We start from the raw sequence: 42,773 nt of genomic DNA, 5'->3' as shown, positions 1-42,773 counted from the left end.
GGCTGTGAGCTGATGGAAAGGGCTGCGGAGCGCCGGACATCGTCCGGAGTTTGAAAAAGAATACCGTTTCGACGAAGCCCGTTCGCTCCGCGCGGTCGTTATCCGCAAGCTCTCGACGCTAGGCCCTGTTGGAGCCGCGCCTTGTCGCCCGCGACGGGCAGGTCAGGCCAACGCGCCTGATCCCGGACCGCGGGCGTCGTCCGCCCGCCTGCTGCTTCATCGACCTTCAGTCACGTCGTATCTGTGGACCACGCCCGACCGGCACCAGAGACTGAAGTTTGGGTCCCGCCTTTACTCAAGCAGAAGGACCCGCCGACGGAGCTTCCCGCTCGATCGCCCCCCGCCGCCGCATCGGTCGCTGGCCATGCGCCCTTTCCCGCGTCGAGGTGGGTACAGGATACGGGCGTCGGGAAGGGTGAGGATCAAATCGGGTCGAGAAAGTTCAGGCTATTGATTTCGCTGAACTTCATCCGCTATCCGCCGAGCGTAAGTCGCCCACTCGGAACCCTCTCGCATAGGGAGAGGGCAGGGTGAGGGGTTACAGCGTCCGACGGAGAGCCGGCAGGGCGGCGGCAGCCAAACCCGACAGGGTGTAACCCCTCACCCTCCCACGCCTGCGGCGCGGGTCCCACCCTCTCCCTCTGGGAGAGGGTGAGTTGGGCGCGCGTCCCCGCCCTCAATGCAGCTTCAGCCGCCCCGCCACCCGCTGCTGCAGCAGGCGCGCCAGGGCCAGGACGATCGTCTTCGGCGTGCCCATGATCGCCCGGTGGTGGTCCAGGTGCAGGGAGATATAGGCCCACTTGGCGATCAGGCCCTCGACGAAGAAGTTCGGACCTCCAAGCCCGCCCATCAGGGCGCCGACGCCCCGGTTCTCGCCCAGCGACACCAGAGAGCCGAAGTCCTTGTAGATGAACGGCGCCTCGACCCGGCGCTGACCCAGGCGGGCGATCAGGGCCTTGGCCAGGTAGCTGGCCTGCTGGTGGGCGGCCTGGGCGCGGGCGGGCACGATGCTGCCTTCCTTGCCCTCAGTCCCGACCCACGGAACGGCGGCGCAGTCGCCCAGGGCCCAGACGTCGGGGGCCGAGGTCTCCAGCCGGTCGTTGACCACGAACTGGTTGGTCCTGTTGGTCTCGAGGCCATAAGCCGTGTTGCCCGGCGCGGCCTTCACGCCCGCCGCCCAGACGATCAGGTCGGCCGGGATGTCGCCCTGGCTGGTCTCCAGCCGGTCGGGATGGACGGCCACCACCTTGGCCCCGGTGTGCACCCGCACGCCCTTGCGCTCCAGGGCCACGGTGGCCTGGTCGGAGATCTTCTCGGGCAGGCCGCCCAGGATGCGCGGCGCGGCCTCGACGATGGCGATGTCCAGGCGGAAGCGCTGCTCGCTGCCCAGGCTGCCCAGCAGCTCGCGATGGGCCTCGATCAGCTCGGCCGACAGCTCGACTCCGGTGGCCCCGCCGCCGACGATGGCCACGCTCATGGTCTTCTCGGCCGAGAACGAGGCCTTCATGAAGGCGGCCAGCAGGCGGGTGTGGAAGACCTCGGCGTCCTCGGTTCGCTCCAGCAGGTGGGCCTGATCGGCGCCCGGGGTGCCGAACAGGTTGCTGCCGCTGCCGATCGCCAGCACGCCCCAGGTGAAGGTCACGCCGCGCTCGGGCACCAGCACCTTGCCGGGCTCTCCCGGCAGATTAGGAGCGAGGATAGGCTTGAGGCTCAGGCGCTTGGCGACGGGGTCGAAGCTGTCCAGCTCGCCCAGCAGGAAGCTGAAGTGGTTGGCGCGGCCCAGGATCGAGTAGGAGAGGCCCTCCTGGTGGGTGTCCAACGTGCCGGCGGCCACCTCGTGCAGGGTCGGCTTCCAGATGTGGAAGCTGGACCGGTCGATCAGCAGGACGCGCTCCTTGCCGGCCTTGGGTCCCAGCTTGCGCCCCAATCGCGCCGCCAGCTCCAGCCCGCCGGCCCCGCCGCCGACGATCACGATGTCGTAGTGCATGCCCGCCATCCAGAAATTCCTCAGATGGTGAATATATAGGAGGTTCGAAGAACGATGTCAGGTCAGGCGCGGCCGCCATGACCCATCGTCGAGACATGAACCGGCACGGTCCGCCTCAGCGGCGCCGTGAAAGGGGAGGGCGTGGGTGAAGGTGCGGCGCGAAACGTTCGTCGTCATCGTCGCCCGGGGCGTCCTGACGACCAGGAACCGCTGTATTGTCTGGCTCACCGTCATTCTCCGCGAACAGTGTTCGGTGCAGAATGACGGTGAGTTGTCCAGGATCGCAAGCTAAATGGTACCGGTAACTCTTGGTTACCTGAGCAAAGGACCTACGGGATCGGATTGGCTTCCAGGCGCTTGTCCAGATAGTCGCCGACGCTCTTCTCGACCGACGGCAGGTGCTCGGCCCAGAAGTGGGTGGCCTTGTCGACGACTTCGTAGTCGATGACGATGCCCTTCTGGGTGCGCAGCTTGGAGACCACGCGCTCGACCTCGACCGGCGGCACGACGGTGTCGGCCGCGCCCGTCAGGATCAGGCCCGAGGCCGGGCAGGGGGCCAGGAAGCTGAAATCGTACATGTTGGTCGGCGGCGACACCGAGATGAAGCCGTCGGTCTCCGGACGGCGCATCAGCAGCTGCATGCCGATATAGGCGCCGAAGCTGTAGCCGGCGACCCAGGTCTGGGCGGCGGCGGGGTTGTTGGACTGCAGCCAGTCCAGGGCCGTGGCCGCGTCGGCCAGTTCGCCGATGCCGCTGTCGAACTCGCCCTGGCTGCGGCCCACGCCGCGGAAGTTGAAGCGCAGGGTCGCGAAGCCGCGCTTCATGAACAGGTGGTACAGCTGCACAGAGACCGGGTGGTTCATGTGCCCGCCCGCCTTGGGGTGCGGGTGCAGGATCAGCGCGATCGGGGCGTTGTCGGTCTTGCCCGGCGAATAACGGCCCTCGATGCGGCCCGAAGCTCCGGTCAAAATCACGTCAGGCATTCAAGGTCCCTATCCAAAAAGGGGCGACGGGGCCGCGTTCCCAGGCCCGAAGAGGCGAAGGAATACTTGACCACTGCGCTTGGTCTTCCTAAATCCGCACCGCGCGGCTCGGTCTTTTCGCAAGAGCCTCGTCGCGAAGTCGCGGCTTGTAGCACACGCCTAAGCCGATGCGCGGGGAATCCGCAAGGAGATAAGGCGCATGCGCCTGAGCACCAAGGGACGCTACGCGGTCATGGCCATGACCGATCTGGCCCGCCAGCAGGACCAGACCGAAGGGCGCGCCGTCGCCCTGGCCGAGATCGCCGCCCGCCAGCAGATCTCGCTTTCCTATCTTGAACAGCTTTTCGCCCGCCTGCGCCGCAAGGGCCTGGTGGTCAGCGCCCGGGGCCCCGGCGGCGGCTATCGCCTGGCCCGCGACGCCCGCGACACCGCCATCGCCGACATCGTCCTGGCCGTGGACGAGCCCCTGCGCGCCACCCGCTGCGGCGTCGCGATCGGCGGCAAGGGCGGCAAGACCGCCGCCAAGGGCTGCATGGCCGGCGGCGCCCAGTGCCTGACCCACGACCTGTGGGAAGAGATGGGCCGCCAGATCCACGGCTACCTGGCCAGCGTGTCGGTCGCCGACGTGCTGGACGGCACGCTGCGGGAGCGCGTCCAGAAGAACCGGGAGATGGCCGCGGCGTGACCAAGCCCTCGATCTATCTCGACTACAACGCCACCGCCCCGATCCGCCCCGAGGCGCGGGACGCGGTGCTGCGCGCCTTTGAGACCGCGGGCAATCCCTCGTCGGTGCACGCCAGCGGCCGGGCCGCCCGCGACATCGTCGAGACCGCCCGCAAGCAGGTCGCCGACCTGGTCGGCGTGGTTCCTGGTTCGGTCACCTTCGTCAGCGGCGGCACGGAATCCAATGCGCTCGCCATCGGCAGCGCCGCCTTCGCCGGCTTCAACCGCGTCATCGTCAGCGAGGGCGAGCACGACGCCGTGCTCGAAACCGCCGCCGCCTCGGGGTTGCCGGTCCACAAGATGCCGCTGGACGCCGACGGCGTCGCGCGCCTGGACTGGCTGGAAGAGGCCCTCAGCGACGAGGGCCGGGCCCTGGTCTGCCTGATGCTGGCCAACAACGAGACCGGGGTGATCCAGCCGATCGCCCAGGCCGCCGCCCTGGTGCGCGCCGCCGACGGCTGGCTGCACGTCGACGCCGTCCAGGCGGCCGGCAAGATCGCCATCGACTTCACCGCCCTGGGCGCCGACACCCTGGCGTTGTCGGCCCACAAGCTGGGCGGTCCGCAGGGCGTCGGCGCCCTGGTGGCCGGCACGCGCGCCACGATCGTGCGCCAGCAGCACGGCGGCGGCCAGGAGCGCGGCCGCCGGGCCGGCACCGAGAACGTCGCCGGGATCGCCGGCTTCGGCGCGGCCGCCGAGGCGGCCGCTCGCGACTTGCCCTCGATGGCCAATCAAGGCACATGGCGCGACGCCTTGGCCGAACGGGTCAAGGCCGTCGGCGCGGTCGTGCTCGGGGAGGGCGCCCAAGGGCGCTTTGGGCGCCTGCCCCAAACCCTTTGTCTGGCGGCCGAGGGCTTCGCCTCGCAGATCCAGGTGATGAACCTGGACCTGGCGGGGGTGATGGTCAGCGCCGGCAGCGCCTGCTCGTCGGGCAAGGTCAAGGCCAGCCGCGTGGTGGACGCCATGGGCCGGGCGGACCTGGCTCCGTTCGCCCTGCGCGTCAGCGGCGGCTGGGCCAGCACGGAGCAAGACTGGATTTCCTGCGGCGACGCCTGGCTCGCCGCCTATTCGCGTATCGGCGCCCGGCGCCGGGAGGTGGCGTAGTGGCCGCGGTCAAAGAGACCATTGATACCGTCGCGTCGCTCGAGAAGTACGAGCACGGCTTCACGACCGATATCGAACAGGAGTTCGCCCCCAAGGGCCTCTCCGAGGACATCGTGCGCTTCATCTCGGCCAAGAAGGACGAGCCGCAGTGGATGCTGGACTGGCGCCTGGAGGCCTATCGTCGCTGGCTTGAGCTGGAAGAGCCGACCTGGGCCAAGGTCGACTTCCCCAAGATCGACTACCAGGACAGCTACTACTACGCCGCGCCGTCGACCAAGGCCGGGCCCAAGAGCCTGGACGAGGTGGATCCCGAGATCCTGGCCGTCTACGAGAAACTGGGCATCCCGCTGAAGGAGCAGGCCGTGCTGGCCGGCGTCGAGGGCGCMCCGCGCTATGCGGTGGACGCGGTGTTCGACAGCGTCAGCGTGGTCACCACCTTCAAGAAGGAGCTGGCGGCGGTCGGGGTGATCTTCTGCTCGATGAGCGAGGCGATCCGCGAGCATCCGGAACTGGTCAAGCAGTACCTGGGCAGCGTCGTGCCGACCTCGGACAACTATTTCGCCTGCCTCAACAGCGCGGTCTTTTCCGACGGCTCGTTCGTCTACATCCCGCCGGGCGTGCGCTGCCCGATGGAGCTGTCGACCTATTTCCGCATCAACGCCAAGGACAGCGGCCAGTTCGAGCGCACCCTGATCATCGCCGACAAGGGCGCCTATTGCTCGTACCTGGAGGGCTGCACGGCCCCGATGCGCGACGAGAACCAGCTGCACGCGGCCGTGGTCGAGCTGGTGCTGCTGGAAGACGCCGAGATCAAGTATTCCACCGTCCAGAACTGGTATCCGGGCGATCCGGAAACGGGGAAGGGCGGCATCTACAACTTCGTCACCAAGCGCGCCGACTGCCGCGGCGATCGCTCCAAGGTGTCGTGGACCCAGGTCGAGACCGGCTCGGCCATCACCTGGAAGTATCCGTCCTGCGTGCTGCGCGGCGAGGGTTCGTCGGGCGAGTTCTACTCGATCGCCGTGACCAACGGCCACCAGCAGGCCGACACCGGCACCAAGATGATCCACCTGGGCGCCAACACGAAGTCGCGGATCGTCGCCAAGGGCATCAGCGCGGGCAAGTCGACCAGCACCTATCGCGGCCTGGTCTCGGCCCACCCCAAGGCCAAGGGCGCGCGCAACTTCACCCAGTGCGACAGCCTGCTGATCGGCAAGACCTGCGCGGCCCACACCGTGCCCTACATCGAGGCCCGAAACGGCCATTCGGTGTTCGAGCACGAGGCCACCACCACTCGCCTGTCCGACGACCAGCTGTTCTATTGCCAGCAGCGCGGGCTCAGCCAAGAAGAGGCCGTGGCCCTGCTGGTCAACGGCTTCGTCAAGGACGTGCTGCAGCAACTGCCCATGGAATTCGCCGTCGAGGCCCAGAAGCTGGTGGCGATCAGCCTGGAAGGCAGCGTGGGATGAGCCTGGTCGCCATCGACCATGTGCAGCTGGCCATGCCCCCGGGCGGCGAGGACGCCGCGCGCCGGTTCTATGGCGACGTCCTGGGCCTGCCCGAGGCGCCCAAGCCCGAGCACCTGGCCCGGCGCGGCGGCTGCTGRTTCGAGGACGGCGACCTGAAGATCCACCTGGGCGTCGAGGCTGATTTCCGGCCGGCGCGCAAGGCTCATCCGGGGTTGCTGGTCAGCGACCTGCCTGCGCTGAAAGCCAAGCTGTCGAACGGCGGCTTCGCCCTGAAGGACGACGAGCCTCTGGAAGGCTACGACCGCATCTATGTCGACGACCCGTTCGGCAACAGGATCGAGCTACTGGAGCCGCTGAGCGGCGCGGAGGGCGCGTGATGGTCTACGCCGTCGCTGATCTTCGCGCAGCCCACCGGCATGCAACGAGCAACAAGAATGAAATCGCGGAGAGCTACCTCTGCGGCTGCTTTTTCTGCTGCCTTAGCTTCCCGGCGACCAATGTGACTCGCTTCCTTGCTACGGAGCACACGGCGCTATGCCCTGAGTGCACGATCGACAGCGTCATAGGCGACGCGTCGGGCTTGCCAGCTTCAGATCAAGCCTTCTTGCGCGCCATGCATGATCATTGGTTTGACGGGATCGAAGTCCCTGAAATCGAGCCTTCCGCGCCCACTGTACAAGACCCTCGTTCCAAGAAGACCCATGCTTAAGATCGAAAACCTCCACGCCCGCGTCGAAGACAAGCCGATCCTGAAGGGCGTCACCCTCGAGGTGCCGGCCGGCGAGGTGCACGCCATCATGGGGCCGAACGGAGCCGGCAAGTCGACMCTGTCGTACGTGCTGAGCGGTCGCGGCGGCTACGAGGTCACCGAGGGCACGGCCACGCTGAACGGCGAGGACCTGCTGTCGCTGGAGCCCAACGAGCGGGCCGCCAAGGGCGTGTTCCTGTCGTTCCAGTATCCGCTGGAGATCCCGGGCGTTCCGGCCCTGACCTTCATCCGCACCGCCCTCAACGCCCAGCGCCGGGCGCGCGGCGAGGACGAGATCGCCGCCCCGGCCTTCCTGAAGCTGGCCAAGGAAAAGGCCGCGGCGCTGAAGATCGACTTCGACATGCTCAAGCGCGGCCTGAACGTCGGCTTCTCGGGCGGCGAGAAGAAGCGGATGGAAATCCTGCAGATGGCGATGCTTTCGCCCAAGTTCCTGATCCTGGACGAGACCGACAGCGGCCTGGACATCGACGCCCTGAAGATCGTCTCGGAAGGCGTCAACGCCCTGCGCGCACCCGATCGCGGCATGCTGGTCATCACCCACTACCAGCGCCTGCTGGACTACATCAAACCCGACCGCGTCCACGTGCTGGCCGCCGGCCGCATCGTCGCCTCGGGCGGCCCCGAGCTGGCCTTGCAGCTGGAAGCCGAAGGCTACGACAAGTACGTCGGAGCGGCCGCCTGATGAGCCTGGCCTCCGCCCTCAAGACCGGCGACCTGACCCAGCTGCCCTCGCGCCGCGACGAGGACTGGCGCTGGACCGACCTGCGCGGCCTGATCCGCGCCGTCCCGCCCGCCTCGCCGGCGGTGGACGGAGCCGTCGCGCCCGGTCCGTTCGACGGCCTGGCCGCCGACGAGATCCTGTTCGTCAACGGCCGCCAGCGCCACGCCGCCACCAGCGGCGCGGGCGACGTGGTGGCCCTGCGCTTCGTCTCGGCCAGCGAGGGCGCGGCTCACGCCGCCGCCTACGCCATCGTCGTCGAGCCCGACACGACCCTGGTCCTGCTGGAAAGCCACGAGGGCCGGGCCGGCGGCTATTTCTCGGATGTCACCCTGGACATCGCGGTGGGCGAGGGCGCCCGCGTCGAGCGGATCGTGCTGATCGATGACGACGCCGAGGCCATCGACGTGGTCACCGCCGAGGTCGACCTGGCACCCGGCGCGACCTTCAACCAGACCGTCCTGACCACCGGCGCCCGTCGCCAGCGGGTCGAGACCCGGATCAACCACCCTGGCGCGCACGCCGAGGTGCGCCTGGACGGCGTCTACGTGCTGGCCGACCAGCGCCACGCCGACCAGACCACGATCGTCACCCACGGCGGCGTCGACGGGATCACCAGCCAGCTGACCAAGGGCGTCGTCGACGACCAGGCGCGCGGCGTGTTCCAGGGCCGGATCGTCGTCCAGCCCGGCGCCGACCAGACCGACGCCCGCATGGGCCACCACGCCCTGATCCTGTCGGACAAGGCCGAGGTCGACGCCAAGCCCGAGCTGCTGATCTTCGCCGACGACGTCTCGTGCGCCCACGGCAACACCATCGGCGCCCTGGACGACGAGCAGGTCTTCTACGCCCGCCAGCGCGGCATCCCCGAGCCGGAAGCCAAGGCCATGCTGACCCAGGCCTTCCTGGGCGAGGTGGTCGAGCGCATCGGGCACGAAGGCGCGCGCGAGGTCGCGGCCGCCTGGGTCGCCGCCAAGCTGGGGAGGGCGGAGTAATGGCCCTGGACACGCCCTTCGCCCCCGCCTTCGACGTCGAGGCGATCCGCGCCCAGTTCCCGATCCTGGCCCGCCAGGTGCACGGCAAGCCGCTGGTCTATCTGGACAGCGCCGCCAGCGCCCAGAAGCCGGAAGCGGTGCTGGACGCCATGACCGGCCTGGCCCGCACCAGCTACGCCAACGTCCACCGCGGCCTGCACACCCTGGCCAACGAAACGACGCAAGCCTACGAGAACGCCCGGGAAACCGTGGCGCGGTTCATCAACGCCGAGCCGTCCGAGATCGTCTGGACCAAGAGCGCCACCGAGGCGGTCAACCTGGTGGCCGACACCTTCGGCCGCGCGCTGAAGGCCGGCGACGAGATCGTGGTCTCGCAGATGGAGCACCACGCCAACATCGTGCCGTGGCACTTCCTGCGCCAGCGCTACGGCGTGGTCCTGAAGTTCGTGCCCGTCACCKACGACGGCCGCCTGGACATGGAGGCCTACAAGGGCCTGCTGTCCGAGCGCACCAAGATGGTGGCCATCAGCCACATGTCGAACGTGCTGGGCACCATCAACGACGCCGCCGAGATCGTCCGCCTGGCCCACGCGGCCGGCGCGCCGGTGCTGCTGGACGGCTGCCAGGCCATCGTCCACGCCAAGGTCGACGTGAAGGCCCTGGACGTCGATTTCTACGTCTTCAGCGGCCACAAGCTGTACGGCCCCACCGGGATCGGCGTGCTGTACGGCAAGGCCGAGCACCTGGCGGCCCTGCCGCCGTACCAGGGCGGCGGCGAAATGATCGGCTCGGTCTCGGAAGAGGTCATCACCTACGCCGACCCGCCGCACCGCTTCGAGGCCGGCACGCCCGCGATCCTCGAGGCCGTCGGCCTGGGCGCCGCGATCAAGTGGCTGAACACCATCGACCGCGACGCGGCCCTGGCCCACGAGCACGCCCTTTATCAGCGGGTCGTCGACCAGCTGGACGGCGTCAACGGCGTGSGCATCCTGGGCACGGCGCCGGGCAAGGGCGCGGTGCTGAGCTTCGTGGTCGAGGGCGCCCACGCCCACGACGTGGCCCAGGTGCTGGACCGCTACGGCGTGGCCGTCCGCGCCGGCACCCACTGCGCCGAGCCCCTGATGAAGCGTTTCGGCGTCACGTCGAGCGCCCGGGCTTCCTTCGCCCTATATAACACCCTGGACGAGGCCGATGCGTTCGTGAGCGCGCTGGCCAAGGCCCGCAGTTTCTTCAGTTGAGCCTCATGACCGAACCCGCCACCACGTCCGCGATCCCCCCCTCTGCGATCCCTCAGGCTGACCTCGACCGCCTGACCGACCAGCTGATCGAGAAGCTCAAGACCGTGTTCGACCCGGAAATCCCGGTCGACATCTATGAGCTGGGCCTGATCTACAAGGTCGACGTCAGCGACGAGAAGGACGTGGCCATCGACATGACCCTGACCGCGCCGGGCTGCCCGGTGGCCGGCGAGATGCCGGGCTGGGTCAAGGACGCGGTCATGGAGATCCCGGACATCAAGTCGTGCCACGTCGACCTGGTGTTCGAGCCGCCGTGGGACCCCTCGCGGATGAGCGACGAGGCCAAGCTGCAACTGAACATGTTCTGATCGGTTCGAAAGCCATGGAAACCGCCGTCACCCCGCGCGTTCGTCGCCCCCGCCCCAAGGTCGTCACCCTGACGCCGGCCGCCGCCGCGCGGGTGAAGGAGATCATGGACCGGGCCGATAAGCCCTATGCGGGCCTGCGGGTGGGCGTGAAGAACGGCGGCTGCGCGGGGTCGGAATACATCTTCGAATACGCCGCCGAGAAGGGTCCGATCGACGAGGTGGTCGAGGACCAGGGCGTGACCATCCTGATCGACCCCAAGGCCGTGCTGTTCCTGATCGGCACCACGATCGACTACGAGACCACCAAGCTGTCGTCGAAGTTCGTGTTCAACAATCCGAACGAGACCGACGCCTGCGGTTGCGGCGAAAGCGTCACCATCCAGCCGGCGCCGGAGGCCTTGGACTGATGTTGGCTAAGACGCCGTCCTGCGTGGAATGTGGCCTGCCGTGGGGCGCGCCGGCCTTCCGTCACGAGGACGAGGCGCCGCTGTACTGGTCGGACACCGGCCTGTTGTGCTCGGCCCCTTGCGCCCAGACTCATTTCGCCAGGCGCCAGGAGGAGGGCACCTTCGTCCCCGCGCCGGCGGACTGCCCGGTCGAGGTCTAGGGCCTCAGGTCGTCGGGGCCGCGCCCGCGCCGAAAGCGAGCGCGCCGAACGCCACCGCCAGGGCCACGAAGGGCAGGACCGAGCCTATGGCCACGAACCGCATCCGTCCGGTCGCCCCGCTGACGAAGCCGCCGACCGCCGCCAGCAAGGTGGTCAGGGGCAGGGCGAAACAGGCGTAGACGAAGGTGTAGATGGCCGCGTTCACGCCGCCGTCCGACGCCATCACCGACATCGCCGCCAGGCCCAGGGCCGGCACGGTGAGCACCAGCCAGATCGCCCCGACCACGAAGGCCAGGACGCGACGGCCCTTGGACGCTCTTGGGCGGGGCGGGGCCGTTCCGCTGGTCCCAACCCTGTCTGTCGCCGGCATGTCGGTGATCCATAATCTATGGAAGCAATTTCGAGTTAATCTACCTTGAGGAGAACGACAAGTCGCTCTCTAGACGTATGCGCCGAACTGGATCGCGCCGTAGATCAAGGCGAGGACGCTGACGCCACCCAGAGCGGGGATGGTCCCTATCGTCAGCGCCCACGGCCCCCATCGTCCCACCTTGTAGTTCGCGACGACGCTCGCGACCCAGAGCAGCGGAAGGACACAGGTCAGGACCCACGTCCAGAGGTCTCCGCCCATCATCGCCGCAGCCGCCGCACCGTACGCCGCGAGGGCCAGGCCGAGCGACAGCACGAGAAGTCCGGCGCGTACGATCACGTCGACACCTCCGCCGCGACAACCGCCTCCGCCGCCACGTTCTTCCGCCCGTTCCACTCGACCAGCACCGACGGCTTGACCGGCTCGCCGCGCGCCTGGGCGATGAGCTGGTTGGTGCGGGTCTCGATGACCTCTTCCATCCGCGCCATGAACGCGCTCTTGGACAGGCCCTGGGGCAGGGGCGGCAGGAACTCGATGGTGGCCGTGCCCGGGGTCTTCTTCTTGTCCTGCTGCTTCCAGAAGCAGCCCAGGTTCGTGGCCACCGGCACCACCGGCAGGCCGAAGTCCTGGCTCATGTGGTAGACGCCGGTGCGGTAGCGGAACCGCTCGCCCGGGGCGGCTAGGTGGCCTTCCGGATAGATCAGGATGCGGCGGCCCTCGGCGGCCACCTGGGCCGCGCTCTGCGACAGGGCCTTGCGGGCTTCGGGTCCGCCGCAGCTGTCGACCACGATGGCCCCGAACTTCCTGAGGATCGCCCCGACCAGCGGGAACTTCTCCAGGTGGTCGCCGGTGACGAAGCTGAGGTTGTCGACATTGGCGAACATCACGAAGCCGTCGCCCCAGCTGTGGTGCTTGGCGGCGATGATGAAGGCGCCCTGCGGCAGGTTCTCCTGGCCCTTCAGCTCGATCTTGACGCCGGCGAAGACGCGCAGCGCCCAGATCATCCGCTGGCTGTAGAGCCGCAGGGCGAAGGCGATCGGCTTGCGGCCGGGGAGCAGGGCGGAGAGGGCGGCCGACAGGCCGTAGAAGATCGACAGGACCCAGTAGTAGGCGTTGAACAGCGCGCTGCGCATGGTTCGTTGTCCCAGGAAGCCCTTTCGGGCGGGGTTATCGCGCGGAGAGCACGGCCTGGACGGCCGCCGTCATCAGCGGGGCGTGGGCGGAAAGGGCGTCGTCGCCCAGGCGGCCGTAGGCCTTGTTCTGGGCGGTCTGGGCGATCACGCCGATGGCCATGGCGGCGATCACGCGCGGGTCGCCCGGCGGCAGCTCGGCGTCCATCATCGCCCGCTTGATCAGCCCCTCGACCACCGACACCGGGTCCTGGCCGTCCTCCTGGTAGTAGGGCAGGAAGTGGTGCAGCTGCAGCAGGTGGAAGGCGAACAGCAGCCAATCCTCGTCGGCCACGGTGCAATAGGCGCKGACCACGGCGGCGGCCTTGGCCTGGATCCCCATCGCCATGTCGGCGTTGACCGAGATCAGGTCGGAGAGCCGCCGGTGCGTGGTCATGAACAGGCCCACGGCCAGTTCGTCCTTGCTCTTCCAGTGGCGGTAGATCGCGCCTTCCGACACGCCGGCCTTGGCGGCGATCAGCTTGGTGGTGGCCGCGTCGACGCCGCGGTCGACGAAGACCTCGAGGGCGGCGCGTTCGATCTTGGGCTTGGCGTTCATGGGGCGAAGCTAGCACGCCTCCAACACGTTGCAAGTGATTACTCACATTCGCCGTTCCGCGTTGACCGGGACGCGCGCGGCGGCCTAAGCCGGGCCATGGTCCAGACGATCCTGATCTATTCCATGGGCGAGGTGATCGGCGACGGCCTGATCAAGCTGCCGTTCATCGCCGGCCTGCGCGCGGCCTTTCCGAACGCCAGGATCACCTGGTGCGCCGCCAAGGGCGAGACGGTCTACGCCGGGCCGCTGAAGGCGGTCGTGGCGGGCTATATCGACGAGATTCTGACCGAAGGTCCGACCGGCGACGCGCCGCTGGACGTGCTGCCCTGGGTCAGGCCGTTCGGCGGGCGGACCTTCGACCTGGTGATCGACACCCAGGAAAACCTGCGCCGCAGCCTGGTGGCCCGCCGCGCGGCAAAGGGACCGTTCATTTCCGCCGCCGCCCAGGCCCGCAGGACCGGCTGGCCGGCCGCCGTGGTCGAGCGCCTGGCCCGGCTGCTGGCCCTGGCCACCGACGGCGTCGGCGCGCCGCGTCCCCTGACCCTGGCCGATCCCGCCGCCGCCGAGGCCGCCCGCGCGCTGCTGCCGACCGCCCGCCTGGGCGGACCGGTCTATGTCGGCCTGGCGCCCGGCGCGGGCGGCCAGGACAAGCGCTGGCCCCTGGACCGCTACCTGGAACTGGCCCGCCGTATCGAGGCTTCAGGCCGCAAGGCGGTGTTCTTCTTCGGCCCCGACGAGGCCGCCGACGCCCAGGCGGCGCGCGAAGCGGTCCCCGCGGCCCTGTTCCCGGAGAAGGACCGCACCGACGGCTTCCCGCAGGTGAAGGGCCCGATGCTGGCCATCGCCCTGGCCGGACGCCTGACCGCCGCCGTCGCCAACGACGCCGGCCCGGGCCACATGCTGGCGGCCGGCGGCGCGCCGCTGCTGTCGCTGCAGAAGACCCACCGCAAGGCGGTCAAGTTCCGCCCCGCCGCGCGCCGTCTTGAGCTGCTGGTCGCGGAGGACTACGGACAGGACATGGCCGCCCTGCCGCTCGACGTGGTGGAGGCCGCCCTGCAACGCCTGATCGCCGGAGCCTCCTGACATGCCCATCCTAGCCCCCGTCTCGGCCGGCGAACTGATCGACAAGATCACCATCCTGCGGGTCAAGGCCGCGCGGATCGGCGACCCCGCCAAGGAGGCCAACGTCCGCAAGGAATTGGCCCTGCTGGAGGACATCTCCGCGCGCGAACTCACGCCCTCGCCGGAACTGGACGACCTGACCGCCCAACTCACCGAGATCAACGCCGCCCTCTGGGACATCGAGGACGGCAAGCGCGACTGCGAGCGCCGCCAGGACTTCGGCCCGGCGTTCGTGGCCCTGGCCCGCCGCGTCTATGTCGACAACGACCGCCGCGCCGCCGTGAAGCGCCAGATCAACACCCTGGCCGGCTCCGACATCGTCGAGGAGAAGAGCTACAAGCCGTACCTGGCGGGCGACGCCGGCTAGGCCGCCAGCCGCTCGATCAGCGGCGCCAGGGCGTCCAGCAGGGCCGCGACGTCGCCGGGCGCGCCCGTCGCGGCGAAGACGTCCTCGAACTCGGCGATCTCCAGGCCGATCACCCGGTTGCGGGCCAGGACCGCGCAGGCCTCGCGGAGATCGGCGAAACTCAGCCCGCCCTCGACGCTGTATTCGGTGGGGACCAGGCCCGGGTCCAGCACGTCGCAGTCCAGATGCACATAGACCGGCCGGTCGCCGATCGCGGCGGCCAGGCGTTGGGCGATCCCCGGACCGGCCGTCACCAGCCGCGGTCCGCCGCCGGCGATCAGGGCGGCCTCGCACGGGTCCAGGTCCCGCGCCCCGACCAGCACCACGTCGGCCAGGTCCAGCCCTTGGCCCAGACCGCTGTCCCACACCCCGGCGGCGGCCGTCAGCACCATGCCGCCCAGATAGCCGGTCGTGGACTGGGCGGGCTGGTTGCAGTCGCCATGGGCGTCGAACCACACGACCAGGGCGTCGGGATGATGGCGCAGCACGACGGGCAGGGCGGCGATCGAGGCCGCGCAGCGTCCCTGGGTGACCAGCGACGCCTTGCCGTCGGCCAGCACCGCGTCCAGCCGCGCCGCCAGGACCTCGAAGCCTGGGCGAGCCGCCTCCAGCTCCTCGGACCAGCCGGCCGCCAGGGGCGGGGACCGCACGCCTACATGCTCGGCCGCGAGGCCCAGGCGGGCCTCCAGCGCCGCGCCCACGGCCAGGGCGCCGGCCGCGCCGCGCGGGTTGCGGTCGCCGGCGCGACCTTGGAAGACGGTGAGGGCGAGGGAGGACATGGACCTTAGCTAGTCGCTGACCCACGTTCGCTCAAGCGCGCTTGCCCACGGTCTCCTCGACCCGCTCCTCGAAGTCGCCGAGATTGCCAAACAGGTTCTCGATCGCGAACACCAGGCCGAAGACACGGGCCGCGTCGTCGAAGGCCAGGGCCCGGGTGCCGCCGCCGGCCCGCAGGGTCTCGACCGCGCCCTGGAAGGCCTGGTGCGCCTCGGCGAAGGCCAGCCGGTCGGGGCGKGGCCCGCCGGACAGCAGCGCCGCGCAGGCCCGCAGGAACACGGCGCTGGCGTTCAGCATGGCCGCCGAGGGCAGGGCCAGGCCGGGCGAGGGGAAGGCCTCGCGCAACGCCCGGCCGATCATCACGCTGTCGTTGCGCAGCCGCCAGAGGGTGCGGGGCAGGGCGTCCGTCACCGAATGGTCGCTGAGCCGGCTGGCGCTTTCGCGGTCGGCCTCGGTCATGGCCGTCTGCAGCTTGGACAGGGCCTTGAGCGTGTCGTCGTAGTGCCCGCGCGCCTCCAGGTCGGTCGCGCCGCCCTTCAGCTTCAGGGCGTAGTGCTCCAGGAGGTCGGCCAGCAGCTCGGCCACCTTGTTGGCGTTGTCGACCACGGTGGCGTGGGCGCGGGCCGGGAAGATCAGCAGGGTGGCGGCGATGCCGACCACGCTGCCGACCGTGATCTCGGCCACCCGCAGGAAGGCGGCCACCAGCGGGTCCATGTGGGTGGTCGTGCCGATCAGCATGATCACGGCGGTGACCGGGGCGACCTTGAACGCCGGACGCACGGCGGCCAGGAAGGCCAGCAGGGCGGCGGTCACGGCCAGGATCGGACCGCCGGCCTCGGGGAAGCGGGCGTGGACCATGGCCGCCCCGGCTCCGACCGCAGCCCCGACGGCCGTGCCCATCAGGCGCTCGATCGAGGCGGTGATCGTCGCGCCCAGGCTGGACTGGACGATGATCACGGCGGTGAACACCGCCCAATAGCCCTGGGGCAGCCGCAGCAGGGTGGCCAGGGCGTAGGCCGCCACGACCGCCGACGACACCCGTATCGCGTGGCGCCACTCGCTCTTGCGGGCGGCGGCCTTGGCCAGGGCGGCGCGCGACAGGCCGATGCCGACGAACCGCCGCCAGTCGCTGGGCGCGGCCTCCGGCATCTAGGCCACGGCCTCGCGCAGCATCTCCAGGGCGGTGCGCACGGCGGCCAGTTGCACCCCCTCGCGCGTCTCGCCGTCAAACAGCTCGTGGCGGTGGACGACCKAGCGGTTGGCCCGGGCCACGGCGAAATGCACCGTGCCCACCGGTTTCAGCGGCGAACCGCCGCCGGGCCCGGCCACGCCGGTGATCGCGACGGCCACATGGGCGTTGCTGGCCTCCAGAGCGCCCTCGGCCATCATCCGCGCGACGACTTCCGACACGGCCCCGTGGTCGGCGATCAGGTCGCCCGGCACGCCCAGCATCTCGCTCTTGGCCCGGTTGGTGTAGGTGACGAAGCCGCGCTCGAACACGTCGGACGCGCCGGCGATGTTGCAGATCGCCCCGGCTGTCAGACCACCGGTGCAGCTCTCGGCCGTCGCCAGCCGCAGCGACTTGCCGCGCGCTTCGTCGATCAACAGGCGGGCCAGGGTCTGGATTTCGAGCGGGAACATCGGGCCTCGCGGAATGCAACTATGCAGAGCAACCCGTCCATGATCTCGTCATGGAACCGAGTCTTTGGAGCAGGTTACATGAAGATGCGTCTCGCGGCTGGCGTCGCCATCGTTCTGACCTTTGGATCCGTCGCCATCGCCGGGGCCGCGCCCTCTGGCGGGGCCTGCCGGGAAGTCTCGGGCGGCGTGCCCGCCTCGCGCTTGGCGTCCATCTATGACACGGGCGCGGTGCGGATCGAAAAGCAGCGCGGCTCCAGCGTCTGCGACGGCTTGGACGGTGGGCTTTATTGCGTGATCAGCAATCCAGGCCGCTTTTCGGTCACCTCCAGCGGCGTCACGAAGACTTTCGCCCTGCCGTTCCTGGCCAAGGCGCGGCTGAAGGTGCGCGGCGACGATATCGACTGCCTCGTGCTCTAGGTTCTAGGCCGGCGTCTCGACCACGGCGATGGCCTGGGCCGCCAGGCCTTCGCCGCGGCCAGTGAAGCCCATGCCCTCGGTGGTGGTCGCCTTGACGCTGACCCGGTCCAGCGGCAGGTCCAGGATCTGGGCCAGGCGCTCGCGCATGGCCGCGCGGTGCGGTTTGATCTTGGGCCGTTCGCAGATCAGCGTCACGTCGACATTGACCAGACTTCCGCCGCGTTGGCGGACCAGATTGACGGCATGGATCAGGAACTTGTCCGAAGCCGCGCCCTTCCATTGCGGATCGGTGGGCGGGAAATGGTCGCCGATGTCGCCTTCGCCGATCGCGCCCAGGATGGCGTCCGTCAGGGCGTGCAGGCCCGCGTCGGCGTCGGAATGGCCGATCAGGGTCTCGCTGTGGGCGATCTCGACGCCGCACAGCCAGACCGACTCGCCCGGACCCCAGCGGTGGGCGTCGAAGCCCTGGCCCATGCGGGTGATGCGTGCGCGGCCCGCCAACGTCTCGGCCCCAATCAGCTCAGCCAAGGCGAAGTCCTCCGGATAGGTCAGTTTCATCAGCATGGGGTCGCCGGGGACCACCACGACACGGCCGCCATGGCGTTCGACCACCTGGCTGTCGTCGGTGGGTTCGTCCGGACCCGTCCACGCGGCGTAGGCGGCCAGCAGGCGGTCGCGGCGGAACGCCTGGGGGGTCTGGGCCCGCCACAAGTCATTGCGCGGTTTTGTGACGACGCTCGAATCCAGCGCCCCGCTTTTCAGCGTATCGGCGACCGGCAGGGCCGGAATCGCGCCGTCGGCGTCGGCCAGCGCCTTCAGCACCGAGACGATTGTTGCGGCGCCGAGGAACGGGCGGGCGGCGTCGTGGATCAGCACCGGTTCGTCGGCGGGACGGTCGGCGAGGGCGGCCAGGCCCGCCCGGACCGAAAGGGCGCGAGTCGCGCCGCCGGCGGTCGTGGTCCAGCCCGACAGGCCGTCCAGGGCCGCATCCAGCGTCGAGCGCGCCTCGGGATCGGCCACGATCACGAGCTTTTGCGCGCCGCCGGCCAACAGGGCTTCCACGGACCATCGCAGGACGGTCTTGCCCGCCAGGACGCGCCATTGCTTGGCCTGGCCGGGGCCGGCCCGGGTACCGGAACCAGCGGCGACGATGACGGCGGAGAAGGTCATTGTGGCTGTTTAGCCGCGCACCGAAACTTGTCCAGAGAAGAGCCTTTACGGCGCCGCACAAATTGCCTAAAAACAGTGCGGTGGGGATGCATATAAAATGAGCAACAGTCTCGCAGTCGGCAAGGTCGAGGTGCCCGGGCGTGTGTGGATCGCGCCGATGACAGGCGTTTCCGATCTGCCCTTCAGGGAAACCGCCACCCGCCTCGGCGCGGCCTATGTGGCGACCGAGATGGTGGCCTGCGCGGAATTCGCGAAGGGGCGGCCCGACGTCGTGCGCCGCGCCGCCGTCGGCGAGGGCCTGCCGCTGATGGTGGTCCAACTGGTCGGACGCGATCCCGACTACATGGCCCAGGGCGCCAGGATGGCCGCCGACGCGGGGGCCCAGATCATCGACCTGAACTTCGGCTGCCCGGCCAAGGAAGTCACTAAAGGCGCGGCCTCGGGCTCGGCCCTGATGCGCGAGCCKGACCTGGCCGAGGCCCTGGTCGCCGCCGCCGTCGAGGCCGTCGACGTGCCCGTCACCGTCAAGATGCGCCTGGGCTGGGACGACGACAGCCGCAACGCCGCCGACATCGCCCGCCGGGCGGTCGACGCCGGGGCGCAGGCGATCACCGTCCACGGCCGCACCCGCTGTCAGTTCTACAAGGGCCAGGCCGACTGGGAGGCCGTGGCGGCCGTCAAGGCGGCGGTCGGCGTGCCGGTCCTGGTCAACGGCGACATCGTCGACGGCGACACCGCCCGGACGGCCTTGGACCAGTCCGGCGCCGACGGCGTGATGATCGGCCGGGGCGTCTATGGCCGCCCCTGGATCGCCCAGGCGATCGAGGCGGCGCTGCGCGGCGAGGGCTTCCGCGAGCCGGACGCCGAGGAACGCCTGGCCATCGCCGTCACCCATTTCCGCCGCAGCCTCGACTTCTACGGCCAGAGCCTGGGCCTGAAGATGTTCCGCAAGCACCTGGCCTCGTACATCGAGGCCGCGCCGTGGCCCGACAGCGAAGAGGCGCGCCGCGCCGCCCGCGCCGCCCTGTGCCGGCTGGACGATCCGTCCGCCGTCGAGGACGGCCTGGCGGCCCTGTGGCTGGGCGACCGGAGGCTGGCGGCATGACAGATCACGCCCGCATGGCTCCGACCAAGGTCTCCGACAGCCTGAAGATCGCGGCCTTCGACCTCAGCCCCGAGCCCGCCCTGGTGATCGACCGCGACGGCGCGCTGGTGGCGGTCAACGAGGCCGCCGAGGCCCTGTTCGGCCAGGGCCTGTCCCTGCTGGCCCGTGGCCGCTTCCGCGCCGCCCTGCCGCCCGGTTCGGTGCTGGTCTCGATGATGGACCGCGCCCTGTTCGAAGGGGCCCTGGTCCGCGAGCACGGGGTCGAGGTCAATCTGTTCGGCCAGCCGCCGTTCGAGGCCGACGGCGCCGCCGCGCCGCTGGGCGACGGCTCGGTGATGCTGACCCTGCACGTCAAGGGCGTGCTGGGCGTCGAGCGGGCCACCGACGCCGCCGGCCTGCGCTCGGTGGTGGGCCTGGGCCGCATGCTAGCCCACGAGATCAAGAACCCGCTGGCCGGCATCCGGGGCGCGGCCCAGCTGCTGAAGACCGGCGCCAGCGCCGCCGACCAGCCCCTGGCCCAGCTGGTCATGGACGAGACCGACCGCATCCGCCGCCTGGTGGACCGCATGGAGGCCTTCTCCGACCAGGTCCCGGGACCGCGCGAGGCCGTCAACATCCACCAGGTGCTGGACCGGGTGCGGGCTCTKGTGGTCAACGGCGTGGCCGACGGCCTGGTCCTGCGCGAGCACTACGACCCGTCGCTGCCCGACGTCTGGGGCGACGAGGACCACCTGATCCAGGTGTTCCTGAACCTGGTGAAGAACGCCGCCGAGGCCGCCCATTCGCGCGGCGACGGCCAGGGCATGCTGTCCATCCACACCGCCTGGCGCCCCGGTGTGCGGGTGCGCGGGGCCGACGGCAAGGCCGCGGCCGGCGCGCCGATCGAGATCCGCGTGCAGGACAACGGTCCCGGCGTGCCGCAGAGCCTGCGCGACCACCTGTTCCAGCCGTTCGTCACCACCAAGGCCAACGGCACCGGCCTGGGCCTGGCCCTGGTCACCAAGCTGGTGACCAGCCACGGCGGCCTTATCGACTTCGACTCCGAGCCCGGCCGCACCGTGTTCCGCGTGCTGCTGCCGATGGCTTCCGAGAAGCTTGCCCCCTCCACTGGAGACGCCCACGCATGAACGCCGCCAGCAAGAAGATCCTGATCGCCGACGACGACAGCTCGGTGCGGCTGGTGCTCAGCCAGGCCTTCACCCGGCTGGGCTATCAGGTGCGGGCGACGGGCAACGCCACGACCCTGCTGAAGTGGGTGATGGACGGGGAGGGCGACCTGGTCGTCACCGACGTCATGATGCCCGACGAGAACGTCTTCGACGTGCTGCCGCGCATCCGCAAGGAACGGCCCAAGCYGCCGATCATCGTGATGAGCGCCCAGAACACCTTGCTGACGGCCGTCAACGCCGCCGACGCGGGCGCGTTCGAATACGTCTCCAAGCCGTTCGACCTGGACGATGTCACCGCCGCCGCCCGCCGGGCCCTGTCGCGGCCAGCCGACGCCGAGGCGTCCAAGGCCCAGGCCCGAGCCATGCGCGACGAGCGCCTGCCGCTGATCGGCCGCTCGGCCCCGATGCAGGAGGTCTACCGCACCATCGCCCGCCTGGTCGGCGCCGACCTGACGGTGCTGATCCTGGGCGAGAGCGGCACCGGCAAGGAGCTGGTGGCCCGCGCCCTGCACGAGCTGGGTCGCCGTCGCGACGGCAAGTTCGTGGTCATCAACCTGGCCGCTGTGCCGCGCGAGCGGGTCGAGGCCGAGCTGTTCGGCCGGGGCGACGGCGACAACGGCCGCCTGATCGAGGCCGACGGCGGCACCCTGTTCCTGGACGAGATCGGCGACATGCCGCTGGACGCCCAGACGCGCCTGCTGCGGGTGATCGACGGCACCGAGCCGGTGCTCAATCCCAAGACCGGCCGCCGCCCCAACGTTCGGATCATCGCCGCCACCAACCGCGACTTGCGCGGCCTGATCAACCAGGGCCTGTTCCGCGAGGACCTGTTCTTCCGCCTGAACGTCGCGCCCGTCCGCCTGCCGCCGCTGCGCGACCGCACCGAAGACATCCCGGACCTGGCCCGCACCTTCCTGCTGCGCGCCGCCCGCGAAGGCCTTCCCGCGAAGACCATCGACCAGAGCGCCCTGGACCGCATGAAGAGCCATGCCTGGCCCGGCAACGTGCGCGAGCTGGAGAACCTGATCCGGCGGATGTGCGCCCTCTACGCCGAGGAGCTGATCACCGCCCGCATCGTCGACCGCGAACTGCAGGACCACACCCCAGCCGCCCATGCGGACGAGGGCCCGGTCACCCTGGCCAGCCTGGTCGAGCGTCACCTGTCGTCGCACTTCGCCGACCAGCCCGACGGCGTGCCGGCCGCCGGCCTCTACGACCGCGTGCTGCAGGAGGTGGAGCGCCCGCTGATCCAGCTGACCCTGTCGGCGACGCGCGGCAACCAGGTGCGGGCCGCCGAGATCCTGGGACTCAACCGCAACACCCTGCGCAAGAAGATCCAGGACCTGGGCGTCGAGATGACGCGCGGGCGGCGCTAAAGTCCCGCCGATGCGCCCCTCCGTCCCGATTTCGGGCCGGACGGAGGGGTTCGCGTGCAAGTGAACCTATTCTACCGCCAAGCCTGACGCCGAATTGGCACATACCTGTTGAGTTTGGGGCACAGTCCACCTTAAACTTGGTCAATGGCGTCCGTTCCATCCGTGCTGGAGCTTGAAGGACCGCCGACCCGGTTCAGCCGGGCCTGGTGGCGAGAGCTGTTGCGCTCGCGCTTCACGCTCGGCGGCGCCTACGGGGTGGCGATCGCCCTGACCGCCACGGCTGTCTTCCTGGCCTCGTCGCCCCCGGCCACCGGGCCGATCGGACCGGCCACCACCGTCATCCTGGTCGTGCTGGGCTTCAACCTGGCCCTGATCCTCTGCATCGCCGGCATCGTCGGCTGGCGGCTGCTGGACCTGGTCGACGCCCGGGCCAGCGACGCCGGCGCGCGCCTGCACCTGCGCTTCGTGGGCCTGTTCTCGGTGGCCGCCGTGGCGCCGGCGGTGATCGTGGCCCTGTTCTTCGGGGTGCTGGTCAACCGCGGGGTCGACGCCTGGTTCAGCGAACGGGTGCGCACCGTGGTCGAGAACTCGGCCACCGTGGCGCGGTCCTATGTCAGCGAGCAGACCGAATATATYAGCCAGCACGTCGGGCCGATGGCCGGCGTCCTGAACCAGGCCGCCCCGACCCTGGCCGATTCGCCGGTCGCCTTCGGCCACTACATGAAGGAGCACATGGACGAGAACGGGTTCTCGGCCGCCTATGTGCTGGATCGCGACGGCCGGATCCTGGCCCGCGCCGAGAGCGACAGCGCCCCGCCGTTCCTGGCCCCGCCGCCGTCCAGTTTCCGCCGGACCGACACCGGCGACATCACTTCGCAGCGCTTCGTCGACGAGGACCTGTTCCGGGCGCTGTATCGCCTGAAGGCCTTCCCGGACGCCTATCTCTATGTCGCCCGGCCGATCGACAAGGGCATCCTGGCCCACCTGATCGAGTCCGAGGCGTCGCTGATCTCGTACCGCGAGGCGGCCAAGAACCAGGCGCGGATCCAGGTGATCTTCGGCCTCAGCTACATCGAGACCGCGCTGCTGGTGCTGGTGGCCGCCGTCTGGGTGGGCATCGCCGCCGCCAACTCGATCGCCGCGCCGGTCTCCGGCCTGGTGCAGGCCGCCGGCCGCGTCTCGGCCGGCGACCTGGACGCCCGGGTGGACGTCGAGATCGGGCCCGACGAGATCCGCGCCCTGTCGGTGGCCTTCAACATGATGACCACGGACCTCCAGGCCCAGCAGGCGGCCCTGAAGGTGGCCAGCCTGGACGCCGAGTCGCGCCGCCAGTTCATCGAGACCGTGCTGTCGGGCGTCAGCGCCGGCGTGGTCGGCCTGGACGCCGAGGGCCGGATCACCGCCTTGAACCGCCGGGCCGGCGACCTGCTGGCCCTGGACGAGGGCGCCGTGGGCCAGCCCCTGGTCGAGGTCGCGCCCGAACTGGAGACCGTGCTGCAGGAGATCAGCGGCGGCCGTCCCAACGCCGAGGTCGAGATCGACGTGGTGCGTGGCGGCGAGACCCGTCGGCTGCGCTTCCGCGGGGCCGGCCACGCGGCCGAGAGCCTGGTGCTGACCTTCGACGACATCACCCGCCTGATGGCCGCCCAGCGCAACGCCGCCTGGAAGGACGTGGCCCGTCGCATCGCCCACGAGATCAAGAACCCGTTGACCCCGATCCAGCTGTCGGCCGAGCGCATCCGTCGCAAGTACCGCAAGGACATCACCAGCGACCTGGACACCTTCGACCGCTGCACCGAGACCATCATCCGCCAGGTCGGCGACATCGGCCGGATGGTCGACGAGTTCTCGGCCTTCGCCCGGATGCCCGCGCCGCGCTTCGCCCCGGCCGACCTGACCGAGATGCTGCGCCAGGCGGTCTTCGCCCAGCGCTTCGTCGACGCCGAGACCGAGGTGGTGCTCGAGGAGCCGGGCGAGGACGTCTGGATCAGCTGCGACGCCCGCATGGTGGGCCAGGCCCTGACCAACATCCTGAAGAACGCCGGTGAAGCCGTGGGCGCGCGCCGCCAGGCCTCGCCGGAGCCGCCGGGCCGCATCGTCGCCAGCCTGGTCTCGGACGACGAGCACCTGTGCCTGGTCGTCGAGGACAACGGCGTGGGCCTGCCCGCCAAGGACCGCGACCGGCTGACCGAACCCTATGTCACGACCCGCGAGAAGGGCACCGGCCTCGGGCTGGCGATCGTCAAGCGGATCATGGAGGACCACGAAGGCGAACTGGTCCTGACCGACGCGCTGAACGGAACCGGCGCCCGGGTCATCCTGAAGTTCCCCACGACCGCGCGGCTCGCCGCCGCCAACGCCCAGACGGGCGTAGAGGAGATGATATGAGCGCTGACGTGCTTGTGGTCGACGACGAAGTCGATATCCGCGAACTGGTGGCCGGCATCCTGGAGGATGAAGGCTACGCGGTGCGGGTGGCGGCCGACTCCGACCAGGCGCTGGCCGCTTTGCGGGCCCGCAAGCCCGCGTTGCTGGTGCTGGACATCTGGATGCAGGGCGGGGGCATGGACGGGCTGGAGCTGCTCGACATGGTCAAGGCCCTGGACCCCGATCTGCCGGTGATCATGATCTCGGGCCACGGCAACATCGAGACCGCCGTCAGCGCCATCAAGCGCGGGGCCTACGAGTTCCTGGAGAAGCCGTTCAAGTCGGACCGGCTGCTGCTGGTGGTCGAGCGAGCCCTGGAGGCGGCCAACCTCAAGCGCGAGAACCGTCGCCTGCGGGTGCAGAGCTTCAGCTCCGACGGCCTGATGGGCAAGTCGGCGGCGGCCCAGGCCCTGCGCCAGTTGATCGCCAAGGTCGCCCCCGCCAACAGCCGCGTGCTGGTCTCGGGCCCTCCGGGCTCGGGCAAAGAACTGGTGGCGCGGCTGATCCACGGCTCCAGCAGCCGCTCGCGCAACGAGTTCGTGGCCGTCAGCGCCGCGGGCATGGCGCCCGAGCGCCTGGACGTCGAGCTGTTCGGCGAGGAAGGCGAGGGCGGTCGCCCGCGCAAGATCGGCGTGTTCGAACGCGCCCACGGCGGCACGCTCTATCTCGACGAGGTGGCCGACATGCCGCGCGAGACCCAGAGCCGCATCCTGCGGGTCCTGGTCGAGCAGCGCTTCCGCCGGGTGGGCGGCGACAACGACGTCCAGGTCGACGTGCGGGTGATCTCCTCGACCTCGCGCGAACTGCGCGACGAGATCGCGGCCGGGCGGTTCCGCGAGGACCTGTTCCACCGCCTGAACGTGGTGCCGGTGCGCGTGCCGGGCCTGTCGGAGCGGCGCGAGGACATCCCGGAGCTGATCAGCTACTTCGTCGACCGCGTCTGCGAGGCCACYGGCCTGCAGCGCCGACGACTGGGCGAGGACGCCCTGGCGACCCTGCAGGTCCAGGCCTGGCCCGGCAACGTCCGCCAGCTGCGCAACAACGTCGAGCGGATGCTGATCCTGGCCTCGGGCGAGCCCGGCGACCTGATCACCGCCGAGATGCTCAACGCCAACGAACAGCCGTCCGGCGGCAACGCCGGGGCGATCGGGGCTGAACGCATCATCGCCCTGCCGTTGCGCGAGGCGCGCGAGCTGTTCGAGCGCGAGTACCTGAACGCCCAGATCCTGCGGTTCGGCGGCAACATCTCGCGCACCGCCAACTTCATCGGCATGGAGCGCTCGGCCCTGCACCGGAAATTGAAATCTCTCGGCGTCGCGGGTGCGCGGGTCGAAGAGGAAGAGTAACCCCTAAACCGCTCATCCCGGCGAATGCCGGGACCCAGATGGAATGGCTTTGAGGCTGACGCCAAGAGCTCGGAGCTCTTCCAGTCATCCGCACAGTCATAGGATCTGGGTCCGGGCATTCGCCGGAATGAGCGGATCAATATGAGCGCGCGAGAGACCGCGCAGAGGACCTGAACCATGTCGCGTTTCGCCTACGTCAACGGCCGCTTTGTCCGCCATGGCGACGCCACGGTGCATATCGAGGACCGGGGCTACCAGCTGGCCGACGGCGTCTACGAGGTGTGGGCGGTGTTCGGCGGCAAGCTGGCCGATGCGGCCGGCCACTTCACGCGCCTGTGGCGCAGCTTGGACGAGCTGAAGATCGCTCATCCGATGACCGAGAAAGCCCTGACCGTGGTGCTGCGGGAAGCCATCCGTCGCAACAAGGTGAGCGACGGCATGGTCTATCTGCAGGTCACCCGCGGGACCGCCCCGCGGGACCACGCCTTCCCCAATCCGGCCGTGCCGCCCTCGGTGGTGGTCACCGCCAAGCGTGTGGACCGTGTGGCCGCCGAGGCCAAGGCCGCCAAGGGCCAGTCGGTGATCACCGTGCCGGAGAACCGCTGGGGTCGCTGCGACATCAAGTCGATCGGCCTGCTGCCCAACGCCCTGGCCAAGCAGGCGGCGCGCGAGCGCGGCGCGGTCGAGGCCTGGTTCGTCGACGACCTGGGCCTGGTCACCGAAGGCGCCTCGTCCAACGCCTGGATCGTCGACGCCGAAGGGCGCCTGCGCACCCGCGACACCCAGGCCAACATCCTGCGCGGCATCACCCGCTCCAGCCTGCTGGAGGTGATCGCCGAGGCCGGCCTGCCGGTCGCCGAGCAGCCGTTCACGGTCGAGGAGGCCAAGGCCGCCAAGGAGGCCTTCATCACCGGCGCGGGCACCCTGGTGCTGCCGATCGTCAGCGTCGACGGCGCGCAAATCGGCGACGGCAAGCCCGGACCGGTGGCGACGCGGCTTCGGCGTCTCTATATCGAGCGCGCCAAGGCGGCGGCGATCTAGGACGATAGTCTAGGTTTACACGCCTTAGCGCATTTTCTTCGCCGATTGGTCATACCAACCGGCGAAAAATGCTTTAGTCTGAACTTGTTTGTGTGGGGGGCGTGTGGCCCTCCGAAACAATAAGAGGGGAATCCCCATGTCGACCGAGAAAAAACAAAACCTTCAGGACACCTTCCTGAACAGCGTGCGCAAGTCGAAGACGCCGCTGACCATCTTCCTGGTGAACGGCGTGAAGCTGCAGGGTGTCGTCAGCTGGTTCGACAATTTCTGCGTCCTGCTTCGCCGCGACGGCCAGTCCCAGCTGGTCTACAAGCACGCCATTTCGACGATCATGCCGGCCCAGCCCGTGCAGCTGTACGAGCCCAGCGCTGATCAAGACGATTGATCCCTAGGATTTGACTAAGTCCACTACGAAATCCATCGACCACGCCGCCCCGATCTTCCGGGCGTTCGTGATCCATCCCGTGCGCCCGACGCGCGGCCAGGCGGCCATCGAGGCGCGTGACCCCAACGCGCGTCTCGAGGAAGCCGTCGGCCTGGCGATCGCCCTGGATCTCGACGTCGTCGAGACCATGGTCGCGCCCCTGCGCCAGGTCACGCCCGCCACCCTGTTCGGCAGCGGCAAGGTCGACGAGCTGAAGGCCATCTGCGAGGTCGAGAAGATCGACGTCGCCGTCTTCGACGACCAGCTGACCCCGGTCCAGCAGCGCAATCTCGAGCGCGGCCTGGGCGTCAAGGTCATCGACCGCACGGGCCTGATCCTCGAGATCTTCGCCCGCCGGGCCCGCACCCGCGAGGGCAAGCTGCAGGTCGAGCTGGCCAGGCTCGACTACGAGCGCTCGCGCCTGGTCCGCACCTGGACCCACCTGGAACGTCAGCGCGGCGGCACCGGCTCGACCGGCGGCCCCGGCGAAACCCAGATCGAACTGGACCGTCGCCTGATCGCCGGCACGATCGGCAAGCTCAAGCGCGAGCTGGAGGAGGTGCGGCGCACCCGCACCCTGCACCGCTCGGCGCGCAAGAAGGTCCCGTACCCGACGGTGGCCCTGGTCGGCTACACCAACGCCGGCAAGTCGACCCTGTTCAACCGCCTGACCAACGCCACGGTCGTGGCCCAGGACATGCTGTTCGCCACCCTGGACCCGACGCTGCGCACCGTGAAGCTGCCCGACGGCCGGCCGGCGATCCTGTCCGACACCGTCGGCTTCATCTCCGACCTGCCGCATGAGCTGGTCGAGGCCTTCCGCGCCACCCTCGAGGAGGTGCAAGAAGCCGACGTGGTGCTGCACGTGCGCGACGTGGCCAATCCCGACACCGACGCCCAGGCCCGCGACGTCCAGAAGGTTCTGGCCGAACTGAAGGTGCTGGGCGACGACGGCGAGGCCGAGGACGGCAAGACCCTGATCGAGGTCTGGAACAAGATCGACCTGGTCGACGGCGAGTCCCGCGAGATCCTCGAGGGCCAGGCCCGGCGCCAGGGCGCATCACCGGTCTCGGCCGTCACCGGCGAGGGCTGCGCCGAGCTGCTGCGTCGGGTCGGCGGCCTGATCGACGACACCCCGCCGGTGGCCGTGCGCCTGGCCGCTTCGGACGGCGAGGCCCTGGCCTGGATCTATCGCAACGGCCGGGTCGAAAGCCGCGAGGACGAGACCGACGGCGGCGTGCGCCTGATCGCGCGCCTCGACGCCCAGGCCCTGGGCCGGTTCGAACGCCAGTTCCCGCAAGTCTGGATCATGGCGACCGGCGACTGACCGTTCGCGCCTTGCCGCGCTCGCCCGACGGGTGAACACTCGACCTCCACATTCGGAGCGCGAGCGATGGCCAACAACGATCCCTGGGACGGCGTGACGGTGCCGGAGGCCGCGACCACGGTCGTCAAGCGGGTGGAGGGCTTCTTCGCCCGGCCCTATGACGACAACGGCGCGCTGCCGGGCGGCACCTGGACGATCGGCTACGGCACGATCCGCGACGCGGCCGGCAAGCCCGTCACGCCCTCGACCCCGGCGATCACCGAAGCCCAGGCGGTCAAGCTGCTGATGCGCGACATGAAGCGCGCGGCCCTGGACGTCCACGCCCGGGTGCGCACCCCGCTGCTGGCCCACGAGGCCGCGGCCCTGATCTCGTGGACCTACAATCTCGGCGACGGGGCGCTGCGCACCTCGACCCTGCTGCGCAAGCTGAACGCCGGCGAGAAGACCGCCGTGCCCGACGAGATGCGCCGGTGGATCAACCAGGGCGGCAAGCCGCTGGTCGGCCTGCTGCGCCGCCGCTGGGCCGAGGCGGCGATCTTCATCGGCAAGGACCCGGTGAACGCCTGCGTGCGGGCGTGGCGCGAGATCGACTCGTTGGACGACTGGCCGGCGTTTTAAACCCCTCTCCCAGAGGGAGAAGGTTATCTCTTCTCCGCCGCCTTGGCCGCGTTCCACAGGCCGTCCATCTCGGCCAGGTCCGACTGGTCGGGCGTGCGGCCGTCCTTGGCCAGTTCGGCCTCGATGAAGGCGAAGCGGCGGGCGAACTTGGCGTTGGTGGCGCGCAGGGCGTCCTCCGGCTCGACGTCCAGCTTGCGGGCCAGGTTGGCGACCACGAACAGCAGGTCGCCCAGCTCCTCGCGCGCCTTGGCCCTGTCGCCGGCGGCGATCTCGACCTTCAGCTCGGCCACTTCCTCGGCCAGCTTGTCCAGCACCTCGTCGGTMGAGGGCCAGTCGAAGCCGACGCGGGCCGCGCGCTTGGTCAGCTTGACGGCGCGGGTCATGGCGGGGAGGCCGGCCGGCACGTCGTCCAGCACGCCGCCCTTTTTCTTGGCCTGGCGCTCCTGGGCCTTCAGCGCCTCCCAGCCGGCAACCTGGGCGTCGAGGTCGTCATAGGCGTGGTCGCCGAACACGTGCGGGTGACGGCGGACCATCTTGTCGTTGATCGCCGAGGCCACGCCGGCCAAGTCGAACACCCCTTGCTCCTCCGCCATGCGCGAATGGAACACCACCTGCAGCAGCAGGTCGCCCAGCTCCTCCTTCAGGTCGGACAGGTCGTTCCGCTCGATGGCGTCGGCGACCTCGTAGGCCTCCTCGACCGTGTAGGGCGCGACGGTGGCGAAGGTCTGCTCCAGGTCCCACGGGCAGCCGCCGTCGGGATCGCGCAGTTTCGCCATGATGTCGATCAGGGTGAAGAGCGGGTGCTGGTCCTTCTCCCGGGGATCATTCAGCGGCGGGTTTGGGGCTGGCGAGAGGGGCGACATGCGGTTCCGGACTCGGACTGGGGAGGGGCTCGGCCGCGTCCCGCGCGTCAAGCTGACGGCGGATCTCGGCATGGGCGGTCGCGTCCAGCGGATAGCGCAGGATGACGGCGCACACCAGCAGGCCCAGCGCCGCCGGCGCCACCGCGTAGAGAACGATCAGGGCCGTGTCGCCCTGGGCGCTGGGAACCTTGGGGTCGAAACCCAACTGCGCCAGCACCAGGAACACGCCGACCGCCAGGGCGTAACCCAGCTTCACCGTGCCGTTGACGATGGCGTAGAGCAGGCCGGTGCGGTCCACGCCGCTGGCCAGCCGCTCCTCATCGCCCAGGTCGGCCATCATCGAGCGCACCAGCAGCGGAGCCGCGGAATAGGGCAGGCCGGCCAGGATCAGGATCACCATGCCCAACAGCATCGGCGGGCTGAGCGGCGACCCGCCGTCGTACCTTGGCGTGAACACCGTCACCACCTGCACGAAGGCGTAGATCACGGCGGCGATGGCCAGGGCCCGGTGCTTGCCGATCTTCTTGGCCAGGGCCGGCCAGATCGGCGATCCGCCCAGGGCGGCGACGAAATAGATCAGCAGCAGGATGCCGGCCGAGGCCTTGTCGAAGCCCTTGATGCGCTCGAAGAAGAAGAAGAACAGCGCCCCCGTGATGCCCGGCGCCAGGCCCATCAGCAGATCGGCGAACAGCAGCGTCCGCACCGACGGACGCTTGAGCAGGTCGACATATTGCCGGAGGCCGGCCTCGTGCTTGACCGGCGGCACATTGGTTTCGCCCACCACCTTCAGGGCCAGCAGGAAGGTCAGCGGCAGCAGGGCGATGATGAACCAGCCCATCGCCTGGACGCCGGCCGCGTGGTTGCCCTTGTAGATCATGGCCAGGATCGGCGGCAGCAGCAGGACCAGGATCATCCCCACCACATTGCCCGCGCTCCACCAGCCGTAGACGTGCGAGCGCTGCTGGTAGTCGGGCGACAGCACTGCGCCCCAGGCGGTGTGGGACAGCACAGCCATCGAATAGCCGACATAGCAGACGACCAGCCAGCCCCAGAGGTAGAGCGGTCCGATCCCGGGCTTGGCCATGAACAGGAAGTACGCCGCCAGCATCAGCACGGGCGCGGCGGCGGCCAGCCAGGGCCGGAACCGGCCGATGCCGGTGCGAGTGCGGTCCATCATGCCGCCCAGGATCGGGTCCAGGATGATGTCGGCGACCCGCACCAGCAGGAAAGCCGAGCCGACGACCGAAAGCGAAAGGCCAAGCTCGCTGACGTAGTATTCGGGCAGGTAGACCACCAGGGGCAGGCCCAGGGCGGCCAGGGGCAGGCAGGGCGCGGCGAAGGCCGCGAGGGTCCAGGATGAGCGCCGTTCCGTCATGCGTTCCTCGCCGACTACGGGTTGGCCCCGCGTTTATGAACAGCGATCAGACGCCGTGTCGGGACGACTGGCAAGGGGGCATGGAAACGCGCGTTTCAACGCGCGTCGCCGAACTGGTCCTTGGCCAGACGGCGCGCGAGGCGGTCGAAAGCGTCCTCGGCGTCGTGCCAGGTCGAGCTGTGCCGCGCCCAGCGGATGTCGTCGCCGTACCAGCTGTAGGCGATCGGTGTGCGCTGGCCGGCCGCGTCCACATAGTCGCCGCTGATCGTCGCGCCGCCGTTGCCGAAGCTCTCCATCGACAGGCCCTGGGTGGTCAGCAGTTGCTGGGCCGTGGGCCGGTTGGGGCGGGCGTCGTCGATGACCAGGGTCAGGACGCCGCCGTCGCGGGCCGAGGGCAGCCGCCGCTCGATCGTCCGCCGCAGGTCGGCGGCCAGGGAGTCGAGGTCGCGGTCGCCGAGTTCGCCGGCCTTCTCGGCCAGGCCCGGACCGATGGAGACGCGCACCGACGAGACGGCCGGAGCGGCGAGGGCGGCCAAGGGGGCGGCGAGGGCCGCGCCCAGCGCCAAGGCGGCGAGGAGGGGGGAGACGAGGACGGCGCGCATGACGGGCTCCGATTCAGGCTTCGCTGGAGATGTGGGGATCGCGGGGGCGCGGCGCCAGGCTGAAGACCAGCCAGCCCAGAAGGGCCGACAGCAGCGAGCCCGCCAGCACGCCGATCTTGGTCTCGGCCTGCAGGATCGGGGCGTCGAACGCCAGATTGTTGATGAACAGGCTCATGGTGAAGCCGATGCCGCAGAGGGCCGAGACGCCGAACATCTGCGCCCAGGACGCGCCGCTGGGCCGCTTGGCCCAACCCAGCTTGATGGCGGCCAGGCAGAACAGGCCCACGCCGATCGGCTTGCCCAGGAACAGGCCCAGCTCGGCGCCCAGGGTGGCGGGAGCGGTCAACTCGGCCAGCCCCACCTTGCCCAGGGCGACGCCGGCGTTCGCGAAGCCGAATACCGGCACCACCAGATAGGCGACCCAGGGATTGAGCGCGTGCTCCAGGCGATGGAGGGGCGAATGCTCGTCGTCGGGACGGGACGGGGACTTGGTGATCGGGATGGTCATGGCCAGGATCACCCCGGCCAGGGTGGCGTGCACGCCGGACTTCAGGAAGAAGACCCAAAGTCCAGCGCCGACAAGCAGATAGGGCCAGAGGCTCATCACCCTCAGGCGGTTCATCGCCACCAGGATCGCCAGGGTCGCCGCGGCCCCGCCCAGGGCCCAGAGGGTCAGGTGGTCGGTGTAGAAAATCGCGATGATCAGGATGGCGCCCAGGTCGTCGATGATCGCCAGGGCGGCCAGGAAGACCTTCAGCGAGCCCGKGACGCGCGATCCCAGCAGCGACAGCACCCCCAGGGCGAAGGCGATGTCGGTGGCGGCCGGGATCGCCCAGCCGCGCAGGTTGGCCGGCGCCTGCAGATTGACCGCCACATAGATCAGGGCCGGGACCAGCATCCCGCCCAGCGCCGCCACGCCCGGCAGCACGCGCCGCGACCAGCTGGACAGCTCGCCGTCGACCACCTCGCGCTTGATCTCCAGCCCGACCAGCAGGAAGAACACCGCCATCAGGCCGTCATTGACCCAATGGCTCAACGATAGACCTAGAATCTCGACATGCAGGGCGTGGAAATAGTCCTGCGCCAGCGGGGAATTGGCCACGACCAGGGCCAAGGCGGCCGAACCCATCAGCAGCAGGCCGCCGGCGGACTCGCTCTTGAGGAAGGCGCGCAGGGCGGAGAGGGGGCGGGCTGTCATGCGGCGGGGCCTCGCGGGAATCGTCGGAAGCATCCTCGCGCGTCGGATGGGGTGGGGCTATCGAAACCGTTGGCCTCGCGCCCGACGTCCCCTTTCACCGTCATCCTCGGACTTGTTCCGAGGCCCCCTCGATCGGCTGTGTTGTCGCTTGAAAGTCCAGCCGTGATCGCCCCGCTTCACGGATCATCTTCTTCGCGGCTGAAACAGGAGTCCTCGGAACAAGTCCGAGGATGACGGTCGTGGGGGGCGGCGAAGTCGCTACAGCCCAGCGATCCGCGCGATCGCCTCGATATCCAGCGATCGCTCCAGCATCGCCGCGATCTCGTCCAGGGCCGCGTCCACCCGGGCGGCGTGGTCGCGCGGCGTGACCGCCACGCCCAGTGGGGCCAGCAGCGCGGCCCGGGCCTCGCCGCGCTCGAACAGGCCGTGGACATAGGCGCCGGCCACCCGGCCGTCGGGCGAGACCGCGCCATCGACCGCGCCGCCGTCGAAGGCCAGCATCGGGCTGGCCGTTCCCGGACCCGTCGTGCGGCCGACATGCATCTCGTAGCCCGAAAACGCCGCGTCGCCGTCGAGCAGCCGGCCGGTCGCGGCCCGCAGCACCTTGTCGCCCAGCAGCACGGTCTCGACATCCAACAGGCCCAGCCCCGCCGCCGAGCCCGGCGCGCCCTCGATCCCCTCGGGGTCCGACACCGTCCGGCCCAGCATCTGGTAGCCGCCGCACACCCCCAGCACCCGGCCGCCGCGCCGCACATGGGCCAGGATGTCGATGTCCCAGCCCTGGGCGCGCAGGAAGGCCAGGTCGGCCAGGGTGGCCTTGGTTCCGGGCAGGATCACCAGGTCGGCGTCGCMGGGCACGGGCGTTCCGGGCGGCAGGAAGGCGAAGTCGATGTCGGGATCGGCCCGCAGCGGGTCGAACTCGTCGAAATTGGCGATCCGTGACAGCATCGGCACGACGATCCGCACGCGCTTGTCGCCGTCGGCGCGGACGGGCCGCTCCAGCACCACCGCGTCCTCGGCGGGCAGGGCGCGGGCCGGGGCCAGCCACGGCGCCATGCCCAGGTCCGGCCAGCCGGTGCGGGCGACGATCTCGCGCCGGCCTTCATCGAACAGCGAAGGATCGCCGCGGAACTTGTTGATGATGAAGCCCTTGATGCGGTCGCGATCAGCCGCGTCCAGCACCAGGTGCGCCCCGGCCAGGGCGGCGATCACATGGCCCCGGTCGATGTCGCCGACCAGGGCCACCGGCACATCGGCGGCGTGGGCGAAGCCCATGTTGGCGATGTCGCCCGCCCGCAGGTTGGTCTCGGCCGGACTGCCCGCGCCCTCGACCAGCACCAGGTCGGCCTCGGCGGCCAGCTGGCGATAGGCCTGGACGGTGGTGGCCAGCAGGTCGGGCTTCAGCCCCTGGAAGGCCCGCGCCTTGTAGTTGCCCGCCACCTTGCCCAGCACCACGACCTGGGCGCCGACGTCGCTCTGCGGCTTGAGCAGCACCGGGTTCATCTGGACGGTCGGCGGCGTGCGGCAAGCGATCGCCTGCAGGGCCTGGGCCCGGCCGATCTCGCCGCCGTCGGCGGTGACCGCCGCGTTGTTGGACATGTTCTGCGGCTTGAACGGCCGCACCACGAGGCCGCGATTGGCGAACAGCCGGCACAAGCCCGCCACCAGGGTCGACTTGCCCACGTCCGAACCGCAGCCCTGGATCATCAGCGAGGCCATGGCCGTCGGCTACCTTCGCGACTCGGCCGTACGCCGTCTGGGCAGGGCGTATCAAGGGTTGCGACCGACGTACATCCCGTGTCCTACTGAAGCTTGGGTCCCCATCCTGCCTGGAAGAGTCCGTGAAGCGATATCTGACGGTGGCGGTGACGGTGGCTGCGGTGTCGCTCGCCGGCCTTGCCGCCCGACCAGCCGCGGCGGTCACGCCGACGAGCTGCCATGACCGCTACCTGGCGGGCCGAGCCATCCCGAAGCAGGTCGAGGCATGGGTCTGCGCCGATCCGGCGCTGGCGGCCCTGGAACGCGCCGCCTTCAAGACCTTCGTTGATCAGCGAAGCATCGCCGAGTGGGATTCCATCGGAAGTGAAGACGATCTTCGGCACGAGCTGGAGAAGTGCCAACAGGCTTGGTGCGTACGAAACGCCTACCAGGGCCGGCTCGACGAAATCGTTTCGAACGCGCCTTTTCCGCTTTCACACGGCCGAAGCCTCCGTTTTCGCGACCATGCCCTGCGCGCCAATATCTGGAGCCGCGATTTGGGCGACGGTTGGCGCGTCTTCAAGTTCGACATCGTCCTTGGATTTCCGCCGGATCCGATGCCGGATGACTGGGCCGGGCAGGGTGTCTTCGAGGGCGCGGAGATGTTCGTGGCCAAGATGGTCGCCGGCAATACTCGCTATCGGCGTCAAGACGGCAGTGGGTTCGACATACAGATCCGGCGAGACGGATCTTGGAAAGTCGATCAACTGGGCGATTGCCAATGTGCGATCGGCCGTCGGCTGGACTACACGGGCGTCTATCGCTGAGCGTAGCTAGCGCCGACGCCTGGAGCGCTCTATATCCCCGGTCACATGACCATCGATCACGACTCCCGCCTCCGGCGGCTGAAGTTCCGGGCCTGGCATCGCGGATTTCGGGAAGCGGACCTCATTCTGGGGCCGTTCGCGGACACCCATGGCCCCAACCTGACCTCCGAGCAGCTGGATAGGTTCGAAGCGCTGATGGAGGAGTCGGATCGCGAGATCTACGCCTGGATCGTCGGCCAGGAACCGACCCCGGCCAAGTTCGACACCGACGTCCTGAACCTGATCAAGACCTTCCGCTACGAAGCTCATGCGTCGCGGCCGATCGGGGACGGGATGTAGCGCGCCGCGCGCGGGCGATTTCAAGCAACAGCACCAGTACCGGCGACGTTGTCGCTGACCAGTCTTCGAAGAGTCCCCATGGCCTACGACGCCAAACAGATCGCCAAGGCCTCGGGAGGCCTGACCCTGGCCGGCGCGCCGGAGGGCTTCGACGCCCTGGTCATGGCCGACATCGCCCGGGCGCGCGGCGGCCTGACCGCCTTCGTGGCCCGCGACACCGCCCGGGCCAGCGCCTTCATCGACGCCCTGAAGTTCTTCGCGCCCGAGATCGAGACCGTGCTGTTCCCGTCGTGGGACTGCCTGCCTTACGACCGCATCGGCCCTTCGGCCGGGGTCGCCGCCGTGCGCATGGCCACCTTGCACCGCCTGGCCGAAGGCCTGGGCAAGGACAAGCCGGCCATGCTGGTCACGGCCGCGCCGGCCCTGCTGCAGCGCGTGCCCGAGAAGGCCGTCCTGCTGCGCGCCAGCTATTCGGCCAAGGTCGGCAATTCCGTCGATGTGGCGGACCTGGAACGCTATTTCGCCATCAACGGCTACAGCCGCGCCTCGACCGTGTCGGAACGCGGCGAGTTCGCCATCCGCGGCGGGGTCATCGACGTCTATCCGCCGGCCGCCGAGGAGCCGGTGCGCCTGGACCTGTTCGGCGACACCCTGGAGAGCATCCGCGCCTTCGATCCCGAGACCCAGCGCTCGACCAAGCAGCTCCGCGAGATCCAGCTGCTGCCGGTCAGCGAGGCCTTGCTGGACAAGGACGGCATCGCGCGGTTCCGCAACGGCTACATCCGTGCGTTCGGCGCGCCCGGCGACGACCCGCTGTACGCCACGGTCAGCGAGGGCGGCCGCCGCGCCGGCCTGGAGCACTGGCTGCCGCTGTTCTACGAGCGGATGGCGACCCTGTTCGACTACCTGCCGGACGGGGCCCTGGTCGGCGTGGACCACCAGGTCGCCGAGAGCCGCGATGAGCGCTTGGCGATGATCGCCGACGCCTATGACGCCCGCGCCTCGGCCGACCGCAAGTCGGCCTATCGCCCGCTGGAGCCGCACGCCCTCTACCTGACCGCCCAGGAATGGGACCAGGCGCTGGAGGACCGCCCCAACCGCAAGTTCACGCCCTTTCAGCCGCAAGGGCTCGACGTTGTCGATTTGGGAGCCAAGCTGGGCCGCACCTTCGCCGCCGAACGGGCCCAGGACAGCGTCAACCTGTTCGAGGCCACCGCCGACCACGCCAGGAAACTGGCCGGGGAGGGGAAGCGCGTGCTGTTCGCCTCGTGGTCCGAGGGCTCGTCCGAGCGCCTGGGCACGATGCTGGCCGACCACGGCCTGAAGAAGATCCCCTACGCCGGCTACTGGCAGGCCGCGAAGGCCAACGATCCCAAGACCCCGCAGCGCGTGGTCCTGCCGCTGGACAACGGCTTCGAGACCGACAGCCTGGCGGTCATCTCCGAGACCGACATCCTGGGCGACCGCCTGGCCCGGCCGCGCAAGAAGCGCCGCGCCGCCAACTTCCTGGCCGAGGCCAGCGCCCTGACGCCCGGCGACCTGGTCGTGCACATCGACCACGGCATCGGCCGCTACGAGGGCCTCAAGACCCTGGACGTCCAGGGCGCGCCGCACGACTGCCTGGACCTGCTGTACGGCGGCGAGGCCAAGCTCTACCTGCCGGTCGAGAACATCGACCTGCTGACCCGCTACGGGACCGACGGCGAGAACGTCCAGCTGGACAAGCTGGGCGGCGCGGCTTGGCAGGGACGCAAGGCGAAGGCGAAAGAACGCCTGCGGGTCATGGCCGAAGGCCTGATCCAGATCGCCGCCGCCCGCCAGCTGAAGTCGGTCGAGGAGACCGACCCGCCGCACGGCGTGTTCGACGAGTTCTGCGCCCGCTTCCCCTACGAGGAGACGGACGACCAGCTGTCGGCGATCCATGACGTCTTGGAAGACCTGTCGTCGGGCAAGCCGATGGACCGGCTGATCTGCGGCGACGTGGGCTTCGGCAAGACCGAGGTCGCCCTGCGCGCGGCCTTCGTGGTGGCCATGAGCGGCAAGCAGGTGGCCGTGGTCTGCCCGACCACGCTTCTAGCTCGCCAGCACTACAAGACCTTCAAGGACCGCTTCCAGGGCTGGCCCGTCAAGGTCACCCGCCTGTCGCGCCTGGTGACCGGCAAGGAAGCCTCCGACACCCGCGAGGGCCTGGCCAACGGACAGTTCGAGATCGTGGTCGGCACCCACGCGGTGCTCTCCAAGCAGGTCTCGTTCAAGGACCTGGGCCTGGTGATCGTCGACGAGGAGCAGCACTTCGGGGTCAAGCACAAKGAGAAGCTCAAGGAGCTTCGCGCCGACGTGCACATGCTGACCCTGACCGCCACGCCGATCCCGCGCACCCTGCAGATGGCGCTCAGCGGCATTCGGGAAATGTCGATCATCGCCACGCCGCCGGTCGACCGCCTGGCGGTGCGCACCTACATCAGCCCCTTCGACCCGGTGACCCTGCGCGAGGCCCTGCTGCGCGAGAAATATCGCGGCGGCCAGGCCTATTACGTGGTGCCGCGCATCAAGGACCTGGAGGACATCGAGAAGTTCCTCCGCACCCAGGTGCCCGAGGTGAAGTACGTGGTCGGCCACGGCCAGATGGCCCCGACCCAGCTGGAAGACGTGATGACGGCCTTCTACGAGGGCCAGTACGACGTGCTCCTGGCGACGACGATCGTCGAAAGCGGGCTCGACATCCCGTCCGCCAACACCCTGATCGTCCACCGCGCCGACATGTTCGGCCTGGCCCAGCTCTACCAGATCCGGGGCCGGGTCGGCCGCTCCAAGGCCCGGGCCTACGCCTATCTGACCACGCCGGCCGAGAAGCAGATCACCCTGTCGGCCGAGAAGCGCCTGAAGGTGCTGCAGTCCCTGGACAGCCTGGGCGCCGGCTTCCAGCTGGCGTCGCACGACCTGGATCAGCGCGGCGGCGGCAACCTGCTGGGCGACGAGCAGAGCGGCCACATCAAGGAGATCGGGGTCGAGCTCTACCAGCAGATGCTGGAGGACGCCGTCGCCGAGCTGCGCGAGCGCCAGGGGGCCGAGGCCCTGCTGGAGGACCGGGGCTGGTCGCCGCAGATCAACACCGGCGCGGCCGTGATGATCCCCGACGACTACGTGCCCGACCTGAACGTGCGCCTGTCGCTGTATCGTCGCCTGTCGGAGGCCGAGAAGGCCGCCGACCGCGAGGCCCTGGCCGCCGAACTGATCGACCGCTTCGGCCCGCTGCCGCCCGAAACCGACAGCCTGCTGAAGGTCGTGGCCATCAAGGGCCTGTGCCGCGAGGCCAATGTCGCCAAGATCGACGTCGGCCCCAAGGGCGCGGTCGCCAGCTTCCGCAACGACGAGTTCGCCAACCCGCTGGCCCTGGTCCAGTTCGTGGCCAAGAACAGCCTGATCTGGAAGGCCCGTCCCGACCAGAAGATCGTCGTCAAGGGCGAGTGGGACACCCCCGCCCAGCGTCTCGACGCGGCCGAGAAGATCCTGTCGCAGCTGGTGAAACTGGCCAAGGCTTGACCGGACCTGCATCGGACCGCCTTCCGAAGGCCGGCTTTGCGTCCTAGGGTGGCGCCCTGTCGGGGGACGCATGGCGGACGATCAACGGACGGTGGACTGGCGCACGCGCGCCGCGAAGGCCTGGTTCGAGGCGCGCGCCGCCGGGCTGCGCCTGCGTCGCGGGCTGCGGGACCTGGCCGATCCGCCGCCGCGCCTGATGCGGGGCGCGGTGGATCCGGACGCGACAGTGCTGGCCGAAAGCGTCACCTCGCTGTGGAACGGGTCGCGCGGCACGGAACGACGGCTGACCGCCGGCAAGGTCCAGAACCTGCGGCTGGCGGCGCGACGCCTGGACGGGCTGGCGATCCCGGCCGGCGCGGTGTTCAGCTTCTGGCGCCACGTGCCGCGCCCGACGGCCCGGCGCGGCTACGCCCCCGGTCGAGAACTGCGCGAAGGCTGCATGACCGCCAGCATCGGCGGCGGCCTTTGCCAGCTGTCCAACGCCCTCTATGACAGCGCGCTGCGGGCCGGCTGCCGTATCGTCGAACGCCACGCCCACTCGCACCGCGTGCCCCATTCGCTGAGCGAGCAGGACCGCGACGCCACGGTGTTCTGGAACTATGTCGACCTGCGGTTCTCGTCGCCGGTCGACCTGGTCGTGGAGGCGCGGCTGACGCGCGACGACCTGGTCGTGCGGCTGCGGGCCCGGGAGGCCGCGGCGGCGGCGGCGCCCGCGACGGTCACGCCGGTCGTGGGCGCGACGACGGCCGCCGACTGCCTGGCCTGCGCCAGGACCGACTGCGTCAACTTCATCGCCGAGGCGGAGCACCACGGACGCACGGCCTGGCTGCTGGACGAGGTCTGGCCCGAATTCGACGCCTGGATGGCCGCGCGCTGGGGCGAAGACGACGTCGTGCACCTGCCGCTCGACGGAGGACGGCGCGGACGGCGCAACTACGACTGGTCGGCGGCGGGGGCCCGGCCGGTGGAGCATTGGCCGCTCGCCCTGCGGCGGGCCTGGCGATCGCGACGGCTGGCGGACCAGGGCGCGGCGCGGCAGAGGGCCCTKCTGGACTTCGACGACGCGCTGGCCGCCGCCTGCGCGCGTCGCCTCCCGCCCGACGTCGAACGGATCGTGGCTCCGATGAGCCTGCTGGCCGGCCTGCACGCCGCCGGCGCACTGGGCGGGCGGCGATTGACGGTGCTGGCCAATCGCGCGCCGCTGGACCTGCTGCAGGAAGACYTCGACCGGGCCGCGCGGGCGGAGCCGGATCGCGCCTCCCTGGTCGACTATCGGGCCGACCCGACGCGGGTGGCGCGCGAACAGGCGGCGCTGGACCAGGCCGACCGGATCGTCACGCCGCACCACGACCTGGCCCGGAGGCTGGGCGAACGGTTCCAGGCGCGGATCGAGCGCCTCGACTGGATCATCCCGACGACGACGTCCTCGCAAGGCGGCGAGGCCGTCCTGTTCGCCGGCCCGTCCCTGCCCCGGCGCGGCGTCTACGAGATGCGGCGGGCKGCGGCGGGCCTGGAGCGCCCCTTGCGGCTGACCGGCCGCGCGACCGAGGCCGCGGGATTCTGGTCGGGGCTGGCCGTGGAGACGGCGCGGGCCGATCCCCTGTCGGACGTCGCCTGCGTCGCCGCGCCCGCCTTCGTCGAGCGTCGCCCGGGGCTGCTGCTGCGGGCCCTCGGCGCGGGGATCCCCGTGGTCTGCACGCCGGCCTGCGGCCTGCCGGCGGGTCCCCTGGTGACCCTGGTCGCGGCGGGCGACGCCGAGGGACTGGCTCAGGCGCTGGGCGGGGCGATCGCGGGACGCTCGGCCCCGTCGTAGAGCTCGGCCAGCTGCGCCGCCGTTTCCCGCATCTGGGCCCGCAGGTCCGGCGGGGCCAGCACTTCGGCTTCCACGCCCAGCCGCAGGAAGTCCTGGGCCGCGTGATCGACGGACTCGATCGGCACAACGACCTCGCAGGTCTCGCCATCCAGCCCCGCCAGCGCCTCGGCCGCGATCCGGGCCTGGGCCGCGCCCAGATAGGACAGGCGCTTCAGGCCCGCGCGGGTCAGGCGCAGGCGCGCCTCGCCGGTGAAGATCTCGGCCTCGAAGCGCTGGGTCGAGGCGGTCCAGAAGGCTTCCAGGTCGAAGTCGGCGGGGCGTTCGAACACAGCGTCACCCACGACCAGGGTCTGGATGTTCGACACCCGATAGACCCGCGGCTCGGCGCCGCCCGCCAGGGCCGCCAGGTACCAGGTCCCGCCCTTCAGGATCAGGCCCAGGGGCGACAGCGAGCGCTCGACCACGCCCTTCCAGCTGTCGTAGCGCACGTCGATCCGCCGGCAGGTCCAGACCGCCTGGGCCAGGGCCGGCAGGCGCGCGGCCTCCTCGGCGTCGCGGTACCAGCCGACCGGATCCAGGTGGAACCGGCTGGAAATCCGCTCGGCGGCGGCCTGGCGCTCGGCGGGGAGGGCGGCCAGCAGCTTCAGCTGGGCCACGCCCATGGCCTCGCTCAGGCCCAGTTGGGCGGCCGGTCCCGCCAGGCCGCCCAGGAACAGGGTCTCGGCCTCCGCGTCGGTCAGGCCGGTCAGGCGGGTGCGATAGCCGTCCAGCAGGGCGAAGCCGCCGCCAGGGCCGCGATCGGCATAGACCGGCGCGCCCGACAGGCTGAGCGCGTCGATGTCGCGATAGATGGTGCGCACCGAGACCTCGAACGCCTCGGCCAGGGCCTCGGCGGTGAGCCGACCCCGGGTCTGCAGCAACATCAGGATCGAGAGCAGGCGGCTTGAGCGCATTTTCCGATCCTAGCCGAAAATCCTGACAATAGGTGTCAGGTAGACGCGCCTAGACCGCCTTCATCGCATCCGATGAAGGGCCCAGCATGATCGCCTCCAACCAGACGCCCGACGGCGTCCACGCCTTCGACTTCCTG

General features: G+C 69.8%; 44 protein-coding genes (1 of these 44 only partly in view). 28 read left to right on the top strand and 16 right to left on the bottom strand.

Going from position 1 to position 42,773, the window contains the following annotated elements; translation table 11 throughout:
• Positions 1-676 precede the first annotated feature (676 nt).
• Both AC1U89_RS14645 and AC1U89_RS14640 read right to left on the bottom strand, forming a co-directional pair.
• On the bottom strand, positions 677-1,987 hold the full coding sequence (locus AC1U89_RS14645; RefSeq protein WP_479900421.1) for an NAD(P)/FAD-dependent oxidoreductase: 1,311 nt from the start codon (positions 1,985-1,987) through the stop codon (positions 677-679).
• A 329-nt stretch (positions 1,988-2,316) separates the two neighbouring features.
• Positions 2,317-2,970, bottom strand: coding sequence for an alpha/beta hydrolase (locus tag AC1U89_RS14640; protein ID WP_029917296.1), 654 nt, complete (start codon positions 2,968-2,970; stop codon positions 2,317-2,319).
• A gap of 199 nt (positions 2,971-3,169) precedes the next feature.
• Between AC1U89_RS14640 and AC1U89_RS14635 the strand changes: the two genes are divergently transcribed.
• The 11 genes from AC1U89_RS14635 to AC1U89_RS14585 are packed head-to-tail and all read left to right on the top strand — an operon-like array spanning position 3,170 to position 10,961.
• On the top strand, positions 3,170-3,655 hold the full coding sequence (locus tag AC1U89_RS14635) for an Rrf2 family transcriptional regulator (protein WP_479900420.1): 486 nt from the start codon (positions 3,170-3,172) through the stop codon (positions 3,653-3,655).
• A complete protein-coding gene (locus tag AC1U89_RS14630) occupies positions 3,652-4,797 on the top strand; it encodes a cysteine desulfurase family protein (RefSeq protein WP_479900419.1) in 1,146 nt (381 codons plus the stop codon). The genes AC1U89_RS14635 and AC1U89_RS14630 overlap by 4 nt, the downstream gene beginning before the upstream one ends.
• On the top strand, positions 4,797-6,266 hold the full coding sequence (sufB, locus tag AC1U89_RS14625) for a Fe-S cluster assembly protein SufB (RefSeq protein WP_029917293.1): 1,470 nt from the start codon (positions 4,797-4,799) through the stop codon (positions 6,264-6,266). The genes AC1U89_RS14630 and sufB overlap by 1 nt, the downstream gene beginning before the upstream one ends.
• The gene (locus AC1U89_RS14620) at positions 6,263-6,643 is read left to right on the top strand and encodes a VOC family protein (RefSeq protein WP_479900418.1); all 381 of its coding nucleotides are present in this window, start codon (positions 6,263-6,265) and stop codon (positions 6,641-6,643) included. The genes sufB and AC1U89_RS14620 overlap by 4 nt, the downstream gene beginning before the upstream one ends.
• Positions 6,643-6,975, top strand: a complete 333-nt coding sequence (locus AC1U89_RS14615; protein WP_479900417.1) for a hypothetical protein — start codon at positions 6,643-6,645, stop codon at positions 6,973-6,975. Before AC1U89_RS14620 ends, AC1U89_RS14615 begins: the two co-directional genes overlap by 1 nt.
• Positions 6,968-7,717, top strand: coding sequence for a Fe-S cluster assembly ATPase SufC (gene sufC / locus AC1U89_RS14610; RefSeq protein WP_479900416.1), 750 nt, complete (start codon positions 6,968-6,970; stop codon positions 7,715-7,717). The genes AC1U89_RS14615 and sufC overlap by 8 nt, the downstream gene beginning before the upstream one ends.
• The gene (sufD, locus tag AC1U89_RS14605; protein ID WP_479900415.1) at positions 7,717-8,748 is read left to right on the top strand and encodes a Fe-S cluster assembly protein SufD; all 1,032 of its coding nucleotides are present in this window, start codon (positions 7,717-7,719) and stop codon (positions 8,746-8,748) included. Before sufC ends, sufD begins: the two co-directional genes overlap by 1 nt.
• Positions 8,748-9,986 carry an aminotransferase class V-fold PLP-dependent enzyme gene (locus AC1U89_RS14600; protein ID WP_479900414.1) on the top strand — a complete coding sequence of 413 codons (1,239 nt, stop codon included), beginning with the start codon at positions 8,748-8,750 and terminating at the stop codon, positions 9,984-9,986. The genes sufD and AC1U89_RS14600 overlap by 1 nt, the downstream gene beginning before the upstream one ends.
• 5 nt (positions 9,987-9,991) lie before the next feature.
• Positions 9,992-10,354, top strand: coding sequence for an SUF system Fe-S cluster assembly protein (locus AC1U89_RS14595; RefSeq protein ID WP_479900413.1), 363 nt, complete (start codon positions 9,992-9,994; stop codon positions 10,352-10,354).
• Between the two features lie 14 nt (positions 10,355-10,368).
• Positions 10,369-10,761: a HesB/IscA family protein gene (locus tag AC1U89_RS14590; protein WP_029917287.1), complete on the top strand. Its 393-nt coding sequence runs from the start codon at positions 10,369-10,371 to the stop codon at positions 10,759-10,761.
• On the top strand, positions 10,761-10,961 hold the full coding sequence (locus AC1U89_RS14585) for a hypothetical protein (protein WP_479900412.1): 201 nt from the start codon (positions 10,761-10,763) through the stop codon (positions 10,959-10,961). Before AC1U89_RS14590 ends, AC1U89_RS14585 begins: the two co-directional genes overlap by 1 nt.
• Positions 10,962-10,965: 4 nt before the next feature.
• On the opposite strand, the gene AC1U89_RS14580 is transcribed toward AC1U89_RS14585, so the two are convergent.
• The 4 genes from AC1U89_RS14580 to AC1U89_RS14565 all read right to left on the bottom strand — a co-directional run bounded on the left by AC1U89_RS14580 (position 10,966) and on the right by AC1U89_RS14565 (position 13,059).
• Positions 10,966-11,331, bottom strand: a complete 366-nt coding sequence (locus tag AC1U89_RS14580; RefSeq protein WP_479900411.1) for a hypothetical protein — start codon at positions 11,329-11,331, stop codon at positions 10,966-10,968.
• A gap of 69 nt (positions 11,332-11,400) precedes the next feature.
• Complete coding sequence (locus AC1U89_RS14575) at positions 11,401-11,670, bottom strand: hypothetical protein (RefSeq protein WP_479900410.1); 270 nt, start codon at positions 11,668-11,670, stop codon at positions 11,401-11,403.
• A complete protein-coding gene (locus AC1U89_RS14570) occupies positions 11,667-12,464 on the bottom strand; it encodes a lysophospholipid acyltransferase family protein (protein ID WP_479900409.1) in 798 nt (265 codons plus the stop codon). Before AC1U89_RS14570 ends, AC1U89_RS14575 begins: the two co-directional genes overlap by 4 nt.
• Positions 12,465-12,498: 34 nt before the next feature.
• Positions 12,499-13,059, bottom strand: a complete 561-nt coding sequence (locus AC1U89_RS14565; RefSeq protein ID WP_479900408.1) for a TetR/AcrR family transcriptional regulator — start codon at positions 13,057-13,059, stop codon at positions 12,499-12,501.
• 96 nt (positions 13,060-13,155) lie between these two features.
• Between AC1U89_RS14565 and AC1U89_RS14560 the strand changes: the two genes are divergently transcribed.
• Together AC1U89_RS14560 and AC1U89_RS14555 are read left to right on the top strand one after the other, a co-directional pair.
• Positions 13,156-14,142, top strand: a complete 987-nt coding sequence (locus tag AC1U89_RS14560; protein WP_479900407.1) for a glycosyltransferase family 9 protein — start codon at positions 13,156-13,158, stop codon at positions 14,140-14,142.
• Between the two features lies 1 nt (position 14,143).
• On the top strand, positions 14,144-14,548 hold the full coding sequence (locus AC1U89_RS14555; RefSeq protein WP_479900406.1) for a DUF6165 family protein: 405 nt from the start codon (positions 14,144-14,146) through the stop codon (positions 14,546-14,548).
• Here the strand turns inward: AC1U89_RS14555 and AC1U89_RS14550 are convergent.
• The 3 genes from AC1U89_RS14550 to AC1U89_RS14540 are packed head-to-tail and all read right to left on the bottom strand — an operon-like array spanning position 14,545 to position 17,005.
• Positions 14,545-15,366, bottom strand: a complete 822-nt coding sequence (locus AC1U89_RS14550; RefSeq protein WP_479900405.1) for an arginase family protein — start codon at positions 15,364-15,366, stop codon at positions 14,545-14,547. The genes AC1U89_RS14555 and AC1U89_RS14550 overlap by 4 nt on opposite strands.
• Before the next feature lie 31 nt (positions 15,367-15,397).
• The gene (locus AC1U89_RS14545) at positions 15,398-16,513 is read right to left on the bottom strand and encodes an FUSC family protein (RefSeq protein ID WP_479900404.1); all 1,116 of its coding nucleotides are present in this window, start codon (positions 16,511-16,513) and stop codon (positions 15,398-15,400) included.
• Complete coding sequence (locus AC1U89_RS14540) at positions 16,514-17,005, bottom strand: CinA family protein (RefSeq protein ID WP_479900403.1); 492 nt, start codon at positions 17,003-17,005, stop codon at positions 16,514-16,516.
• A gap of 78 nt (positions 17,006-17,083) precedes the next feature.
• On the opposite strand from AC1U89_RS14540, the gene AC1U89_RS14535 reads away from it, so the two are divergent.
• A complete protein-coding gene (locus tag AC1U89_RS14535) occupies positions 17,084-17,422 on the top strand; it encodes a hypothetical protein (RefSeq protein ID WP_479900402.1) in 339 nt (112 codons plus the stop codon).
• A gap of 3 nt (positions 17,423-17,425) precedes the next feature.
• On the opposite strand, the gene AC1U89_RS14530 is transcribed toward AC1U89_RS14535, so the two are convergent.
• Positions 17,426-18,592, bottom strand: coding sequence for a bifunctional 2-C-methyl-D-erythritol 4-phosphate cytidylyltransferase/2-C-methyl-D-erythritol 2,4-cyclodiphosphate synthase (locus AC1U89_RS14530; RefSeq protein WP_479900401.1), 1,167 nt, complete (start codon positions 18,590-18,592; stop codon positions 17,426-17,428).
• 97 nt (positions 18,593-18,689) lie between these two features.
• Here AC1U89_RS14530 and dusB point away from each other — a divergent pair, with 97 nt between their 5' ends.
• The 9 genes from dusB to AC1U89_RS14485 all read left to right on the top strand — a co-directional run bounded on the left by dusB (position 18,690) and on the right by AC1U89_RS14485 (position 29,425).
• On the top strand, positions 18,690-19,697 hold the full coding sequence (gene dusB, locus AC1U89_RS14525) for a tRNA dihydrouridine synthase DusB (RefSeq protein WP_479900400.1): 1,008 nt from the start codon (positions 18,690-18,692) through the stop codon (positions 19,695-19,697).
• The gene (locus tag AC1U89_RS14520) at positions 19,694-20,824 is read left to right on the top strand and encodes a two-component system sensor histidine kinase NtrB (protein WP_479900399.1); all 1,131 of its coding nucleotides are present in this window, start codon (positions 19,694-19,696) and stop codon (positions 20,822-20,824) included. Before dusB ends, AC1U89_RS14520 begins: the two co-directional genes overlap by 4 nt.
• Positions 20,821-22,242: a sigma 54-interacting transcriptional regulator gene (locus AC1U89_RS14515; protein WP_479900398.1), complete on the top strand. Its 1,422-nt coding sequence runs from the start codon at positions 20,821-20,823 to the stop codon at positions 22,240-22,242. Before AC1U89_RS14520 ends, AC1U89_RS14515 begins: the two co-directional genes overlap by 4 nt.
• A gap of 144 nt (positions 22,243-22,386) precedes the next feature.
• Positions 22,387-24,630, top strand: a complete 2,244-nt coding sequence (locus AC1U89_RS14510; RefSeq protein ID WP_479900397.1) for a sensor histidine kinase NtrY-like — start codon at positions 22,387-22,389, stop codon at positions 24,628-24,630.
• Positions 24,627-26,015 carry a nitrogen assimilation response regulator NtrX gene (gene ntrX, locus AC1U89_RS14505; protein WP_479900396.1) on the top strand — a complete coding sequence of 463 codons (1,389 nt, stop codon included), beginning with the start codon at positions 24,627-24,629 and terminating at the stop codon, positions 26,013-26,015. Before AC1U89_RS14510 ends, ntrX begins: the two co-directional genes overlap by 4 nt.
• Before the next feature lie 177 nt (positions 26,016-26,192).
• Positions 26,193-27,056, top strand: coding sequence for a D-amino-acid transaminase (locus tag AC1U89_RS14500; RefSeq protein ID WP_479900395.1), 864 nt, complete (start codon positions 26,193-26,195; stop codon positions 27,054-27,056).
• A gap of 136 nt (positions 27,057-27,192) precedes the next feature.
• A complete protein-coding gene (gene hfq, locus AC1U89_RS14495) occupies positions 27,193-27,441 on the top strand; it encodes an RNA chaperone Hfq (protein WP_012286640.1) in 249 nt (82 codons plus the stop codon).
• A gap of 10 nt (positions 27,442-27,451) precedes the next feature.
• Positions 27,452-28,807, top strand: coding sequence for a GTPase HflX (hflX, locus tag AC1U89_RS14490; RefSeq protein WP_479900394.1), 1,356 nt, complete (start codon positions 27,452-27,454; stop codon positions 28,805-28,807).
• Between the two features lie 66 nt (positions 28,808-28,873).
• Complete coding sequence (locus AC1U89_RS14485; RefSeq protein ID WP_479900393.1) at positions 28,874-29,425, top strand: lysozyme; 552 nt, start codon at positions 28,874-28,876, stop codon at positions 29,423-29,425.
• Between the two features lie 23 nt (positions 29,426-29,448).
• On the opposite strand, the gene mazG is transcribed toward AC1U89_RS14485, so the two are convergent.
• From mazG to AC1U89_RS14460, 5 genes are all read right to left on the bottom strand, one after another.
• Positions 29,449-30,288: a nucleoside triphosphate pyrophosphohydrolase gene (mazG, locus tag AC1U89_RS14480; RefSeq protein WP_479900392.1), complete on the bottom strand. Its 840-nt coding sequence runs from the start codon at positions 30,286-30,288 to the stop codon at positions 29,449-29,451.
• Positions 30,248-31,663, bottom strand: coding sequence for an MFS transporter (locus tag AC1U89_RS14475; protein ID WP_479900391.1), 1,416 nt, complete (start codon positions 31,661-31,663; stop codon positions 30,248-30,250). The genes mazG and AC1U89_RS14475 overlap by 41 nt, the downstream gene beginning before the upstream one ends.
• Positions 31,664-31,758: 95 nt before the next feature.
• Positions 31,759-32,265, bottom strand: a complete 507-nt coding sequence (locus AC1U89_RS14470; protein ID WP_479900390.1) for a DUF3313 domain-containing protein — start codon at positions 32,263-32,265, stop codon at positions 31,759-31,761.
• Positions 32,266-32,278: 13 nt separating this feature from the next.
• Entirely contained in the window at positions 32,279-33,463 is a 1,185-nt protein-coding gene (gene nhaA, locus AC1U89_RS14465) for a Na+/H+ antiporter NhaA (RefSeq protein WP_479900389.1), read from the bottom strand.
• A gap of 258 nt (positions 33,464-33,721) precedes the next feature.
• Positions 33,722-35,182: a cobyric acid synthase gene (locus AC1U89_RS14460; RefSeq protein WP_479900388.1), complete on the bottom strand. Its 1,461-nt coding sequence runs from the start codon at positions 35,180-35,182 to the stop codon at positions 33,722-33,724.
• A 122-nt stretch (positions 35,183-35,304) separates the two neighbouring features.
• On the opposite strand from AC1U89_RS14460, the gene AC1U89_RS14455 reads away from it, so the two are divergent.
• The 4 genes from AC1U89_RS14455 (at position 35,305) to AC1U89_RS14440 (ending at position 41,683) form a co-directional block, all read left to right on the top strand.
• Positions 35,305-35,988 carry a lysozyme inhibitor LprI family protein gene (locus tag AC1U89_RS14455; RefSeq protein WP_479900387.1) on the top strand — a complete coding sequence of 228 codons (684 nt, stop codon included), beginning with the start codon at positions 35,305-35,307 and terminating at the stop codon, positions 35,986-35,988.
• 45 nt (positions 35,989-36,033) lie between these two features.
• Entirely contained in the window at positions 36,034-36,327 is a 294-nt protein-coding gene (locus AC1U89_RS14450; RefSeq protein ID WP_479900386.1) for an FAD assembly factor SdhE, read from the top strand.
• 78 nt (positions 36,328-36,405) lie between these two features.
• Entirely contained in the window at positions 36,406-39,870 is a 3,465-nt protein-coding gene (gene mfd, locus AC1U89_RS14445) for a transcription-repair coupling factor (RefSeq protein ID WP_479900385.1), read from the top strand.
• 70 nt (positions 39,871-39,940) lie between these two features.
• Entirely contained in the window at positions 39,941-41,683 is a 1,743-nt protein-coding gene (locus AC1U89_RS14440) for a VanW family protein (RefSeq protein ID WP_479900384.1), read from the top strand.
• Here the strand turns inward: AC1U89_RS14440 and AC1U89_RS14435 are convergent.
• Positions 41,638-42,636: a helix-turn-helix transcriptional regulator gene (locus tag AC1U89_RS14435; protein ID WP_479900383.1), complete on the bottom strand. Its 999-nt coding sequence runs from the start codon at positions 42,634-42,636 to the stop codon at positions 41,638-41,640. The two genes, AC1U89_RS14440 and AC1U89_RS14435, sit on opposite strands and share 46 nt — an antisense overlap.
• A gap of 86 nt (positions 42,637-42,722) precedes the next feature.
• On the opposite strand from AC1U89_RS14435, the gene AC1U89_RS14430 reads away from it, so the two are divergent.
• A protein-coding gene (locus AC1U89_RS14430) for a DUF1579 domain-containing protein (protein WP_479900382.1) crosses the window boundary here: on the top strand, positions 42,723-42,773 show its start. 441 nt of this gene lie beyond the right edge of the window; the window shows 51 of its 492 coding nt (coding positions 1-51); the start codon lies at positions 42,723-42,725; the stop codon falls past the right edge of the window.

Source organism: Caulobacter sp. 05T431 (assembly GCF_056665975.1).
Note: the sequence above shows the minus strand (reverse complement) of the source record. Positions and strands in the feature narration are given on the sequence as shown.

Bases quoted from the DNA above. Each gene is read 5' to 3' on its own strand.
- AC1U89_RS14475 (WP_479900391.1), bottom strand. From the start codon at position 31,663: ATGACGGAACGGCGCTCATCCTGGACCCTCGCGGCCTTCGCCGCGCCC.
- AC1U89_RS14580 (WP_479900411.1), bottom strand. From the start codon at position 11,331: ATGCCGGCGACAGACAGGGTTGGGACCAGCGGAACGGCCCCGCCCCGC.
- AC1U89_RS14570 (WP_479900409.1), bottom strand. From the start codon at position 12,464: ATGCGCAGCGCGCTGTTCAACGCCTACTACTGGGTCCTGTCGATCTTC.
- AC1U89_RS14635 (WP_479900420.1), top strand. From the start codon at position 3,170: ATGCGCCTGAGCACCAAGGGACGCTACGCGGTCATGGCCATGACCGAT.
- sufD (WP_479900415.1), top strand. From the start codon at position 7,717: ATGAGCCTGGCCTCCGCCCTCAAGACCGGCGACCTGACCCAGCTGCCC.
- AC1U89_RS14470 (WP_479900390.1), bottom strand. From the start codon at position 32,265: ATGCGCGCCGTCCTCGTCTCCCCCCTCCTCGCCGCCTTGGCGCTGGGC.
- AC1U89_RS14615 (WP_479900417.1), top strand. From the start codon at position 6,643: ATGGTCTACGCCGTCGCTGATCTTCGCGCAGCCCACCGGCATGCAACG.
- AC1U89_RS14435 (WP_479900383.1), bottom strand. From the start codon at position 42,636: ATGCGCTCAAGCCGCCTGCTCTCGATCCTGATGTTGCTGCAGACCCGG.
- AC1U89_RS14550 (WP_479900405.1), bottom strand. From the start codon at position 15,366: ATGTCCTCCCTCGCCCTCACCGTCTTCCAAGGTCGCGCCGGCGACCGC.
- AC1U89_RS14560 (WP_479900407.1), top strand. From the start codon at position 13,156: ATGGTCCAGACGATCCTGATCTATTCCATGGGCGAGGTGATCGGCGAC.
- AC1U89_RS14555 (WP_479900406.1), top strand. From the start codon at position 14,144: ATGCCCATCCTAGCCCCCGTCTCGGCCGGCGAACTGATCGACAAGATC.
- AC1U89_RS14645 (WP_479900421.1), bottom strand. From the start codon at position 1,987: ATGCACTACGACATCGTGATCGTCGGCGGCGGGGCCGGCGGGCTGGAG.
- AC1U89_RS14595 (WP_479900413.1), top strand. From the start codon at position 9,992: ATGACCGAACCCGCCACCACGTCCGCGATCCCCCCCTCTGCGATCCCT.
- AC1U89_RS14485 (WP_479900393.1), top strand. From the start codon at position 28,874: ATGGCCAACAACGATCCCTGGGACGGCGTGACGGTGCCGGAGGCCGCG.
- AC1U89_RS14535 (WP_479900402.1), top strand. From the start codon at position 17,084: ATGAAGATGCGTCTCGCGGCTGGCGTCGCCATCGTTCTGACCTTTGGA.
- AC1U89_RS14530 (WP_479900401.1), bottom strand. From the start codon at position 18,592: ATGACCTTCTCCGCCGTCATCGTCGCCGCTGGTTCCGGTACCCGGGCC.
- AC1U89_RS14450 (WP_479900386.1), top strand. From the start codon at position 36,034: ATGACCATCGATCACGACTCCCGCCTCCGGCGGCTGAAGTTCCGGGCC.
- AC1U89_RS14590 (WP_029917287.1), top strand. From the start codon at position 10,369: ATGGAAACCGCCGTCACCCCGCGCGTTCGTCGCCCCCGCCCCAAGGTC.
- hfq (WP_012286640.1), top strand. From the start codon at position 27,193: ATGTCGACCGAGAAAAAACAAAACCTTCAGGACACCTTCCTGAACAGC.
- AC1U89_RS14585 (WP_479900412.1), top strand. From the start codon at position 10,761: ATGTTGGCTAAGACGCCGTCCTGCGTGGAATGTGGCCTGCCGTGGGGC.
- AC1U89_RS14640 (WP_029917296.1), bottom strand. From the start codon at position 2,970: ATGCCTGACGTGATTTTGACCGGAGCTTCGGGCCGCATCGAGGGCCGT.
- AC1U89_RS14500 (WP_479900395.1), top strand. From the start codon at position 26,193: ATGTCGCGTTTCGCCTACGTCAACGGCCGCTTTGTCCGCCATGGCGAC.